The sequence below is a fragment of the Pseudomonas sp. RIT-562 genome, assembly GCF_026241895.1.
In the GTDB taxonomy this organism is placed as follows: Bacteria; Pseudomonadota; Gammaproteobacteria; order Pseudomonadales; family Pseudomonadaceae; genus Aquipseudomonas; species Aquipseudomonas mandelii_F.
In genome coordinates this window covers 1-57,199 of record NZ_JAPJIV010000006.1, presented here as the reverse complement: position 1 = coordinate 57,199, position 57,199 = coordinate 1, and the positions used below count along the sequence as shown (strand labels likewise).

49 protein-coding genes and 1 pseudogene (1 of these 50 cut by a window edge) are annotated in these 57,199 nt (G+C 59.5%); 30 read left to right on the top strand and 20 right to left on the bottom strand.

Going from position 1 to position 57,199, the window contains the following annotated elements; translation table 11 throughout:
• Together ORL50_RS10025 and ORL50_RS10020 are read left to right on the top strand one after the other, a co-directional pair.
• Positions 1-46, top strand: partial view of a (2Fe-2S)-binding protein gene (locus ORL50_RS10025; RefSeq protein ID WP_008060977.1) — the final stretch only. 455 nt of this gene lie to the left of the window's left edge; only the last 46 of its 501 coding nucleotides appear in the window; its start codon lies beyond the left edge, outside the window; it ends in the stop codon at positions 44-46.
• Positions 47-51: 5 nt separating this feature from the next.
• On the top strand, positions 52-1,590 hold the full coding sequence (locus tag ORL50_RS10020; protein ID WP_266013429.1) for an AMP-binding protein: 1,539 nt from the start codon (positions 52-54) through the stop codon (positions 1,588-1,590).
• A gap of 1,027 nt (positions 1,591-2,617) precedes the next feature.
• On the opposite strand, the gene ORL50_RS10015 is transcribed toward ORL50_RS10020, so the two are convergent.
• Entirely contained in the window at positions 2,618-2,917 is a 300-nt protein-coding gene (locus tag ORL50_RS10015) for a helix-turn-helix domain-containing protein (protein ID WP_266013426.1), read from the bottom strand.
• An 84-nt stretch (positions 2,918-3,001) separates the two neighbouring features.
• On the opposite strand from ORL50_RS10015, the gene ORL50_RS10010 reads away from it, so the two are divergent.
• Both ORL50_RS10010 and ORL50_RS10005 read left to right on the top strand, forming a co-directional pair.
• Complete coding sequence (locus ORL50_RS10010) at positions 3,002-3,529, top strand: hypothetical protein (RefSeq protein WP_266013424.1); 528 nt, start codon at positions 3,002-3,004, stop codon at positions 3,527-3,529.
• A gap of 216 nt (positions 3,530-3,745) precedes the next feature.
• Positions 3,746-4,342, top strand: coding sequence for a hypothetical protein (locus ORL50_RS10005; RefSeq protein WP_266013420.1), 597 nt, complete (start codon positions 3,746-3,748; stop codon positions 4,340-4,342).
• Between the two features lie 907 nt (positions 4,343-5,249).
• Here the strand turns inward: ORL50_RS10005 and pmrG are convergent.
• Complete coding sequence (gene pmrG / locus ORL50_RS10000) at positions 5,250-5,945, bottom strand: lipopolysaccharide core heptose(II)-phosphate phosphatase PmrG (protein WP_266013417.1); 696 nt, start codon at positions 5,943-5,945, stop codon at positions 5,250-5,252.
• 306 nt (positions 5,946-6,251) lie between these two features.
• On the opposite strand from pmrG, the gene ORL50_RS09995 reads away from it, so the two are divergent.
• From ORL50_RS09995 to ORL50_RS09985, 3 genes are all read left to right on the top strand, one after another.
• A complete protein-coding gene (locus tag ORL50_RS09995) occupies positions 6,252-7,901 on the top strand; it encodes a phosphoethanolamine transferase (protein ID WP_266013414.1) in 1,650 nt (549 codons plus the stop codon).
• Positions 7,902-8,074: 173 nt separating this feature from the next.
• Entirely contained in the window at positions 8,075-8,905 is an 831-nt protein-coding gene (locus ORL50_RS09990) for a phosphatase PAP2 family protein (RefSeq protein ID WP_266013411.1), read from the top strand.
• Positions 8,906-8,968: 63 nt separating this feature from the next.
• Positions 8,969-9,643, top strand: a complete 675-nt coding sequence (locus tag ORL50_RS09985) for a response regulator transcription factor (protein ID WP_266013962.1) — start codon at positions 8,969-8,971, stop codon at positions 9,641-9,643.
• Positions 9,644-9,717: 74 nt separating this feature from the next.
• Here ORL50_RS09985 and ORL50_RS09980 read toward each other — a convergent pair whose 3' ends face one another.
• The 3 genes from ORL50_RS09980 to ORL50_RS09970 are packed head-to-tail and all read right to left on the bottom strand — an operon-like array spanning position 9,718 to position 12,782.
• Positions 9,718-10,815, bottom strand: coding sequence for an extracellular solute-binding protein (locus ORL50_RS09980; RefSeq protein ID WP_266013408.1), 1,098 nt, complete (start codon positions 10,813-10,815; stop codon positions 9,718-9,720).
• Position 10,816: 1 nt separating this feature from the next.
• A complete protein-coding gene (gene aguB / locus ORL50_RS09975) occupies positions 10,817-11,725 on the bottom strand; it encodes an N-carbamoylputrescine amidase (protein ID WP_266013405.1) in 909 nt (302 codons plus the stop codon).
• Between the two features lie 4 nt (positions 11,726-11,729).
• The gene (locus ORL50_RS09970; RefSeq protein ID WP_266013402.1) at positions 11,730-12,782 is read right to left on the bottom strand and encodes an agmatine deiminase family protein; all 1,053 of its coding nucleotides are present in this window, start codon (positions 12,780-12,782) and stop codon (positions 11,730-11,732) included.
• A gap of 134 nt (positions 12,783-12,916) precedes the next feature.
• Here ORL50_RS09970 and ORL50_RS09965 point away from each other — a divergent pair, with 134 nt between their 5' ends.
• The 4 genes and pseudogenes from ORL50_RS09965 to ORL50_RS09955 all read left to right on the top strand — a co-directional run bounded on the left by ORL50_RS09965 (position 12,917) and on the right by ORL50_RS09955 (position 17,397).
• The gene (locus ORL50_RS09965) at positions 12,917-13,768 is read left to right on the top strand and encodes a LysR substrate-binding domain-containing protein (protein ID WP_266013398.1); all 852 of its coding nucleotides are present in this window, start codon (positions 12,917-12,919) and stop codon (positions 13,766-13,768) included.
• A 378-nt stretch (positions 13,769-14,146) separates the two neighbouring features.
• Positions 14,147-14,296, top strand: a pseudogene (locus tag ORL50_RS28960) (phenol degradation protein); the annotation flags it as partial.
• A gap of 12 nt (positions 14,297-14,308) precedes the next feature.
• Positions 14,309-14,962, top strand: a complete 654-nt coding sequence (locus ORL50_RS09960) for an MliC family protein (RefSeq protein ID WP_266013395.1) — start codon at positions 14,309-14,311, stop codon at positions 14,960-14,962.
• A gap of 47 nt (positions 14,963-15,009) precedes the next feature.
• Positions 15,010-17,397 carry a DUF3772 domain-containing protein gene (locus ORL50_RS09955; RefSeq protein ID WP_266013392.1) on the top strand — a complete coding sequence of 796 codons (2,388 nt, stop codon included), beginning with the start codon at positions 15,010-15,012 and terminating at the stop codon, positions 17,395-17,397.
• A 130-nt stretch (positions 17,398-17,527) separates the two neighbouring features.
• Here the strand turns inward: ORL50_RS09955 and ORL50_RS09950 are convergent, their stop codons facing one another.
• Complete coding sequence (locus ORL50_RS09950; RefSeq protein WP_266013389.1) at positions 17,528-18,433, bottom strand: helix-turn-helix domain-containing protein; 906 nt, start codon at positions 18,431-18,433, stop codon at positions 17,528-17,530.
• A 162-nt stretch (positions 18,434-18,595) separates the two neighbouring features.
• Between ORL50_RS09950 and ORL50_RS09945 the strand changes: the two genes are divergently transcribed.
• From ORL50_RS09945 to ORL50_RS09915, 7 genes are all read left to right on the top strand, one after another.
• Entirely contained in the window at positions 18,596-19,954 is a 1,359-nt protein-coding gene (locus tag ORL50_RS09945) for a glutamine synthetase family protein (RefSeq protein WP_266013386.1), read from the top strand.
• 146 nt (positions 19,955-20,100) lie between these two features.
• On the top strand, positions 20,101-21,189 hold the full coding sequence (locus tag ORL50_RS09940; protein ID WP_266013383.1) for a polyamine ABC transporter substrate-binding protein: 1,089 nt from the start codon (positions 20,101-20,103) through the stop codon (positions 21,187-21,189).
• The gene (locus tag ORL50_RS09935) at positions 21,186-22,487 is read left to right on the top strand and encodes an NAD(P)/FAD-dependent oxidoreductase (RefSeq protein WP_266013380.1); all 1,302 of its coding nucleotides are present in this window, start codon (positions 21,186-21,188) and stop codon (positions 22,485-22,487) included. The genes ORL50_RS09940 and ORL50_RS09935 overlap by 4 nt, the downstream gene beginning before the upstream one ends.
• A gap of 243 nt (positions 22,488-22,730) precedes the next feature.
• Positions 22,731-23,327 (top strand): paraquat-inducible protein A, encoded by a 597-nt coding sequence (locus ORL50_RS09930; RefSeq protein ID WP_266013377.1) that lies wholly within the window; start codon positions 22,731-22,733, stop codon positions 23,325-23,327.
• Positions 23,324-23,980: a paraquat-inducible protein A gene (locus ORL50_RS09925; protein ID WP_266013374.1), complete on the top strand. Its 657-nt coding sequence runs from the start codon at positions 23,324-23,326 to the stop codon at positions 23,978-23,980. Before ORL50_RS09930 ends, ORL50_RS09925 begins: the two co-directional genes overlap by 4 nt.
• A complete protein-coding gene (locus ORL50_RS09920; protein WP_266013371.1) occupies positions 23,961-25,616 on the top strand; it encodes a PqiB family protein in 1,656 nt (551 codons plus the stop codon). The genes ORL50_RS09925 and ORL50_RS09920 overlap by 20 nt, the downstream gene beginning before the upstream one ends.
• Before the next feature lie 17 nt (positions 25,617-25,633).
• Positions 25,634-26,188, top strand: a complete 555-nt coding sequence (locus ORL50_RS09915; RefSeq protein WP_266013368.1) for a PqiC family protein — start codon at positions 25,634-25,636, stop codon at positions 26,186-26,188.
• Between the two features lie 23 nt (positions 26,189-26,211).
• On the opposite strand, the gene ORL50_RS09910 is transcribed toward ORL50_RS09915, so the two are convergent.
• Complete coding sequence (locus ORL50_RS09910) at positions 26,212-27,057, bottom strand: site-specific integrase (protein ID WP_266013959.1); 846 nt, start codon at positions 27,055-27,057, stop codon at positions 26,212-26,214.
• 887 nt (positions 27,058-27,944) lie between these two features.
• Here ORL50_RS09910 and ORL50_RS09905 point away from each other — a divergent pair.
• The 3 genes from ORL50_RS09905 (at position 27,945) to ORL50_RS09895 (ending at position 31,058) form a co-directional block, all read left to right on the top strand.
• Positions 27,945-28,655: an HPP family protein gene (locus tag ORL50_RS09905; protein WP_266013365.1), complete on the top strand. Its 711-nt coding sequence runs from the start codon at positions 27,945-27,947 to the stop codon at positions 28,653-28,655.
• A gap of 141 nt (positions 28,656-28,796) precedes the next feature.
• Complete coding sequence (locus ORL50_RS09900) at positions 28,797-29,903, top strand: enoyl-CoA hydratase/isomerase family protein (protein ID WP_266013362.1); 1,107 nt, start codon at positions 28,797-28,799, stop codon at positions 29,901-29,903.
• Between the two features lie 3 nt (positions 29,904-29,906).
• Complete coding sequence (locus ORL50_RS09895; RefSeq protein ID WP_266013359.1) at positions 29,907-31,058, top strand: acyl-CoA dehydrogenase family protein; 1,152 nt, start codon at positions 29,907-29,909, stop codon at positions 31,056-31,058.
• A gap of 101 nt (positions 31,059-31,159) precedes the next feature.
• Here the strand turns inward: ORL50_RS09895 and ORL50_RS09890 are convergent, their stop codons facing one another.
• The 6 genes from ORL50_RS09890 to ORL50_RS09865 all read right to left on the bottom strand — a co-directional run bounded on the left by ORL50_RS09890 (position 31,160) and on the right by ORL50_RS09865 (position 38,148).
• Positions 31,160-31,933 (bottom strand): enoyl-CoA hydratase, encoded by a 774-nt coding sequence (locus ORL50_RS09890; protein ID WP_266013356.1) that lies wholly within the window; start codon positions 31,931-31,933, stop codon positions 31,160-31,162.
• A 14-nt stretch (positions 31,934-31,947) separates the two neighbouring features.
• The gene (locus ORL50_RS09885; RefSeq protein ID WP_266013353.1) at positions 31,948-33,075 is read right to left on the bottom strand and encodes an acyl-CoA dehydrogenase; all 1,128 of its coding nucleotides are present in this window, start codon (positions 33,073-33,075) and stop codon (positions 31,948-31,950) included.
• Positions 33,076-33,230: 155 nt separating this feature from the next.
• Positions 33,231-34,424, bottom strand: coding sequence for an acetyl-CoA C-acyltransferase (locus tag ORL50_RS09880; RefSeq protein ID WP_266013351.1), 1,194 nt, complete (start codon positions 34,422-34,424; stop codon positions 33,231-33,233).
• An 11-nt stretch (positions 34,425-34,435) separates the two neighbouring features.
• Entirely contained in the window at positions 34,436-35,197 is a 762-nt protein-coding gene (locus ORL50_RS09875; protein WP_266013348.1) for an SDR family NAD(P)-dependent oxidoreductase, read from the bottom strand.
• A 16-nt stretch (positions 35,198-35,213) separates the two neighbouring features.
• A complete protein-coding gene (locus tag ORL50_RS09870; protein ID WP_266013345.1) occupies positions 35,214-36,878 on the bottom strand; it encodes an AMP-binding protein in 1,665 nt (554 codons plus the stop codon).
• A 253-nt stretch (positions 36,879-37,131) separates the two neighbouring features.
• On the bottom strand, positions 37,132-38,148 hold the full coding sequence (locus ORL50_RS09865; RefSeq protein WP_266013343.1) for an AraC family transcriptional regulator: 1,017 nt from the start codon (positions 38,146-38,148) through the stop codon (positions 37,132-37,134).
• Between the two features lie 248 nt (positions 38,149-38,396).
• Between ORL50_RS09865 and efeU the strand changes: the two genes are divergently transcribed.
• Genes efeU through efeO (ORL50_RS09845) form a run of 4 tightly spaced genes read left to right on the top strand, consistent with a single transcriptional unit; the run spans position 38,397 to position 42,619 of the window.
• Entirely contained in the window at positions 38,397-39,242 is an 846-nt protein-coding gene (efeU, locus tag ORL50_RS09860) for an iron uptake transporter permease EfeU (protein ID WP_266013341.1), read from the top strand.
• Positions 39,243-39,250: 8 nt separating this feature from the next.
• The gene (gene efeO, locus ORL50_RS09855) at positions 39,251-40,471 is read left to right on the top strand and encodes an iron uptake system protein EfeO (protein ID WP_266013339.1); all 1,221 of its coding nucleotides are present in this window, start codon (positions 39,251-39,253) and stop codon (positions 40,469-40,471) included.
• Entirely contained in the window at positions 40,468-41,772 is a 1,305-nt protein-coding gene (gene efeB / locus ORL50_RS09850; RefSeq protein WP_266013336.1) for an iron uptake transporter deferrochelatase/peroxidase subunit, read from the top strand. The genes efeO (ORL50_RS09855) and efeB overlap by 4 nt, the downstream gene beginning before the upstream one ends.
• Positions 41,773-41,794: 22 nt before the next feature.
• Positions 41,795-42,619, top strand: a complete 825-nt coding sequence (gene efeO / locus ORL50_RS09845; RefSeq protein WP_266013333.1) for an iron uptake system protein EfeO — start codon at positions 41,795-41,797, stop codon at positions 42,617-42,619.
• Positions 42,620-42,973: 354 nt separating this feature from the next.
• Here efeO (ORL50_RS09845) and pssA read toward each other — a convergent pair whose 3' ends face one another.
• On the bottom strand, positions 42,974-44,317 hold the full coding sequence (gene pssA / locus ORL50_RS09840) for a CDP-diacylglycerol--serine O-phosphatidyltransferase (RefSeq protein WP_266013330.1): 1,344 nt from the start codon (positions 44,315-44,317) through the stop codon (positions 42,974-42,976).
• 168 nt (positions 44,318-44,485) lie between these two features.
• Between pssA and ORL50_RS09835 the strand changes: the two genes are divergently transcribed.
• The 3 genes from ORL50_RS09835 (at position 44,486) to ORL50_RS09825 (ending at position 47,476) form a co-directional block, all read left to right on the top strand.
• On the top strand, positions 44,486-45,343 hold the full coding sequence (locus tag ORL50_RS09835; RefSeq protein ID WP_266013327.1) for an SDR family oxidoreductase: 858 nt from the start codon (positions 44,486-44,488) through the stop codon (positions 45,341-45,343).
• 131 nt (positions 45,344-45,474) lie between these two features.
• The gene (locus ORL50_RS09830; protein ID WP_266013324.1) at positions 45,475-46,086 is read left to right on the top strand and encodes a Yip1 family protein; all 612 of its coding nucleotides are present in this window, start codon (positions 45,475-45,477) and stop codon (positions 46,084-46,086) included.
• Between the two features lie 46 nt (positions 46,087-46,132).
• Positions 46,133-47,476 (top strand): cation:proton antiporter, encoded by a 1,344-nt coding sequence (locus ORL50_RS09825; RefSeq protein WP_266013320.1) that lies wholly within the window; start codon positions 46,133-46,135, stop codon positions 47,474-47,476.
• A 132-nt stretch (positions 47,477-47,608) separates the two neighbouring features.
• Here ORL50_RS09825 and ORL50_RS09820 read toward each other — a convergent pair whose 3' ends face one another.
• A complete protein-coding gene (locus tag ORL50_RS09820; RefSeq protein WP_266013317.1) occupies positions 47,609-48,832 on the bottom strand; it encodes a zinc-dependent alcohol dehydrogenase in 1,224 nt (407 codons plus the stop codon).
• A gap of 340 nt (positions 48,833-49,172) precedes the next feature.
• Here ORL50_RS09820 and ORL50_RS09815 point away from each other — a divergent pair, with 340 nt between their 5' ends.
• Entirely contained in the window at positions 49,173-49,646 is a 474-nt protein-coding gene (locus ORL50_RS09815) for a PA2171 family ribosome-binding persister protein (RefSeq protein ID WP_266013314.1), read from the top strand.
• 132 nt (positions 49,647-49,778) lie between these two features.
• Here ORL50_RS09815 and ORL50_RS09810 read toward each other — a convergent pair whose 3' ends face one another.
• From ORL50_RS09810 to ORL50_RS09795, 4 genes are all read right to left on the bottom strand, one after another.
• Positions 49,779-50,315 carry a hypothetical protein gene (locus tag ORL50_RS09810; RefSeq protein ID WP_266013311.1) on the bottom strand — a complete coding sequence of 179 codons (537 nt, stop codon included), beginning with the start codon at positions 50,313-50,315 and terminating at the stop codon, positions 49,779-49,781.
• A 100-nt stretch (positions 50,316-50,415) separates the two neighbouring features.
• Positions 50,416-51,954, bottom strand: coding sequence for an ATP-binding protein (locus ORL50_RS09805; protein WP_266013308.1), 1,539 nt, complete (start codon positions 51,952-51,954; stop codon positions 50,416-50,418).
• An 85-nt stretch (positions 51,955-52,039) separates the two neighbouring features.
• Positions 52,040-54,319, bottom strand: coding sequence for an ATP-dependent DNA helicase (locus ORL50_RS09800; RefSeq protein WP_266013305.1), 2,280 nt, complete (start codon positions 54,317-54,319; stop codon positions 52,040-52,042).
• Positions 54,316-55,998, bottom strand: coding sequence for a VRR-NUC domain-containing protein (locus ORL50_RS09795; RefSeq protein WP_266013302.1), 1,683 nt, complete (start codon positions 55,996-55,998; stop codon positions 54,316-54,318). Before ORL50_RS09795 ends, ORL50_RS09800 begins: the two co-directional genes overlap by 4 nt.
• A gap of 148 nt (positions 55,999-56,146) precedes the next feature.
• Here ORL50_RS09795 and ORL50_RS09790 point away from each other — a divergent pair, with 148 nt between their 5' ends.
• Entirely contained in the window at positions 56,147-56,371 is a 225-nt protein-coding gene (locus tag ORL50_RS09790; protein WP_266013299.1) for a YgdI/YgdR family lipoprotein, read from the top strand.
• A gap of 69 nt (positions 56,372-56,440) precedes the next feature.
• On the opposite strand, the gene ORL50_RS09785 is transcribed toward ORL50_RS09790, so the two are convergent.
• Positions 56,441-56,887 carry a hypothetical protein gene (locus ORL50_RS09785; protein ID WP_266013296.1) on the bottom strand — a complete coding sequence of 149 codons (447 nt, stop codon included), beginning with the start codon at positions 56,885-56,887 and terminating at the stop codon, positions 56,441-56,443.
• Positions 56,888-57,199: the final 312 nt, after the last annotated feature.

Genomic DNA, 57,199 nt, shown 5'->3' with positions numbered 1-57,199 from the left:
CGTGCTCGAAGTCGCTGCCCAGCGCCAAACGAACAAAGGGGTATAACAAAAATGTTCGATCTCGGACGCAGTTTCCTCGCTGCCGTTGAACGCCGACCGCATGCCGTGGCGGTCAGTGACGGTGCGTTGAAGAAAACCTATGAAGAATGGTTCGTCGATATCCAGAGCGCCGCCTGGGGCTTGCAATGCCTTGGGCTGCAACGCGGTGATCGACTGCTGGTAGCGATGCAAAACCGTTGGCAGATGGCAACCCTGCATTGGGCCTGTCAGTTTGCGGGCATCGTCATGACCCCGTTGAACTGGCGTTCGACTGCCGATGAACTGGGCTACTGCATCGAAGATGCGCAAATCCGTGCAGTGGCTTACGACGACGCTACCGTGACCGCCGTGGCGGGTTGCAGCGCCGCCACGAGGCTGCCACGGATCGCCACCGGACTCTGTGCCGCCAACACCGACCTGAGTTTCGAGGAACTGTGTTCGCAGACCCCCTCCGGCATCATTCTGGAGGCCGACGCCGAAGACTTTTCACTGCTGCTGTACACCTCAGGAACCACCAGCAAGCCCAAGGGCGTGCCCCGTCGGCACCGTACCGAACGCGCCGCGGCGGTTGCCCACGTCGCGCAAAACCTTTACCGCCAGAGCGAGTGCACGCTGGGTGTCATGCCGCTCTACCACACCATGGGCGTGCGTTCGTTGCTGTCCATGGCGCTGATCGACGGGCATTTCGTCTGTGTACCGAAGTTCGACGTGGAAGCCACGCTGCAGGCCATCGAGCGGGAAAAGGTCAGCAACCTGTACCTGGTGCCGACGCTCTACCACATGCTCATCGAACACCTGGGCTTTGCCCGGGAGCGAGTCGCCAGTGTGGAAAAAATCGGCTTTGCCGGTGCGCCGATGAGCGACGGTTTGATGCGTCGAGTCGAGCAGGCATTCCAGCCGCAATTGTTTGTCAATCATTACGGCAGCTCGGAGATCTACACCTTCACCATCGACCAGCAAGCCAGCCGCAAACCCGGTTCGTCAGGGCGCAGTGCAATGAACCAGCGCGTGCGCGTGGTACCGCTCGATGCTGAAACGGCGGACGTGCAGGTCAACCCGTTGGAGGAGGGCCAGATCATCGCCGACCTGGCGAGTGACGAGGCGTTCGAAGGCTATCTGAACCGCCCCGAAGCGACCGCCAAGGCGTTGCGTGACGGATGGTATTTCACCGGTGACATCGGCTACTTCGACCTGGAGGGCGATCTGTTCGTCACGGGCCGTGTCGATGACTTGATCATCACCGGCGGCGAAAACGTCAGCCCGGCAGAAATCGAAAACATGCTTTCCCTGCACCCGGCCGTGGAAGAAGTGGTGGTGGTCGGTCTGCCCGACGAGCAGTGGGGCAAGATCATTGCTGCGTTTATCAAGCTGCGCGCCGAGGTCTCGGAAGGCGACCTCGATGCCCATTGCATCGCTTCGGGCCTGGCCAAGTTCAAGCGGCCACGGCGGTACCAGTTCATCGATCAGATTCCCAAATCTCCAGTGGGCAAGGTGCTGCGGCGCGTGCTGCTGGCTCAATTTCAGGAACAGGCCTTGAAGGCCATCAGCTAATCATCCAGAGGACACTCATTCAAATTCCAACCGGCGAATCAGTGACCGAATAGAAGCTGCCAGTCAGGTACCTGAGGGGAACATAGATAGGAGTGTGTTTCATTTTAAGCATGTCCTGAAGGACATACCGTCACGCTACCGGATTTTAGATGAAGCACCAGTCAAAGTAGGTTTCGAAGATCCGCTATGACGATTTTTGGCGCTGCTTTTTGGTGCCAATTGGCTCTGGAGTGTCGATCAACCCTGCTTTGATCATCCGGCGGACTTGTTCGCGGCGAGGAGCAGGCGGCGAGGGGAGCTCGCAAGGCAGGGGAACGCCGTCACGCTCAGCAATGCGCCGTATGAGATCGTGGTACGCATCGACATAGGTTCGCCTCCCGATATAAGCGCGCAGTCGCTTCTTGCCAGGAGCTTCATTGCTCCCCCAGTAGGAACGACCAGTACTGGAGTGCGAAACGATCAGCGAGACACCTGACCACGGCCGTTCAGGGCCTTTGGAGCGCAAGCTGCCGGGTCTTATTCCGAGCTTAAGCTCGGTGGTATCGCGCCAGGCTTTAGCGTGCCGAAGAGCCGCAGCGAGAGATCCGTCGAAATGAGAGGCTCGGAATGACGAATGGTACCGTACGCCTTTTGGCCCGCGCCCCTGTTGTATCATGACGCGGTAACCCGTAACGGTACCTACCTTATTTTGCAGTGGACTCATGCGCCGCATCTCGAACGCGTCATCTGCGTGCCACCGCTTACACCGCTCATGCACCGGAGGTGCAGCATCCGTTATCTGCGCTGCAGTACCATCTGCGTAGCGACTTTCAGCCAGAAGCAAGAAAGCATGGAGACGCTTGTTAATTTGGTCACTTGGGTTAGCGGGTCGTGGCGCACCTGCGCCTCGATCGACTTGAATAAATTTTCCAGAATCCATCATGCCTATGCGCCTCGACCGCCGCTACAAACTTCAATTCGAGTCCGTATGCAATGTAGAATTTCGCGTCGCCTGCCAGAGCTCGGGTTACGGCTTCTATCTATGAGTCTATCTATGAGTCGGGGAATTGGAAGGGAAGGAAAGGCTCTCTTGTCGGATACGCTCAAGCAGCAAGTCTAAGTCCGCGTCAGGCTCGAGGAGCAAAAAACTCTGGAAAAGAAGGGTAAGCGGATGTATGCCCATTCTTCCAGCGAGCTCCGATGCTTTCTCCAGAGTGACGTTCTTGAGGCCTCGCTCTAGGGTGCTGAGGTATGTCCTACTGCTGACGATTCCAAAATCTTCTTGAGTCAACCCCTGGCGAATCCGTGTGTTGCGCAATGCAATGGCAAACGCTTCCCGCAGCTCCATTTTGCTTTATCCACAAAAGGAACAATGAAGCCTTCTTGAGCTCTATAGAACTACAATCTATAGTGTTCATTTTACGAGGTTTTTATGGCCGCACTACAGATAAGTGCTCGTCAGTTATCCGGGATCGGTAATGAGCATGGCCCCTCAACTATGCTTATTGTAGCAGTGGCGAGCATTGCTCAACCGGAGCAAGGTGTGGAGATAATCAAGCGCTTTTCCGGCCAAAAACTGATCGATCTCTTCAATGAAATGGATCGACCAGATTCAGAAAAAGCCATTGTTGGAGTCCTGCTCGCGATTCCGCCAGCACTTAACGGCTCTGCAAGATGGACCGCTGAAAATGTGTTTGATTTTGCCAGGGTCAAGCTCAAGAGAAGGGGAGAGGCTTGCATGGATACATACGCATATCGGCTTGCTTCAAAAGCTGTTTTCCGAGACAACGCTAAGGTCGAGCCAACAGATATCCTCGACTGGAGATCACTCTACGAAACGTCCAACGCGAGGGGTGACGTCGACACAGAACTTGATGCTCATCAAACCTGGCTGTCTATAGTCATTACTCGTATGGTCAACGCGGTCAATCTACCCGACGATGAAGAGCCCCCTGAGTAATTGCCGGCATTTATCTGCGATCGCGACCTGCGGTGTGCATGAGAAAGCAGTCATCAAACGAAGGCGAAAACTCAACACGTGCAATTGGTTTTTGAGAGCTAAGTTCATGCTCGAGGCGCAGCACATCGACTCGTTTTGATCAAAAAAGATCGCAAACAGTTTCTAGATACAGTGCCGTGTTGAGCAACAGTGCGCTTCACGTAGTGGGAGAATTTAATGGCAACCGGCAGGAGATTCGTGACACGGAAACCTGGTAAAGGCGTTAAAGATGTCTCGGGCCAGGCGCTCCTTCGTGCCGAAAGCTCTAGTCGTTCGGGTAAACCAGTACTAGATGATAACCCAGACTGGTATTCAGCGCCGGAGGCCGGGCTTACACGCACAGATGACAAGCGCCGGACGATCGAAGAAAGAGAACGCAAAATGTTCGACCTCGCCAGATCTCATATCCTCTCCAGCGGAGACTTCCTTCTGGCTCAGGATTTGGCTGATCATCTAGGCATCCACGTTCAACTCATGAGCGCCGCACTCAAGGAGTGGGAAGCGGACCGCCGAATTTTCTCGATCGAACACGGGGACTTCAAGTCTTTTCCAGTTTACGCGTTCCCGGCGGAAGGCGGGGCCAGCCCAATTCCTGCCCTCAAGGATATATTATCAATTCTTTACCCCATGAAAAATGGTTGGGGAGTTTCATTCTGGTTTATCTCGCCTAACGCGTTCCTTGGAGGCAAACGTCCACAAGACCTCCTGTCCACTGAGGTCAACAGCGTGATTTTAGCCGCACGGGACGAAACAGTAGGTGTCACGCATGGCTAGTACAGGAGCCTCGCCAAACCCAAAGAACGACGGCGCCGAAAAATGATTATTAATTCCCGGCACTCTTGGAACCTACAAAATGACCGCGTACGGAATATGCAAAATGGAAAACCCATCACCAATTTGGAATTTCAGTTGCAAGGATTTCGGAGATTTAGTTCGGCGTGCTTCACAGACCTTTGGGGAAGTGCCGTCCTGACACCTAGTTTAACATAATATACATTATGCGTAATGATGGAATGCGCGGTTAGCCCGGTTGCACGCAGATTTTGAGGTGGTCCTTTCCCAGTTGGCGGCCACTTGATGGTCTGAGCCTTGGGCTTGTTCTATTGCCTGGGGTCTGGTTGGTCTGCGTTGGTGATGATCGCACAGCTGTGTTTGTGTTCGCCTCTCGGTGATTCGATGACGTTGATTTGGTAGCCGATGTATTTCGCAGTCTGCGATGGTTCGGTCTGGTGCCTCTGGTTTGGTGAATCAAGATCAGAAAATCGCAGCCTTCGGCAGCTCCTACGGTGATTTGTGTTTGGGCTGTGCTTGCTGCGTTCAAATGATCCTGCGGTTGGCTCAGTGTGTTGGTTGAAGCATATGGTTTGTCGGCGCAATTGATATTTCGCGTGATTTGGCGTGACTGAGTTTCGACCATTCGCCATAGCCGATTGGATAGTTCCACTGTTATCGATTGCTGAGGTGCTGTAGCCAAGGTTCTAACGATAAACGTGCTCAAAATCCTTTGCTGGACTAAACACTCCAAGCACACACTGGCGCTCCTACTTATAAAGAGATGAAAGACCTGCTCTATTAGGTGAGCGAGATGCGGTAGGATTTAACTATACTAAATGTCTCTTTAGTTGAATTATATTTTACCGCTCCCCAGATCACCCTCAATCTCGGACTTTCACCCTGCTGGCTAACGTGACTGCAGGTCTGGCAGTTTGCCCCAGTCCATCGCATCCAGCGAACCGAGAATGCGAGGCGCTTGCTTGCCGTCTACTTTGACGAAAAAAGCTTGCGTGTAGGCGCTGTCACGTTGCCCTGCGCGCACGCCCAGCTTGCGTTGGAATTGATCGATACAGCCGCTGTGGGTGATCAGCACCAGGTTTTCATGCGCCTTCTTGTGCGCTAGCACGGCATCCTTGAATCCACTGTTGCAGTCCTCTACCCAACTTTGAGTAGGTACTACCTGACCCAAGATAAATTCTGCGGTCTGTCTGGTGCGGGTTAATGGACTGGCAATGAGTTGGGCCTGCTGCAGCCCCAGACGCTGTAAACCGACACCGACGGCCGTCGCTGTCTGACTGCCATTGAAGGTGATCCCATCAGCACTGCCCAGGCACGGGTTGGTGGAACGGTCGCAGCGTTCAGCATGCCTGATCATAAGCACCAGGTTTCCTCGTTCCCATTCAGCAGACAGTTTTGACTGGGTAACAGTGTCAGCTTCGCCCAAATCGATCACACGCGTGGCGGTCAATAACCAGGCGAGCACTGTCGACAAGGCCAGTAGCAAGCCAGACAACATTAACCTTTTAAGGACAGTCCTGCTAAAACCTGGCGTGCGCGAGGCTTTACTCGTTGAAATCGACATTGGATATTGTGCGCGAGCCACACGATTGCTCCGTAGCTAAAAAGCTGATTAAAAATTGCCGGCGAGGTCATTAGCGTCTCATATCCCCACAGTACGATTAGTCCTGTGGCTAGTTAGTGAATGAAATGTCAAAAAATAGTTGAGGGAAGTCGACAGCGGACGATGCGTCCCAGTAACGTTATGTGAAGTGAACATCACATTTAGCCGACCTTTCCTTGGCATTTCTTTCACATAAAATTGATCATTGCGCACCTAGAGTTCGCTTTATCCAGCACGCCGGCCTACTCCCGTAGCTCGCCGCACCTCAATTTTTAAAGCGGATTTTCCATGTTTAGAATAAAGGCCGCTCGCGCGGAATTTGTGATCGCAATCGCCAGCGCCTTCTTGTTGCTAATGTTTAACTCCGTTCTGTGGCAGCATCTGTTCAACATTGTCGAAGATAATCAATCGAGCTTATTGCTGCTTCCCGCGTTCGGCATCATGATATTTTGTTTATTTAATATCACCCTCAATGTGCTCGCCTTTAATAACGTTTTAAAACCCGTATTAACAATTTTGTTTATGGTCAGTGCGGGCGTTGCTTACTTCATGAGCCGATACGGTGTTTTAATCGACACAGGCATGCTTCGAAATTTTGCTGAAACGAATGCAACTGAAGTCGGGGGCTTGCTTTCTGCAAAGCTGTTTTTTTATATCTTGCTGCTGGGTGTCTTGCCGTCACTGCTGCTGTGGTTGACCCCCCTCCACTACCGACGCTGGCATCGAGAGTTAATCAGTAAAGCGTTGGTCTGTGCAGGCTGTGCGGTTATTTTCGGCGTCGTCGCCCTCTTCAACTATCAGGGTTTGTCCTCGCTGTTTCGCAACCACCATGAGCTGCGGTTGATGGTGGTGCCCAGCAATTACATCGGCGCGTCGGTTAGTTATCTGCGCGAGCAGTTTGCCACCGCTCAAAAACCCTTCAAAAAGATCGGTGAGGACGCCGTACTGAGCAGTCAATGGGCGCAACGAACCCGCAAAACCCTGACGGTGCTGGTGGTGGGAGAAAGCGCACGGGCCGAGAACTTTGGCATTTTGGGCTACAAACGCGATACCACGCCGCAATTACAGAAGGAACAGGGGCTGATCGCATTCACCGATTTCTCCTCCTGCGGCACCGAGACAGCCGTCTCGGTACCCTGCATGTTTTCCAATATGAACCGCAAGGATTACAAAGCCTCCACCGCTAAAACCCAGGAGGGTGTGCTCGATATCCTCAATCGTGCGGGTTTGAACGTCGTCTGGCGGGACAACCAATCCGGATGCAAGGGAACCTGCGATCGGGTGAATTTCGAAGATATCAGTCACTCAGTCGACGCTCAATTGTGCGCAAAAAATGAATGCCGGGATGAAATTCTGCTTAAAGGTCTACAGAACTATATCGACCACCTGGACAAAGACACCGTGCTGGTATTGCATCAGATGGGCAGTCATGGCCCGGAATACTTCAAGCGTTACCCAAAAGCCTTTGAGAAATTCACTCCGGTCTGCGAGAGCAATGCCCTTGATAATTGCACTATGGAAAGCATTATCAATGGGTATGACAATACGCTGTTGTATACCGACCATGTATTGGCCAGCCTTATCGATATATTGCGAGCCAATCAGGACAAAGTCGACACTGCGATGATCTACCTGTCCGATCATGGTGAGTCATTAGGCGAATACAATCTGTTCCTGCACGGCACACCCTACTTGCTCGCCCCTGACCAGCAGACTCATGTACCCCTGCTGACCTGGTTTTCTGACAGCTATAAACAGGCGTTCAATCTCGATACCGACTGCCTGCAGAAGAGTACCAACAGGCCGTTGAGTCAAGACAACCTGTTTCATTCGATGTTGGGTTTACTGCAGGTCAACACCCTGGTGTACAACTCTTCACTTGATATGTTTGCGCAGTGCAGGACGTTAGCGGATAACAGGCTGTTGTCTGGTAACTGATAATGCGCTGGGCAGGTTCACCCAGGTGGGGAACCCTCCAGCGAATGGTCCATTGAGTCGATCAGCAAGTTTTTGACAATGATTTCACTACAAATTGAGGTTTGCTCAGTTAACTTCATCCCGGTGGCCATCATGGCCGCTGTCTTTGGCGATAATTGTTCGGGAAATAGCGAGTGGAAACGGGAAAAACGAGATTTTTCGCCTGGCACCTGGGGTTGCCGCTGGTTTTCGGTCTGGCGATTTTTATAATTTTTGACCTCACTTCGCTGGACCAGACGATCAGTAACTGGCTGTACTATCCAGCAGGCACATTTCCATTTGCCCATGATCGTTTCTTCGAGAATCTCACCCACCGCTGGCCGCGAATCATCCCAAACTGGACGGGTGAACTAGCGCTGATTGGCTCGGCACTTTCATTTATTTGGCCACTGCTCAAACCTGAAGGCCATGGCGGGCTGATCCGCAGGCTGGAAGCATTGCGTATCGCGCCAATTTTGCGATTTACCACCCAGCATCGGCGTGACTTTCTGTTCATCGTCGTTGCCTTCGCGGTAACGACTGGGATGATTCACTTTTTCAAGAGCCATACCAGCATTTATTGCCCGGTAGAAACCACGCTATATGGCGGCATTGAGGACAAGAAGGAATGGTTTCGCAATTTCAACCTGTTGCATGAGGCCGGTGCCGGCCGTTGCTGGCCCGGTGGTCATGCTTCCGGGGGCTTTACCATGCTCGCCTTGTACTTCGTGGCGCGCCGGTATCAATGGCGTTACGCCAAGGCGACACTTTATGCGTCGCTGGTGCTGGGAACGATTTACGGTACTACGCGAATTGTTCAGGGTTGGCACTTCATGTCGCATACGTTCTGGGCTGGCGTCATTGTCTGGTTCAGCACACTGGCGGTTGCACTGGCGTTTTACGGATGGCGGCAATTGGCGCAACCCGAGCACACGAAGATCCCAAACACCAATCCACTGGGCGGCAATGCAGTAGAGAGCGTCTAGGCCTGGCTACTAGCCCGCTGTCATGACATGGATGATTTGAGTTGCAAGAAAAAGGATCTCGCAATGCGCTTACTTGTTATCGAAGACCATAAAGATATTCTCGCTAACATTAGCGAGTATTTCACCCTGAAAGGCTGGGAAGTGACTGGTGCGCTGGATGGGTTGAGCGGCCTGCATCTTGCGGTCACCGGTAATTTCGACGCGATTATTCTGGACCTGATGTTGCCAGGCATGGATGGCATTCTCGTGTGCAAGACCCTGCGGGAAAATAGCAAACATCAGACGCCCATTCTGATGCTGACCGCTCGGGACGAACTGAGTGACCGGATATCCGGGTTCAAAGTCGGTGCCGATGACTACATCGTCAAGCCCTTTGCACTTTCTGAGCTGCTCGCACGGGTCGAGGCGGTTGCACGGCGTTTCAGCGGTTTGAAAAAGCGCGTGTTGCAGATCCATGACCTGACCTACGACCTGGATGCTCTTGAAGTCAGACGTGCCGGCGGGTTACTCAAACTTAACCCCACCAACATGGTGTTTCTTGAGTTGCTGATGCGCCGGAGCCCTGGCGTGGTGAAACGCCGTGAGTTCGAACAAGCCATCTGGGGCAACGATCCTCCGGACTCCGATAGCTTGAGGACCAATATTTACCTGCTGCGCAAAATCATCGACAAGTCATTTGATATTCCCTTGCTGCACACGGTTCATGGCACCGGCTACAAGCTGCGAGGGCCGAAATAACAGGATCCGTTTACTAATAATCGGATCCTGGCCATCACGCGCCCTCCCCTTTGGGTTCGTCTAATGCCGCACGCTCATTTCGCGGTGGCCGTCTTGAATTTGGTCCAGGTGCGCATCCGTGCGCGCATGTCGGTCTGGGAAATGTCCTTGCCTGGAATCAGCCGTGCGTAGGTGGCCTCATCAAGGTAGATGTCGGGGTTGTTGCGCATCGTCGCATCGACGCTCGGCCGGGCCTTGGCGCTGGAGGTCGGGTAGCCGGTGAAGTTGCTGATGGCGGCCATGTTATCCGGGCGCATGACGAAGTTGATGAACGCATAGGCGTACTCCGGGTGTTTGGCGTCGACCGGAATGGCCATGGTGTCCATCCACACCGTGGTGCCTTCGCGGGGGACGCGATATTCGAAGCGCGTGCTCTTGCCGGCGCCGTCGGAGGTGCGCTGGGCCTGGGTCATGTCGCCGCTGTAGCCCAAGGACAAGCACAGGTTGCCATTGACCAGGTCGGTGACGGGTTGCGACTGGAACTTGCGAATGTACGGTCGCAGTTTCATCAGCAATTCGGTCGCGGCGGCCAGGTCTTCGGGTTTGCCGCTGCGTGGGTTGCGGCCCAGGTAATTGACGACCACGGCCAGGACTTCGTCCGGAGAGTCGATCATCGAGATGCCACAGTCGGCAAATTTTGCCGCCAGTTCCGGTTTGAACAGCAAGTCCAGGCTGTTGACCGGGGCATCCGCCGCGCGTTGCTTGATCTGGTCTGCGTTATAGGTCAGGCCGATGGTGCCCCAGGTGTAGGGAACGGTGGCCTGGCTCGACGTTTCATACTGCGAGCGCAGCTTTTGCAGACCGGGTTCGATGTCGTCCATTGCGCTGATTTTCGAGCGATCCAATGGCGTCAGGCTGCCGGCGCGCATCAGGCGTTCGGCGACGGTGTCGCCGGGGAAGATCAGGTCGTAGCCGCTGCCGCCGGCGAGCATCTTGGCTTCCAGGGTTTCGCTGCTGTCCATGACGTCATAGATCACCTGGATCCCGGTTTCAGCGGTGAAGCGGGCCAGGGTGTCTTCGGCAAAATAATCGGACCAGTTATACAGCCGCAGAGTTTTCTCTTCGGCCTGCAGCGACGCTGACGCAACGGCCAGGCCCAAGGCGCCCAGCAGCAGTGTGTGGGGAATGCGCATGTCAGACTCCTCGAGTGTTCCAGCGTGCATGAAGTTGACGACCGTCCTGGCTCAGCAGCGCCCCGTACATGTCCGGGCGTCGGTCGCGGTAGATGCCCCAGCTCAGGCGCTCCTCGCGCATTGCATCCAGGTCGAGCCGTTGCACCAGCACGCCGGTGCTGTCGCGGTCGGCTTCGGCCAGTAGCTTGCCCTTGTGATCGCAGATGAAAGACGAGCCGTAGAAATTCATTTGCAGGGCGGCATCGGTGGTCGCCACTTCCCGACCGACGCGGTTGGCGGCGACCACCGGCAGCAGGTTGGCGGCCGCGTGGCCGCGCATGGTCATCTGCCAATGGTCGCGAGAGTCCAGGGTTGCGCAACCGGGCTCGGAGCCGATAGCGGTCGGAAACAGCAGGACCTCGGCGCCCATCAGGGCCAGGCAGCGGGCGGTCTCGGGGAACCACTGGTCCCAGCAGATACCGACTCCGATGCGCCCGAACGCCGTGTCCCAGACCTGGAAGCCGGTATCGCCGGGACTGAAGTACTCCTTCTCCTGGTAACCGATGGCATTGGGGATATGCGTCTTGCGGTACACCCCCAGCAGACGCCCATCGGCATCGGCCACGGCCAGGGAATTAAAATAGGCGTTGCCGGCCTGCTCGAACCAGCTCAGCGGCAGCACCACCCCCAGCTCTTTGGCGAGGGCGGCGAAGCGTTTTAGGACCTTGCTGGCCTGGAATTCTTCCGCCAGCGCCAAGTGTTGATGGCTTTGCTCGATGCAGAAATACGGAGTGGCAAACAGCTCCTGCAGAAGAATGACCTGGGCGCCCTGCCCGGCCGCCTGCCGTACCAGCTGTTCGGCTTGATCCAGGTTGCTCGACAAATCCCAGGTGCACGGCATCTGCGTGGTCGCGATGGTTAACAGACTCATGGCATCACCCCTGCACTGGCCAGGCGGGCTGTTGCTGGGTGATGCAATGCACCCCGCCACCGCCATGGGCCAGGGCGTTGATGCGCACCGGCACCACCTCGCGACCTGGGAAGGCCTGGGCCAATACTTCGGCCGCAACGTGGTCGGCATCGATGCCATAGGCCGGCATGATGATCGCGTTGTTGGCGATGCAGAAGTTGGTGTACGAGGCGCAGAACACTTCAGCGTCGGCGTCCACGACATCACTGGCTTCGTACAGCTCGATCAGTTCGAAACTGCGCCCGTGGGCATCGGTGGCCAGTTCCAGGGCGCGACGGTTTTCCCGGGCGACTTCGGCGTACTGCGAGCTGCTGTCGTGGGTGGCATCTACCAACAGCACACCAGGACGGGCGAAGGCGCACACGCCGTCGACGTGGCCATCGGTCACGTCACCGGTGACGTAGTCCGGGTCGCCGGGGAGCCAGATGGTTTTCTTGACCCCCAGCAGGCGTGTGAAGATCTCTTCGATCTCGGCTTTGGTCACCCCGGGGTTGCGGTTGGGGTTAAGCAGTACCGACTCGGTGGTGATCAGCGTGCCCTCGCCGTCTACATGGATTGCCCCGCCTTCATTGCTCAGCGTCGTGCCGAAGCACGGTACGCCCAAACCCTCAAGTGCCCGGCGTGCCAGGGTTTCGTCGAGGTCGTGGGCAGACTTGCCTCCCCAGGCGTTGAACCGCCAGCTGACACCGGCCAGGCCCTGTTGCGGATGGCAGACGAAGCTTGGGCCGGAGTCGCGGCACCAGCTGTCGTTGACCGCCAATTCGATCAGTTCGATGTTGGGCCCGCAGAGTGCCTTGGCACTGGCGACGGCAGATGGATCGACCACCATCTTCACCGGTTCGAAACGCGCAATGGCGTTCGCGACCCCGGCGAAATCGATTTGCACCTGCGGCAAGGTCACGCCCCAGTTCGACTCCCACAGCGCCTGATTGTGCGGCCAGACCATCCAGGTCGCCGCGTGTTTGACCCACTCCGCCGGCATCTGCCAACCACTGTTCTGACGATCTTCGTGCTGCATGCTATAAACCCCTTGGTTAAGTCATTGTGTTCAATGAAAACTGCAATCGTGGTGCTGGCATGCATGCTACGGCCGTGATTACGGGCTAACAAACGATGGATTTTGTGGACAAGTGATTAGAGGAACTTATCAATATGCTTAAGCACTGGCCCCCTCTCGGCACGCTTCGCGGGTTTGAAGCGGCCGCTCGCCTGGGCAGTTTTCACAAGGCGGCCGATGAGCTGCACTTGACCCAGTCAGCCATCAGTCAGCAGATCCGCACACTGGAGGCCTATCTGGAACAGCCGCTGTTTTTCCGCAGTGGGCGCAGCGTCAGCCTGACGGATGCCGGCCATGATCTGCTCAGCACTACCCAGGCATTACTGCAGCAACTGGCGGTGGGCATTCGTCGCCTGGGGCAATATCAGAAACCCAATCAACTGGTGCTCAACACCACGCCGACCTTTGCCCGGCACTGGCTGTTGCCGCGCCTGGAGGATTTTCGGCGTCGGCATCCTGAAGTAGACCTGTGGATTTTCAGCACCGATGAAGTGCCGGACATGACCACCCAGACCATCGACCTCGCAGTGCGCGATGACATCAGCTCTCAGGCCGAGTGCAGCTTCAAGGTGCTGCATGCCGATCGCCTGTACCCGGCGTGCCATCCGGACGTGCTGGCGGTGCCGCCCGAGCAGCGCACTACCCTGCATGGCGAGCGGGAAATGGACTGGAGTCATTGGGCCGTGGAGTCCGGGATTGACGTGGGGCAGCGTGATCAGGGCCTGAATTTTTCCGATCCCGGTTTGTTGCTGGACGCGGCCTGTGCCGGGCTCGGGATCGCGTTGGTCAGTCAGCTGCTGAGCCAGACTGCGCGCGATGGCGGGCTGTTGCAGCCTTTGGTGGAGGACACGATTCGCGGGCCGAACTGGGCGCTGCTGACGCATCGGGACAGTGAGAACAGTCCGTTGGCGCGCAATTTTGTGCAGTGGCTGCAGGCGAATTTGTAGCGGGTGGTTTGGTAGATGTGGATGTGGGTGTTGGTTTGGGTGTGGGAGCAAAGCTTGCTCGCGATAGCGGTCTTCCTGCGGGTGAGTTCGTTACCTGACACACCGCGATCGCGGGCAAGCCTTGCTCCCACAGGGGCCATATCTGCGTTGCCCCGGCGAGGCAAAAACGCCGTACAGCACCTGCCCAGCGGCGTTCGCAGTGTGTGTCTACTATAAAAGTCTGTGCGAGCGCATTTCCGACCAAGGAACGAGTAGTCCCGATGACAAAAAGTAGTAAATGCCAAGCAGACGCACCTGGGCCTGGTCGGTTACGTCTACCATCAAATTACGGGCGACAGCGGCAGCGGCGCGGTACTCGGCGATTAAAAGTCGCGGGTCAGCGCGGTCGGACCGCAGGTCGGGCACTTTTTCAAGGTGGGCAAGGACCTCGGGTACACCAACCTCAAGGGCTATTACGAGTTTGATGCGAAGAATCGTCCGGAAGGCTGGAACGCCTGGCTGTCCGTGGTGGTGCCGATCTCCAATTAACCTGGATCGATCATGAAAACGCTCACGGGTATCTGCACCTGTCTGTTCGTTGCCAGCGCGGCGATAAGCCTGTGCGCCAAGGCTGCAACCCCTGCCCCGCTGTTTAAAACCAGCTTCGATTGCGCCGGCGCTACTGCGCCGGTGGAGAAACTCATCTGTCGCGATGCGCAACTGGCGGGCATGGACCGGGAACTCAATCGCCTGTATCGGCTGGCGCTGACCGATGAGCGCTCGGTTCCGCGCCCGGAGAAAGTCGACTCCGAACAGCAGATCTGGACGCTGAAGCGCAACCAGTGTTTCACCGAGGCCGATCCCAAGGCCTGCACAGTGGCTCGTTATGCCGAGCGCGCCCATCAGTTGCGCCAGGGCTCGGCCATCGTCAGGACCAAGGACCCGGACCGCCTGACCGAAGGACCTGTGGCGATTCGCTGCGCGGGACTGAACGCGCTGATCGCCGCGACCTACTTCAACGCTGACCCCGGCGTGGTTTATCTGAGCTGGGCCAACTCTGCCATCACGCTTAACCAGGAACCGGCGGGTGCGGGGCTGCGTTACAGCGGTAAGGACAACAGCGGCTACTACAGTTTTTCGCAAAGTGGTGACGAGGTGTTGTTCCAGAAGCCGGGCTCGGCGACCATGCGCTGTCAAATGGAGCCCACCGGTTGATCGCCGGGGGACGCAGGCTATGGACAGCGAGGGGGCGGGACGCGTCTATGAGTAACGCATTGAAGTGGATTCTTTTTAGCCTGTTGATGCTGTTGCAAGCCAGCACCGGGCGGCTCTGGGCTGTTGAACAGGCGACCTTGGTCACTGCTGACAGCGGTACTTCGTCGTTTGCGGTGTCCCAGAGTGACCTGCAGGAGTTGCAGATTCGCCTGGATCGTATCAAGCAGCAGGTCTCCCAGGCCAATAACCTGAGCCTGATGGTCGGCCTGCAGGACTCCGTGCAGCTGTATATCAACGACGTCGACAACTTGCAGTCGTCTCTGCTCCCCGAGCAGAAGCAACTGCAGGCGCAACTGGATGTGCTGGGGCCGGTGTCTGCGGGGGAAGTGGTCGCCGACACGTCCGAAATCGCCACTCAAAGGGCCTATCTGTCCGAGCAAAAGCGCCGGATCGATGCCAGCCTCAACACCTTGGCTGCGCTCAGAAGCAGTGCTGCCGGGCTCATTACGCAGATCGCCGGCATTCGTCGCAGTCTGCTCGAAAGCGAAGTCACCCTGCGCAGCGGCAGCATCCTGGGGCCTGAGTTCTGGTCGCCGTTGCTTAACCCGCGCAAGGATGATCGCCAGCGTTTGAGTGAATTTGTCGATCAGACGCAAGGCACCCTTGCAGCCGCCTGGCAACCGGGAAACCGCCTGGTCAACCTGCTGGTGATCGTGCTGGCTTTGGCCATCTGGACCTGGGGGCGCAGGGTGGCCGATCGCGGATTGACCTGGCTGTGCATTCATCGCATGCCTGAGGGGCGGCTGCGGCGCAGTTCCCTAGCCCTGGCATCAGTGATCGCCACGGTGCTGACCACCGCGCTGGCGATGCAGTTGCTGTTCTATGCACTCACTCGCCAGCTCCCGCTAACGCCCATGCTGCAGAACTTCGCCGACGAGTTTGAGAAGCTGATTTATCTGTGCGTGATGATTACCGGGTTGAGTCGAGCGCTGTTGTCGACTGCGCATCCGTCGTGGCGGCTGCCGAGCATTGCCGATCCCGTGGCCCATGCCCTCGAACCGTTTCCGAGGATGCTGGCCTGTACCCTTTTGGTACTGGTCGGCCTGGCCCAAATCACCAATGTCAGCGGCATGAGCTCTTCGGCCATATTGCTGGGGCGCGGGGTCATTGCCCTGATCGTCACACTGCTGTTCGCCATGCTGTTTCGCCGAGCCAGTATTGCCCGCAGGGCCGTGGCGGTGACCGGCGACTCACCGGAGGCCAGTACCACGCTGGCGGGGCTGATCTATTCCGCTGCCACCGTGGCCATGGTGATCTCGCTGTTCGCCCTGTTGATCGGCTACGTCTCCCTGGCCCGCTTCATCACCTATGAGCTGGTCTGGGGATTCCTGGTCCTGTCCGGTTTTTACCTGCTCACCCAGCTGGTCAAGGACAGCTGTGAATACCTGTTTTCCGCCAAGAGCCCCAGCGGCAAGGCGCTTAAACAACTGCTCGGCATTGGTGATACGCGCCTGGAGCAAGTTTCCATCGTGCTGTCCGGCGCCAGTCGCGCGGCGTTGCTGTTGCTGGCGGTGATTTCGATGTTCGTCGGCGGCGTCGGGGTCACGCTGGGGCAATTGTTCACCCAGGTGGTCGCGATTCTTGGCGGCGATGGCTTGCGCAAGCTCAACGTGGTGCCGGCGCATCTGCTCAATGCGGTGCTGGCGCTGCTGATCGGCATCTACCTGATTCGCTCGTTGCGCCGCTGGCTGGATAACGAGTTCCTGCCCAAGACCAATATGGACCCGGGCATGTGCGCGTCCCTCAGCACCTTGTTTGCCAACATCGGCTATGCGTTGGTGATTCTGCTGACGCTGTCATCCTTGGGAATCAAGTGGACCAACCTGGCGTGGATCGTCAGTGCCCTGTCGGTCGGCATTGGCTTTGGCTTGCAGGAGATCGTGAAGAACTTCGTGTCCGGCCTGATCCTGCTGACCGAGCGCCCGGTGAAGGTGGGCGACCTGATCAGTATCAGCGGAGTGGAAGGCGACATTCGCCGGATCAACGTGCGGGCCACGGAAATTCAGCTGAGCGACCGTTCGATCGTCATCGTCCCCAACTCGCAGCTGATCTCGCAGAACTTGCGCAACGTGACCCTGGGCGGCAGCGCGCAAGGCGTGGCCAGCCTGGAGCTGACCTTCCCGCTGGACATCGACCCCGAGCAGGTGCGCAACCTGCTGTATGACACCTACTGCGAGCACGAAACCATTCTCGACAAGCCACCGCCGATGGTGCGTTTCAGCAAACTCAGCCCCGAGGGAATCACGCTGACAGTCACAGGCTACGTCAGCAGCCCGAGGATCGTTGCTGCGACCAAGAGTGATCTGTTGTTCGAGATCTTGAAGCGCTTAGGTGCGGCGGGAATCGCACTGGCCACCCCGGCCCCGACGGTGTGAGGCATCCGTTGTAGCAGCAGGCGAACTGTGGGAGCAAAGCTTGCTCGCGATTACGATGAGTCAGACACCATCAATATTGAATGCAGGCCCCCAATCGCGAGCAAGCTTTGCTCCCACAGTTCTCCAGCTGCTACCGACTGCTACGCTTTAGCGTCTCGCTCGGCAGCTCCCTGAACAGCGCCCGATAGCTGCTGGAAAACCGTCCCAGGTGCCAGAACGACCACTTCATCGCGACTTCAGCAACCGTGGTTTGCATAGGCGTGCACTTAAGCAGCTCGCGGTGCGCGCTGTTCAGGCGGCGCAAGCGCAGCCAGTGGGTCGGGGTCATGCCGGTGTAGGCCTTGAACGCGTGCTGCACCTGGCGCAACGACACCCCGGCGACCTGGGCAAGTTCCAGCAGGTTGAGGGTTTCCTCCGGCGAATCCGCAGCCCACTCGCCAATACGCTTCATCACCGCCCGCTCCTCGGTGCGGCGCTGCAGGCCGCCGTGGTCGAGGCACACACTGGCATTGTCGAGCAGGTACAGGCAGTCCTCCAGCAACTGCTGGGTCAGCGCTTCCTTGCTCGGCGGATCAAGGGTCTGGGCCAGCTGGGTCAAGGTGCTGCTGAGCCAGCGACTGAACAAGGCGTTCTGCCCTGAATTCAACGGCGCGAGAAACAGCCCCTCGAGCCTGGCCACGTTCAGGCCGTGCCGGCGCACGAAGTCGGGGCCGAACACCACGGCGATCTCCTGGTAGTTCTCCGGGGTGATCCAGATGTTGCGACTCTCGCCATTGAGCACATACAACGCGTTGTCACTGCGATCGAAACAGAACGCCAGCGACCCCTCGGGCGCGCTGAAATTTTGCTCGACCCGGGTGTTCATCTGCTCCTCGTAAATCTCCACGCCCTGCAGGTCCAGGTAGCGCACGCGCCCGGCGAAATGCCCCGGTGACATCTGCTGGTACTGCTGCACCCAGCCGGGCGTGGCACGGATCTGTTCGGCCACATCGGCGGTATTGAACGCTTGAACGTGTAAAGGACTGGACACTGTCATGGGTGAACCCTACGCACTCGTTTGGTGCGTTTTTGTGCTGCTGAAAGTGGATAGATGGAACTGCAAGGCTCGCCCAAGATAGTCGCCAACGCGTCCCAGGGGAAGTGTGTGGTGGATCAAACCGCCCTCCCCGGCGTTAATAAATCCAATAACGAGGTCTGTATGAATGTCCCTTTCGATCAGCTGTCCACTTGGCTGAAAGATCACAAGATTACCGAAGTCGAGTGCGTCGTCAGCGATCTGACCGGCATTGCACGCGGCAAAATTGCACCCACCAACAAGTTCCTGCATGAGCGAGGCATGCGCCTGCCGGAAAGTGTGCTGTTGCAAACGGTGACCGGGGACTTTGTCGACGACGACATCTACTACGACCTGCTCGACCCCGCCGATATCGACATGGTCTGCAAGCCTGACGCCGATGCAGTTTACGTGGTGCCATGGGCCATCGAGCCGACCGCCATCGTGATCCACGACACCTTCGACAAGTTCGGCAACCCGATTGAACTGTCGCCGCGCAACGTGCTGAAAAAAGTCCTGCAGCTATACACCGACAAAGGCTGGCGGCCGATTGTCGCGCCAGAAATGGAGTTTTACCTGACCCAGCGCTGCGAAGACCCGGACTTGCCGCTCAAGGCACCACTGGGTCGCTCGGGCCGTGCGGAAAGTGGCCGGCAGTCGTTTTCCATCGATGCCGCCAACGAATTTGATCCGCTGTTCGAAGATGTCTACGACTGGTGCGAACTGCAGGGCCTGGACCTCGACACGCTGATTCATGAAGACGGCCCGGCGCAGATGGAAATCAACTTCCGCCACGGTGACGCCCTGGACCTCGCAGACCAGATCACCGTGTTCAAGCGCACCCTGCGCGAAGCGGCGCTCAAGCACAATGTCGCGGCCACTTTCATGGCCAAGCCGATCGGCGATGAGCCCGGCAGCGCCATGCACATTCACCAGAGCGTGGTCGACATCGCCACAGGGCAGCCGATTTTCGTCGATGCCGACGGCAAGATGAGCGAACTGTTCCTGCAGCACATTGGCGGCCTGCAGAAATACATCCCCAAAGTGCTGCCGATGTTCGCACCCAACGTCAACTCATTCCGCCGCTTCCTGCCGGACACCTCGGCTCCGGTGAACGTCGAATGGGGCGAGGAAAACCGCACCGTCGGCCTGCGAGTGCCGACTTCGAGCCCCGAGGCAATGCGCGTGGAAAACCGCCTGCCAGGCGCTGACGCCAATCCATACCTGGCGATTGCCGCCAGTCTGCTGTGTGGCTACCTGGGCATGGTTGAAGGCGTGCAACCGAGCGCTGCGGTGGAGGGGCGCGCCTATGAGCGACGCAACCTGCGCCTGCCGATCACCATCGAGGAAGCGCTGACTCAGATGGAAGAGTGCCAAACCATCGAGAAGGTCCTGGGCAGCAAATTCGTGCGCGGGTATGTCGCGGTCAAGCGTGCGGAACACGAGAACTTCAAGCGGGTGATCAGTTCCTGGGAGCGGGAGTTCCTGCTGTTCAGCGTTTAATGATTAGTCGTCTTTGAAATCCCATCGCGAGCAGGCTCAATCCTACAGGGGGATGCGTGCACCTGTAGGAGTGAGCCTGCTCGCGATGAGGCCTCAAGAACACTAGAGAAACACCTGAAAAATCCAACAACTCCAAGAGGTGTCGAATGCGTCTATTGAAATCCGTGGTTCCGGCCACGCTGGCCTTGCTGTTCAGCGCGATAGCCCAGGCCCAGCCATCCGTCAGTGTCTACAACTGGACCGATTACATCGGCGAGACCACCCTCGTCGACTTCCAGGCGAAAACCGGGATCAAGGTCATCTATGACGTCTTCGATTCCAACGAAACCCTGGAAGGCAAGTTGCTCGCCGGGCGGACCGGCTATGACGTGGTGGTACCGTCCAACCACTTTCTGGCCCGTCAGGTGAAGGCCGGCGCGTTCCTCAAGCTCGATCGCGCGCAGTTGCCCAACTACCAGCACCTGGACCCCAAGCTCCTCGCCCTGCTGGAAAAGAACGACCCGGGTAACGAGCATTCGGTGCCGTACCTGTGGGGCACCAACGGCATCGGTTACAACGTCGACAAGGTCAAGCAAGTGCTGGGCATCGATCGCATCGACTCGTGGGCTGTGCTGTTCGAACCGGAAAACCTGAAAAAGCTCAGCCAGTGCGGCGTATCGATGATGGACTCGGCGGACGAAGTGTTCCCGGCCATCCTCAACTACATGGGCATGGACCCGCGCAGCGAAATCCCCGAGGATTACAAAAAAGCCGAAGCCAAGTTGCTCAGCATTCGTCCCTACATCACCTATTTCCATTCCTCCAAGTACGTATCGGACCTGGCCAACGGCGACATCTGCGTGGCCTTCGGTTACTCGGGCGACGTGTTCCAGGCAGCCAATCGCGCCAAGGAGGCCAAGAACGGCGTGAACATTGCCTACGCCATTCCCAAGGAAGGCGCCAACCTGTGGTTTGACTTGCTGGCGATTCCAGCCGACGCCAGTAACCCGAAAGAAGCCCACGCCTTCATCAATTACCTGCTCGACCCGCAAGTGATCGCCAAGGTCAGCGCCTCGGTCGGCTACGCCAACCCCAACCCTGACGCCAAGCAATTCATGGACCCGGAGCTGGTGAACAACCCTGAGGTTTACCCGCCTCAGGCTGTGCTCGACAAGCTCTACATCTCGACCACCCCGCCCCAGGCGATCATGCGGCTGATGACTCGTTCGTGGAGCAAAGTGAAGTCCAACAAATGAATCAGTACACCGAGGAACATGCGCACTCTTACTACGCCGCCACGGCCCGGGGCCTGACGCCCTACCCTAGCCTGACGACTGATCTGGTCGCCGATGTGTGTGTGATCGGCGGCGGTTTTACCGGGGTCAATACCGCGATCGAACTGGCCCAGCGTGGGTTATCGGTAATCCTGATCGAAGCCCGGCGGATCGGCTGGGGTGCCAGCGGACGTAATGGCGGGCAGTTGATCCGCGGAATCGGCCATGACGTCAGCGGGTTTGCCCGTCATGTGGGAGCCGAAGGCGTGCGATATCTGGAGCGTGCCGGCACTGAATCCGTGGAGCTGGTGCGCCAGCGCATTGGCCAACACGCTATCGATTGTGATCTGCGCTGGGGCTTTTGCGAGCTGGCCAACACCCAGGCGCAGTTCAGCGCGTTCAAGGTCGAGCAGCAGCAACTGCAGGAATCCGGATACGCCCATGAAACCCGTCTGGTGGGCCCCGAACAGATTCGCCAGGAAGTGGTGAACTCCACGGTGTACGCCGGCGGGCTGGTGGATATGGGCTCGGGCCATCTGCATCCGCTCAACCTGATCCTCGGCGAAGCGCAGCTGGCGGCCTCCCTTGGTGTGCGGATCTTCGAGCAGAGCCCGGTGCTGGAGTTGATCCATGGCGACACGGTGCAGGTGCGCTGCGCCGGTGGCACGGTGCGCGCGGGCCGGCTGGTGCTGGCGTGCAATGCGCACCTGGATGAACTGGAGCCGAAACTCAGCGGCAAAGTGCTGCCCGCCGGCAGCTACATCATTGCCACCGAGCCGCTGACGGCTGCAGCGGCCAGTGCCTTGATCCCCAACAACCTGGCGTTGTGCGACCAGAAAGTCGGGCTGGATTACTACCGGCTCTCGGCTGATCGACGCCTGCTGTTTGGTGGCGCCTGTCATTATTCGGGACGTGACCCGGCAGACATCGCGGCCTACATGCGTCCGCAGATGCTCAAAGTGTTCCCGCAACTGGCGGATGTGCGCATCGATTATCAATGGGGCGGCAAGATCGGCATCAGCGCCAATCGCTTTCCCCAGGTCGGTCGCCTCAGCCAGCACCCGAATGTGTTCTATGCCCAGGGTTATTCCGGGCATGGGCTGAACGTGACTCACTGGTGCGCCAAGCTGCTGGGTGAAGCAATTCATGCCGGGCACAGCCAAGGGTTCGATGTGTTCAGCGCGGTGCCGCACATGACCTTCCCGGGCGGACCGATGCTGCGCTCGCCGCTGCTGGCGTTGGGGATGTTGTGGTATCGAGTACGTGAGTTGGTCGGCTAACTCTGCGGCGTCTGGAATATCGCTTTCGCGAGCAAGCCCGCTCTCACAAGGATTCACTGGAACCCTGTGGGAGCGGGCTTGCTCGCGAAAGCGTCGGGTCGGGCAATGAAGATGTCAGATGTGCTGCGATTCGGACGATGAACGATAACGCGGTATCATTTACGCGTTTCGATTTGCCGATTCGCCACTCACCTCTATATTGAGGATGTGCTCTGCCTTTATCCCTCCGATTGAGCGCGACCCATGGCCTCGACCGACCAGCTGATCATCTGCGAGCATTGCGACTGCGTGTATGAAAAAGTGACGCTCGCCAAACATCAGAAAACCCTGTGCTCACGTTGTGGCGGCGTGCTCCAGCGCTATAACGGCTTGACCATCGAACAGCGCCTGGCGTTGAGCCTGACCGCGCTGGTGTTGTGGGTCTTTACCAATTTCTACCCGGTGATGAGCATCAGCCTCAAAGGCCTGAAAAACAGTGCCACGCTGTGGGATTCGGTGCTGGCCCTGAGCCAAGGCCCCATTACCTTTATCGCCATGGTGGCGGCGATCGCCATGATCATCGCGCCCATCATCCAACTGGTGCTGCTGATCTGGGTGCTCGGTTTTGCCCTCTCCCACCAGCGCTGCCCTGGGTTCAAGTTCTGCATGCGCTGGCTGGAAACCCTGCGGCCCTGGAGCATGCTCGAAGTCTGCCTGCTGGGCGCAATGGTCGCGGTGATCAAGCTGGCAGGATTGCTCGACGTACTGCCCGGCATTGGCCTGTTCGCCCTCGCCGTGCTCAGCCTGATGATGATCCGCATCGCCGGGCGCGACGTGCGTGACCTGTGGGACACCCTATGAGCCGACCTCCGGTAGCGAGCGAACTCAACTTATGCCTCTGCCACAGTTGTGGCCTGGCGTGCGACATGACGCATGAACCCCATGAGTGCGAGCGTTGTGGTGCGCCGCTGCATCGGCGCAAGACCAACTCGCTCACCCGCACCTGGGCCTACCTGCTGACTTCGCTGGTGTTCTACATCCCCGCCAACCTGCTGCCGGTGATGAACACCAAGATGGTCGGCAATGGCGCCGACAGCACAATCATGAGTGGCGTCCTGGAGTTCTGGGAGGCTGGCGCCTGGGACATCGCCCTGATCATCTTCATCGCCAGTATCGCGGTGCCCGGCATCAAGTTCGTGGCCCTGACGCTGCTACTGGTGACTGTGCAGCGCAACAGCCTGTGGGCACGCCAGGAACGTTCGAAGATGTACCGATTTGTCGAGGTGATCGGCTATTGGTCGATGCTCGACGTCATCGTCGTGGCGCTAGTGGCCGCACTGGTGAAATTTCAGGCCCTGGCCGATATCGAGCCGAGGCCGGGTATTCTGTTTTTTGGCCTGGTGGTGGTGTTCACCATGCTGGCGGCGATGAGTTTCGACCCGCGCCTGATCTGGAATGAAAAGCGGGAAGAGCCGCATAACGAGGAGGTCATGGATGAAGTCGCAAGTCACTGACGGGCCCCTGGCCCCCGGCCAGGCCCCGATCAAGACCCGCAGGTTCAGCGTTTCGCTGGTATGGATCGTGCCGATCGTGGCGGTGCTGGTGGGTATTTCCCTGGTGGTGCACAGCATCCTCCAGGAAGGCCCGACCATCACTATCACGTTCAAGACGGGTGACGGGCTGACGGCCAACAAGACCGAGGTCAAGTACCGCAACGTGGTCATCGGCCATGTCTCGGACGTGGAACTCAGTGGCGACCAGAAGAGTGTCAATGCCACGGTGAAACTGGCCAAGCAGGCAGAAAGCTTCACTCGTGAGGACTCGAAATTCTGGGTCGTGCGCCCGCGCATCGGCGCGGGCGGTGTGTCGGGTATCGACACCCTGCTGTCCGGCGACTACATCGGCGCCGACATTGGCCAGGCCAACGCCCGGGCGAAGAACTTCAAGGGCATGGAAAATCCGCCGCCGATCACCTACGGCGAACCGGGCAAGCGCTTCACCTTGCACACCCAGGACCTGGGCTCGCTGGACATCGGTTCGCCGGTCTACTACCGCAAGATCCCGGTTGGCCAGGTGGTGGCCTATGCCTTGGACGCCGATGGCAAAGGGGTGAACATCGATGTGTTCGTGCACTCGCCCAATGATGCCTACGTCACGGAAAACACCCGGTTCTGGAACGCCAGCGGGATTGATGTGAGTGTCGGTGCCAACGGTTTTGCGCTGAAGACCGAGTCGTTGTCCTCCCTGCTGGTTGGCGGGATCGCCTTTCGCGCACCCGAGTACAGTCCCGACGACAAACCTGCCGCAGAAGAATATGCCTACGAGCTGTTCCCCGACCAGCAGACTGCCCTCGCCCCGCCCAATGGCAAGCCGCAGTACCTGAGCCTGCGTTTCGACCAGGCATTGCGTGGGTTGAAGGTGGGTGCGCCGGTGGAATTCCTCGGCACGGAGTTTGGCAAGGTGGTCTCGGTCAACCTCGACTTCGATGCGCAGAAACGCACCTTCCCGGTGAACGTCGGCATCGTCATTTACCCGCAGCGCCTCGGCACAGCGCATACCAAGATGCTCAAGGTGCTCAGTCACGACCCCAACGATGAAGCTGCGGGTATACGCCTGATGGGCACCTTCGTCGAGAATGGCCTGCGCGCCCAGGCCCGCAGCGGCAACCTGCTGACCGGTCAGTTGTACATCGCGCTGGACTTCTATCCGAAGGCGCCCAAGGTCGCGTTCGATGCCAGTGCCCGCCCCGTCAGCATCCCGACTATTCCTGGCAGCCTGGAAGAGATCCAGGGCAAGCTGGAGGCGATGGTCGACAAGATCAACAAGCTGCCGATCGAAAGGATCGCCAACAACCTCGATGCCAACCTGGTCGAATTGCGCAAGGGCCTGACCCAGTTCAATGCCAAGACCCTGCCTGGCGTGCAGAGCACCCTGGCGGACGTCAGCAAGACCTTGCAGTCGGCGAACTCGACGCTGGCCGAAGACTCGCCGCAACGTGAGCAACTTTCCGAAACCCTGGACGATCTGGGCCGTACCTCGCGTTCCTTGCGTGACCTGGCGGACTACCTGGGACGCCACCCCGAATCGTTGATTCGCGGCCGCCCTAACAACGCCGCGCCTATCGACCTGCAAGGGCCGCCGAGCAAATGACCACAGGAGCATCACCCATGGCTTTTCCACTGAAGATCACCCTGTTGGCGGCGCTGTCATTACTCGCCGCCTGCCGCAGTGATCCTATTCACTTCCACACCTTGATCCCGGCGCAGATGAACGCCAACTCGCGCTCCACGGCAGAGATCCAGGTCGAATCGCTGACTGTACCGCCCCAGGTCGATCGCCCGCAGATCGTCGTGCGCCAGGGCAATACCGGCATCGCCATTCTTGAAACCCAGTGGTGGGGCGCCAGCCTGGTGGATGAGTTGCGCAGTGCACTGCTCGACCAGATGGTCAACAGCAACCCCAAGCGCAAGATCTCGGTGCGGCTGGAGGTGCAGCGCTTTGATTCGATTCCCGGTCAATACGGGCTGATCGACGTGAAATGGCGCCTGCGCGACGCCGGCCCCGGCGAGAATGGCGCCCTCACCTGCCGCAGCACTTTGCAAACCCCTTCGGGGCCGTCGATTGACGAACTGGTGGCGGCTCAGCAGAACAACGTGAAGCGCCTGGCTGCGGTGATCAGCCAGGCGGCCAGTAGCTCGCAGAATACCTGTCCTGCAAACTAACCCCTGTAGGAGCGAGCTTGCTCCTACAAGTCAAACCGATCCACTGCTCGCCGCCGCTCGTTGTCGTCTCGCACGTCGTAGTTGGCAGTTGTCTGGATATTGCTGTGGTGGGCCAGTTTCTGCGCGATCGACAGGTCATGCTCTTCGATAACCCGGGTGATGAACGAGCGCCGAAAGTCATGGGGCATGATCTTTACGCCGACCTGCGCGCCCCGCTGGCGGGCGATGTAGTAGATCGCATGCTTGGTGATGCGCTCGCGGGTGATATGGCTGCCACGGCGAATTCGGTTGAACAGGAACGGGTCATCCACCTCGCCCTCCTTGAGCTGCGAGCGGCGCAGTTCGAGCCAGGCGTCGAGCTTGGCGAAGGCCCAGGTCGGGGCATATTTGATCAGTTGCTTATTGCCCTTGCCGGTGACTCGCAGGCTGCGCTCGGCGAAATCAACCTGGCCGAGGTCGAGGTTGACCGATTCCGACTTGCGCATCCCCGACCCATACAGAATCGCGATGATGGCTGCATCGCGCAGGCCCTGGGGCCTGGGGTCGGCGGCGCACACCGCCATCAGCTCCTGGATCAGCGAGCGACGCAAGTTTCGGCCCTGGGACAGCCGCGTACCCGCGATGCCTTTGACCGAGCGCATTTTCAACAGGTGCTCCTGGCTGATCAAGCTCATGCGCCAGGCCTCGTTCATCACCCCGCGTACCGCGTTGACATACAGCGACGAGGTATTGGGCGCGTAACCGTCCTCACGCAGGGCGGCAACCAGGGCAACCACGTCCTCCGGCTGCAATTGATGCCAGGGAATCTCCTCGACATTCATGTCTTCGAATCCCAGGCGATCGGCGGCATCCTGCAGGACGTAACGCATCGTCAGTTGGCTGGAGGGCGCCAATCGCGCCAGGTAGACGGTCAGCGGATTGGCCTTTGGAGCGGCGCTAGCGGGTAAGTCAGTCAAACGGAACGGCCTTGAGTGAAATCAGTGTAATGAACACAAAAAAGGTTCGAAGAGCGTAGCAGCGAGAGCAGCGCAATTGCTCGACGTGCCCCGAAGGGGCTCCCAACCCTGCCGGCCGCAGCGTTAAAAGTCAAATCATCCGGCCTGTGCTGCGCAGCAGTCGTGATCCTGGCATGAAACCAGGGGCCGCTTCGCGCCCCAACGCAGGCTTCGCCAGCTGCTACAAAAGATAGGGGCGCCTGTGGACTGTGTAGCAGCTGCCGAAGGCTGCGTTCGGCTGCGCAGCAGTCGTGATTCTGGCGTGGAACCAGGGGCTGCTTCGCGCCCCAACGCAGGCTTCGCCAGCTGCTACAAAAGATTGGGGCGCCTGCGGACTGTGTAGCAGCTGCCGAAGGCTGCGTTCGGCTCGGGCCGCGATCGGACGCAGCAGTCGTGATTCTGGGGTGGAACCAGGGGCCGCTTCGCGCCCCAACGCAGGCTTCGCCAGCTGCTACAACAGATAGGGGCGCCTGCGGACTGTGTAGCAGCTGCCGAAGGCTGCGTTCGGCTTGGGCCGCGATCGGACGCAGCAGTCGTGATCTTGCGTTGCAGGCTTCGCCAGCTCCTACAAATTGACCGGGGCGGTGGTTAGTTATCAATATAAATGCACTGAAGCTGCATTTATATGAATTTGTCAGTAATGAGATCACAAGGCAAACTGTGCACGTTCCTCCCCCAACAGTTGGAACACCTTCAAGGGCTTACTGGGTTTCCAGCCGAGCCTTTTTTTTCGCCTGGCTTTTCAACGGATCGTTTGACTCATGCTTGCTCGCTGGTTACCTGCCGCTATCAATACTCGCCCCACCGAATGGAGCCGCGCCGCGATTGGCATGGCCATCGGCACACTGTTTACCGTCTGGCTGTGCAGCCAAGTGTTCGGGATCGAAGTGGCACAACATCTGATCGGGCCGCTGGGTGCTTCGGCCGTGCTGTTGTTCGCGGTGTCCTCCGGTGCCCTGGCCCAGCCCTGGTCGATTCTCGGCGGTTACCTGAGCGCCGCAGTGGTGGCGTTGCTGGTGGCTCACGTGCTGGGTCGAACATTGACCAGTGCGTGCATGGCGGCGGGCATCGCGCTGGTGCTGATGTGCTGGCTGCGTTGCCTGCATCCGCCAGCGGGTGCCCTGGCGCTGACCCTGGTGTTGGCCGACCCTGCGACCATCGCAATGGACTGGCAAGCCCTGGGGCCGGTCATGCTTGGCGCGGCGACCCTGCTGCTGTGCGCCCTGCTCTACAACAACCTGACGCGCATTCGTTATCCCAAACGTGCTGCTGAGCCACCCGTGGCAGTGCCCGCCGGCCCCGCCGTAGTCGACAGCCAGGCCATCACCGCCGAGGATCTGAAGCTGGCCCTGGCAGACCTGGAAGCCTTCTACGACGTCACTCCCGAAGACCTCGAGCAGTTGATTCATGCCAGTGAAGTGCACGCCCGGCGGCGCAGCATCGGCGATGTGTTCAACGCTCGGTCCGAATAACCGGCAAACAACCCTGCATGCATATCTGCAGACTGGACCTGCACATATCCCGGTTGTACATCACAAATTTGCACTGGTACGATCCGGGATCGCTCGCGTGCGAGCTTCTCAATAAAGAACAATAAAAGCAGGGAGTTAGTGATGACTGCTGAGGTTTCTTCTCCGGTTATTCAGCCCATGGATGCCACACAAAACGATGTCCTGGCTGAAGTACGCAACCACATTGGTCACCTGACCCTCAATCGCCCCGCCGGTCTCAACGCCCTGACCCTCGACATGGTGCGCAACCTGCAGCGCCAGCTCGACGCCTGGGCGCAGGATGCTGCCGTACACGCCGTAGTCCTGCGCGGCGCCGGTGAAAAAGCCTTCTGCGCCGGCGGTGACATTCGCTCGCTGTACGACAGCTTCAAAAGCGGCGACTCGCTGCATCAGGATTTCTTCGTCGAGGAATATGCCCTCGACCTCGCCATCCACCACTACCGCAAACCGGTCCTGGCCCTGATGGATGGTTTTGTCCTCGGTGGCGGCATGGGCCTGGTGCAAGGCGCCGACCTGCGGGTGGTCACCGACAAGAGCCGCCTGGCGATGCCGGAAGTGGGTATCGGCTATTTCCCGGACGTCGGTGGCAGCTACTTCCTGTCTCGGGTTCCTGGGGAATTGGGGATCTACCTGGGCGTCAGCGGCGTACAGATTCGTGCAGCCGATGCGCTGTATTGCGGGCTCGCCAACTGGTGCCTGGCCAGCGATAAAATTGCTGCGCTGGACGAACAGCTCGATCAGATGGAATGGCACGACGCTCCGCTCAAGGACCTGCAAGGCGTCCTCGCCGGGCTCGCAGTGCAACAACTGCCCGATGCGCCACTGATTGCCCTGCGCCCGGCCATCGACCACTTCTTCGCCTTGCCCGATGTGCCGAGTATGGTTGAGCAACTGCGGGCGGTAACGGTAGCTGACAGCCACGACTGGGCGCTGGCGACCGCTGACCTGCTGGAAACCCGCTCGCCGCTGGCCATGGGGGTGACCCTGGAAATGCTGCGCCGTGGTCGCCACCTGAGTCTGGAAGACTGCTTCGCCCTTGAGCTGCACCTGGACCGCCAGTGGTTCGAGCGTGGCGACTTGATCGAAGGCGTGCGCGCCTTGCTGATCGACAAAGACAAGACCCCCCGTTGGAACCCGCCGACGCTGCAAGCGCTGAGCGCCGGGCATGTGGCGAGTTTCTTCGAAGGCTTCGAGCAGAGTGGGAGCTGAGCCATGCACGATATCGAATTGAGCGAAGAACAAGTGATGATCCGCGACATGGCCCGGGATTTTGCCCGCGGCGAGATCGCGCCCCATGCCCAGGCCTGGGAAAAGGCCGGCTGGATCGACGACACCCTGGTGGCCAAGATGGGCGAATTGGGCCTGCTGGGCATGGTGGTCCCTGAGGAATGGGGCGGCACTTATGTTGACTACGTGGCCTATGCGCTGGCGGTGGAAGAAATTTCCGCCGGTGACGGCGCCACCGGTGCCCTGATGAGCATTCACAACTCCGTCGGCTGTGGGCCGGTGCTGAACTTCGGCACCGAGGAACAGAAGCAGACCTGGTTGCCGGACCTGGCCAGCGGGCAAGCCATTGGCTGTTTTTGCCTGACCGAACCCCAGGCCGGTTCCGAAGCGCACAACCTGCGTACTCGTGCTGAACTGCGCGATGGCCAGTGGGTGATCAACGGCGCCAAGCAATTTGTCAGTAACGGCAAGCGAGCCAAGCTGGCGATCGTGTTCGCGGTGACCGACCCGGACCTCGGCAAGCGCGGTATCTCAGCCTTCCTGGTGCCGACCGAGACCGCCGGTTTCATCGTTGATCGCACCGAACACAAGATGGGCATTCGCGCTTCCGATACCTGTGCGGTGACCTTGAGCAACTGCACCATTCCCGAGGCTAACCTGCTGGGCCAGCGCGGCAAGGGCCTGGCCATTGCCCTGTCGAACCTCGAGGGCGGGCGTATCGGCATCGCCGCCCAGGCACTGGGAATCGCCCGCGCGGCGTTCGAGGCAGCGCTGGACTATGCCCGGGGTCGGGTACAGTTCGACAAGCCGATCATCGAGCACCAGAGTATCGCCAACCTGCTGGCCGACATGCAGACGCGCCTGAACGCGGCACGCCTGTTGATCCTGCACGCGGCGCGTCTGCGCAGCGCCGGCAAACCCTGCCTGTCGGAGGCGTCGCAAGCCAAGCTGTTTGCTTCGGAAATGGCCGAGAAGGTCTGCTCTTCGGCGATGCAGATCCATGGCGGGTATGGCTATCTGGAGGATTACCCGGTTGAGCGCTATTACCGCGATGCGCGGATCACCCAGATCTATGAGGGGTCGAGCGAGATTCAGCGGATGGTGATTGCCCGAGAATTGAAGAATTATCAAATTTAGAATCTAAAAGCATCGCGGGCAAGCCCGCTCCTACAGGTATTGGTGCCTGTGGGAGCAAGGCTTGCGTGGGAGCAAGGCTTGCCCGCGATAGGTTCAGCGCTCTACTTCCCTTGGAATTCAGCCTCACGCTTGGCGATAAACGCCGCCATCCCTTCCTTCTGGTCCTGCGTCGCAAACGCCGCATGGAACACCCGACGCTCAAAACGCACACCCTCAGACAGGCTTACTTCAAAGGCGCGGTTCACGCTTTCCTTGACCATCATCGCGATCGGCAGGGATTTAGCGGCGATCAAGGTCGCGACTTTCAGCGCCTCGGCCAGCAATTCATCCGCAGGCACGATGCGCGCCACGATGCCGCAGCGCTCCGCTTCCACGGCATCGATCAAGCGCCCGCTCAGGCACATTTCCATGGCCTTGGCTTTACCCACGGCGCGGGTCAGGCGCTGGGTGCCGCCCATGCCTGGCAGCACGCCGAGGTTGATTTCCGGTTGGCCGAACCGGGCGTTGTCGCCGGCCAGGATGAAGTCGCACATCAGGGCGAGCTCACAGCCACCACCCAAGGCAAAACCGTTAACCGCGGCAATGATGGGCTTGCGGCGGTTGGCCACTCGGTCGCTGTCGCTGAACAGATCGTCGAGGTAGATCTGCGGGTAGGTCAGCTCGGCCATTTCCTTGATGTCGGCGCCAGCAGCGAAGGCTTTTTTCGATCCGGTCAGCACGATGCAGCCAATGTCCGAATCCGCTTCCAGGCCATCGAGCGCCTGATTCAGTTCGCTGACGATCTGCGCATTTAATGCGTTTAGCGCCTGAGGACGGTTCAGGGTGATCAGACCCACACGACCGTGGATTTCCAGCAAAATCGTTTCGTAGCTCACAAATGGACTCCTGTTCAAAGGTTGCGCGAGATCACCATGCGCTGAATGTCGCTGGTGCCTTCGTAAATCTGGCAGACCCGCACGTCGCGGTAGATGCGCTCCAGCGGGAAGTCATTGAGATAACCGTAGCCACCGAGGGTTTGCAAGGCCGCAGAGCAGACTTTTTCCGCCATCTCGGAGGCAAACAGCTTAGCCATCGAGGCCTCGACCAGTGCCGGCTTGCCGCTGTCACGCAGCGCCGCTGCGTAGTGCACCATCTGCCGTGCCACCGCGATCTGGGTGGCCATGTCGGCCAGGCGGAACGCCACGGCCTGGTGTTCGATGATCGGTTTGCCGAAGCTTTCCCGCTCCCTGGCATAGTCACGAGCCGCTTCGAAGGCGGCGCGGGCCATGCCCACCGATTGCGAGGCAATGCCGACTCGACCACCTTCAAGGTTGGCCAGGGCGATTTTGTAGCCTTCACCCTCCTCGCCCAGACGATTGGCGACGGGGACCTTCACGTCTTCGAAGAGGATCTGGCAGGTGTCGGAGGCGTGCTGGCCGAGTTTGTCTTCGACTCGCGCGACTTTATAGCCCGGCGAATCGGTGGGAACGATCAGCGCGGTGATCCCGCGCTTGCCGGCGCCGGGGTCAGTCACGGCGAACACAATCACCACGCCGGCGTTCTGCCCGGAGGTAATGAACTGTTTGCAGCCGTTCAGCACGTAGTGGTCGCCTTCGAGGCGGGCCCGGGTTTTCAGGCCGCTGGCGTCAGACCCCGCCTGCGGTTCGGTCAGGGCAAAAGCGCCGAGCATCTCGCCCCTGGCCAGGGGTTTGAGGAAGCGCTCTTTCTGCTCATTGGTGCCGTAGTTGAGGATCGGCACGCAGCCGACCGAGTTGTGCACGCTCATGATGGTCGAGCAGGCGCCGTCGCCGGCGGCGATTTCTTCGAGGGCCATGGCGTAGGCCAGGTAACCGGTGTCGCAACCGCCCCATTGTTCCGGCACGAGCATGCCGAAGAAACCCAGCTCGGCCATTTCGCCGATGGCTTCAGTGGGGAATCGATGCAGGCGGTCCCATTCGGCGGCGAACGGCTTCAGCCGCTCCTGGGCAAACTGCCGCGCCGCTTCGCTGATCTGGGATTGTTCGTCATTGGGTATCATGCGAAGTCCTTAAAAGTTGAGCCTCAATGCACAGAATTTGTAGAAGGCCCTGTGGGAGCGGGCTTGCTCGCGAACGCGGTAGGTCATTCAACAAAACGGTGACTGACACGGCCCTTTCGCGAGCAAGCCCGCTCCCACATTGGTTGCTCTGCGTTTCAGTAGAGGCATTCCACAGCCATGGCCGTGGCTTCACCGCCGCCGATGCAGATGGCTGCAACGCCGCGCTTCAAGCCTTTCTGGCGCAGCGCCGAAAGCAGGGTCACGAGGATTCGCGCACCCGATGCGCCAATCGGATGGCCCAGTGCACAAGCACCGCCGTGGACGTTGACCTTCTCATGGGGAATTTCCAGCTTGGTCATGGTCACCAGGCTGACCACCGCAAACGCTTCGTTGACTTCAAACAAGTCGACCTGATCCAGCGACCAGCCGGTTTTTTTCATCAGCTTCTTGATCGCACCCACTGGAGCCACCGGGAACAGGCCCGGCGTATCGGCAAAGGCCGCATGCCCGTGAATTACCGCCAGCGGTTTGAGGCCTTGTTTCTCGGCAGCGGAACGGCGCATCAACACCAGTGCCGCCGCGCCGTCGGAGATCGAGCTGGAGTTGGCGGCAGTGACCGTCCCACCGTCGCGGAACGCGGGCTTGAGTGCAGCAATTTTGTCCAGCTTGGCTTTCGGTGGCTGCTCGTCGTTGCTGATCAGCACCTGCTCCTTGCCGACGGTTACGGTGAGCGGGACGATCTCGTCCTTGAAGCTGCCATCCTTGATCGCCTGCTGTGCGCGGGTAGTCGAGGCGATGGCAAAAGCATCCTGGGCTTGGCGGCTGAAGCCGTTGGTTTCGGCGCAGTCTTCGGCGAAGGTGCCCATCAGGCGTCCCTTGTCGTAGGCATCTTCAAGGCCGTCGAGGAACATGTGATCCATCACCCGGCCGTGGCCCATGCGGTAGCCACTGCGGGCGCGGTCCAGCAGGTACGGCGCGTTGGACATGCTCTCCATGCCCCCGGCGACGACTACCTCGGCACTGCCGGCGATGAGCATGTCGTGGGCCAGCATCGTGGCCTCCATGCCCGAGCCGCACATCTTGTTCAAGGTGGTGCAACGGGTCGATTTATCCAGGCCGGCACCCAGCGCGGCCTGACGGGCCGGAGCCTGGCCGAGGCCTGCGGACAGAACGCAGCCGAACAGCACTTCTTCGACCTGGTCAGCTGCGATACCGGCGCGCTCGACGGCGGCGCTGATCGCGGCGGCACCCAGTTGTGGTGCGGTGAGACTTTTCAGCTCGCCCTGGAACCCGCCCATGGGGGTGCGCACGGCGCTGACAATAACGATTGGATCGTTGGCAATAGTCATGACAAATCCTCCTACCTGGCCGCCATGCGCAAGGCACCGTCGAGACGGATCACCTCGCCATTGAGCATGCTGTTTTCAATGATATGCCTTACCAGCGCGGCATACTCGTCCGGTTTGCCCAGGCGCGGCGGAAAGGGCACGCCCGCCGCCAGGGAGGCGCGCACTTCAGGTGTCATGCCGGCCATCATGGGTGTCTCGAAAATGCCCGGGGCGATGGTCATCACGCGGATGCCAAAGCGCGCCAGTTCACGGGCGGCAGGCAAGGTCAGGCTGACGATAGCGCCCTTGGACGCTGCATAGGCGGCCTGGCCGATCTGGCCATCATAGGCAGCGGCAGACGCGGTATTGATGATCACGCCGCGTTCGCCATCGGCATTGGCTTGAGTTTCGGCAATCGCCGCTGCCGCCAGGCGCAGCATGTTGAAGCTGCCGATCAGGTTGACGTTGATCACCTGGCTGAAGCTGGCCAGCGCGTGCGGGCCAGTCTTGCCGATAATTTTCTCGCCGCGCACGATGCCGGCGCAGTTGACCAGGCCATTGAGGCCGCCAAAGGCCTTGACCGTTGCCTGCACCGCCGCTTCAGCGGCGGCCTCATTGCTGATGTCGGCGACCACGCTCTGCGCACCCAGGCGCTGGGCCTGAGCGGCAACGGCCTCGGCGTTCATGTCCACCAGCATCACTTTGGCACCGGCGGCCACCAGCATTTCAGCGGTGGCGGCACCTAGCCCGGACGCACCGCCGGTCACCAGAAAAATCTTGTTTTCGATCTGCATCACGGTTTCCTTGGATTCAAGCTGAAACGTTCTTCGCCGCGGCCTCTTGAGCCTTGGCGATTTCCTGGTTGCGCAAGATAAAGCGCTGCAATTTGCCGCTTGGGGTTTTCGGCAACTCGCTGACAAATTCAATTTCACGCGGGTACGAATGCGCGGCCAGGCGCTTGCGCACGTGCTGGCGCAGCTCTTCGGCGAGCGCAGGATCGGCGCGGTACTGCGGGCTGAGCACGACAAAGGCCTTGACCAGCTCGGTGCGCTCCGGATCAGGCTTACCGACCACCGCCGCCTCGACCACGGCCGGGTGCTCGATCAGCGCGCTTTCCACGTCGAACGGGCCCACCCGGTAGCCGGAGGTTGTGATCACGTCATCACTGCGCCCGACGAAGCTGATGCTGCCATCAGGGTTCCACTCGACGGTGTCGCCGCTCAGGTAATAGTGGCCGACGAATGCCTTGGTCGGCGCCCCCTCGTAACCGGCGAACCAGCACATCGGCGACTGGCTACGGTCGATCGCCAGAATGCCTGGCTGACCGACGCTGAGCTCCTGGTACGCCTCGTCCAGCACCACAATGCGGTGCCCGGGTGAGGCAAAACCGGCGGCACCCATGTGAATCGGGTGGTCCAGGCCATGGTGATTGCACAGCACCATGCCCAACTCGGTCTGGCCATAATGGTCGTGGATGACCACGCCGAGGTTGTCGGCGAACCAGCGGATCACTTCCGGGTTCAGCGGCTCACCGGCACTGCTGACGATGCGCAGCTTGCCTTTGATCGACCGGGCGAACTCGTCGCCGCCAGCGATCAGCAGGCGGTAGGCCGTTGGCGAGCCGGTGAGGTTGGTGATGCCGTATTTGTTGATAACGCGGCAGGTGCTTTCGAGGGTAAACGGCCCATCGTAGAAGGTGATCGGATGCCCCAGCGCCAGCGGCCCGGTCACACCGAAATAGATGCCGTAGGCCCAGCCAGGATCGGCGACGTTCCAGAACGCATCTTCCGGGCGCAGGTCCACCGCGTCACGGGTGTAACTCTGGAACGCGACAATGGCCTTGAGGGGCACGGACAGGGCTTTCGACGGCCCGGTGGTACCGGAGGTGAACATCAGCAGGAACGGGTCTTCGCCGGTCAGCAGCACCGGTTCGCAGACCGCAGGATAATTGGCCAGCTCGGCCCAGAAGCTGTAATCGCCGCGGACAATGCCCTGGCCTTTGGGCCCTGCGACGGTAACGATGGTGGGGCAATTCTCGACCTCGGCCAGTTTGCTGCGATTACCCGCATCGGTCACCACCACCTTGGCACCGGAGCTGCCCAGACGGTGCTCGATGGCCTTGGGGCCAAACGCGGTGAACAGCGGCTGGTAGACCGCACCGATGCGCCAGGTGGCGAACACCGTGATCAGCAGTTCGATATTACGGGGCAACAGGCCTGCAACCTTGTCGCCTTTGCGCACGCCCTGCTCCAGCAGGAAGTTGGCGAAACGCGCGGCCTTGTCCTGCAGATCGCTGAAGGTGTAGGTCGCGCTGGCGCCGTCGCGCCCCTCCCAGAACAGCGCGATGCGCCCAGGCAATGCGTGCCGGTCGCAGCATTCCACGCAGGCGTTAAGCGCAGTGAGGTCGCCGGAGAGAGCGGCATCGACGGTGTGCTGATAATCGAACTGTGAAGTGGCAGACAGGTAGTCGCGCATTGCCAGAATCCCTCTGTGTTTTTATTAGGTTGGGGGAACCGTAATCAACAGGGGAAATAGTCGCTCTGTGCGCTGGGCGGGACAATGGTCAAAGGAATCAAGTTGTTTGACTGGTTTGGCCAAGGGTTGGGAGGTGTGGCGGCTGTTTTGGCCTCATCGCGAGCAGGCTCACTCCTACGGGGTCGTGCGTCGCTGCTGTTCCTGTAGGAGTGAGCCTGCTCGCGATAGGGCCAGCCCAGTCAGCAACATCCTCTCAATCAGCCTCATTGAGTATCAGACTACGGTAATGCCCCGGGTTGGAACCCGACCACTTGCGAAACGCTTTGTAGAACGAGCTGGCATCCGCAAACCCCAGGCGCGTGGCGATCTCGGCAAAGCTGATCGCCGGGTCCGCCAGCCAGACGATCGCCAGCTCCTTGCGCACACTGTCCTTGAGCCCCTGATACGTCTGCCCCTCCTCCGCCAACCGCCGGCGCAGGGTCGAGGCCGACATGCAAAGGCGCTGCGCCAGAGCCTCGGTCTCCGGCCAATCCTGGGCCGTGAGCTGGCGCAGATCATGTTTGATCCGGCTGGCGAGGCTCTGTGGGTCACGGTACTTCACCAGGATATTGGCCGGCGCATGGGCCAGGAAGCGCTTGAGCTCCTCGGGACTGCGGCGGATGGGTACGTCGAGGCAATCGGCGGCGAAGATCATGCGGGTGCGCGGGCGATCGAATCGCAGGTTATCGGAGAACATCACCTGGTAGTCGTCCTGGAAATCCGGTGCCGGGCAGCGCAGTTCAATCGCCAGGATCGGGATCCGCCGCCCGGCGAGCCAGCACGCGACCCCGTGCACGATCATCCAGTAGGTGAAATAGGTGAACGCGCGCTTGGCTGGCTGCTCATCCTCGATCAGCACGATTTCCGCCAGGCTTTGCTGTCGTACCAACTGCGCGGGCAGGTGCTGGAACATCAGCGAGAGAAAGCCCAACCCGCAGGTCACTCCTGCCATCAGGCTGGGCTGGGCCATGGCGCTGCGGCAGAGGAATTCGAAGCTGCCGGCCCTGAGCGGGCGCGGGTCCATGCCAAAAAACTCATCGTCACAGCGCCTGGCGAGCAGTCGCCACAAGCGTGCGTAGGCCGTCGCCGGCACCCGCGCACTGGCGATGCCGAGTAACGCCGGGTTGATCCCGACCTTCTCCAGGACTTCGACGGTGGCCGCGCCGGGAGCGCAGCTTTGCAACAGTGCTTCGCGCACCAGTTGGATGGAGATAGTGTCTTTTTCCGACATTAAATCAGGCAGGCCAATGATTATTAGAATTGCGACATATTACACGTCGGAGCCCACCGCAAGCAGGCTCATAAAGGCGATCGGGGTGTACGCGAAACCGGGCTCCTACGGATTGGTCCGTCATTTCTTAGATCCAATTAATCCTCGTTCAGGTTACGTTCAGGCAAATAGCAATACATCCCATGTGAGAATGAGTGTCATTATGTTACAACTTAGCACCCTATCTAATTCGCTCCCGGTGCTGATGAATGCTCGTTCCCTTTTTGATCATGCTGCGCGAAGGCATTGAAGCCGCGCTGATCGTTGGCATCATCGCCAGCTACCTCCAGCAGACCGGCCGTGGCCAGTGGATGCCCGCCGTGTGGATCGGGGTGTTCCTCGCCGCAGCGCTGGCATTGCTGGTGGGTGGCGGCCTGGAACTGGTGAGCGCCGAGTTTCCGCAGAAGCAGCAGGAGCTGTTCGAAGGCGTGGTCGGCCTGGTGGCCGTGACCATCCTCAGCTCGATGGTGTTCTGGATGCGCAAAGTCGCCCGATCGATCAAGCATTCGCTGCATGCTTCCCTCGACCACGCGCTGGCGGGCTCCCGGCATCAAGTCACGGCGTTGATCGCCATGGTGTTCTTTGCCGTGGCCCGGGAAGGCCTGGAAACAGTGTTCTTCCTGCTCGCGGTGTTCCAGCAAAGCGAAGGCCCGGCGGCGCCGGTCGGCGCCCTGCTCGGCCTGGTCCTGGCCATTATTGTCGGCTTGCTCATCTACTCGGGCAGCATGCGCCTGAACCTCGGGGCGTTCTTTCGCTGGACCGGGCTGTTCATCCTGGTGGTGGCCGCGGGGATCCTCGCCAACTCCGTGCAGGCGCTGCACGAAGCCGGTATGTGGAATCACCTGCAAACCGTCCTGTTCGATTTCAGCGCCACGCTGCCGATGGATGGCCCGGCGGGTTCGGTACTGGCAGGCATGTTCGGCTACCAGGACGCACCGACGATCAGCACCCTCGGTGCCTACCTGATTTATCTGTTGGTGGCGCTGGTGATGTTCTTCCTGCCGACGCCGAAGTCCGCGCCTGCCACACCCTCCACCCGAGTTTCCATCCAGTAAGGGCTCCCATGCCAAATCAAGCCCCACCCCATGCGGCCCCTTCCCGCGCTTTGCGCTGGGCGGTGGCGGGCTCCGTCGTTGTGATGATTGCCGCCGGTGCGCTGTTTTATTACGCCTCGACGATTGCCGCCGCCAAGCGCCAGACCAACCACAACGAGCGGGTGGTGACCATTCACCCGCACAGCTGCGAGCCAAACGCCCTCACCGTTCCTGCCGGACGTGCGAGTTTTCGCATCGTTAACCGCTCGGACCGGGCGGTGGAGTGGGAAATCCTCGATGGCGTGCTGGTGGTCGAGGAGCGGGAAAACATCGCGCCGGGCCTGAGCCAGGTGATCAACGCAAACCTGTTGCCCGGCGACTATGCGATCACCTGTGGCTTGCTGAGCAATCCCCGGGGCACCTTGCACGTCACCCCCACCGCCGCCTCGCAGACTGCCGCCAAGGCCAAGCCGTCAATGGTGGCCTTTGTCGGGCCGCTGTCAGAATTTCGCGTCTACCTGAGCCAGCAAGGCAGCGCACTGATCAAGGCAGTCACTGCCCTGCAACAGGCCATCGCAGCCGGCGACCTGCGTCAGGCGCAAGCCTTGTATGCACCCGCCCGGGCAGCGTATCAACGCATCGCCCCGGCAGCGCAGCGCCTGGCGGAACTGGACAACGGGATCAACGCCCGGGCCGATTACTTCGAACAGCGCGAGCAGGATCCCGGTTTCATCGGTTTCCACCGGCTCGAATATGCCCTGTTCCAGCAGGGCACTCTCGACGGTCTGGACCCCACTGCGCAGCGCCTGGTCGCTGACGTCAGCGCCCTCAAACAGCAATTGCTGGCCCAGTCACTGGCGCCGGAACAGCTGGTGAGCATGCTGGTGCGCAACCTCGACAGCCTGGCCGAATTACGTGCCGGCAGTGGTGAGGAAGAACGCTACAGCCACACCGACCTCAATGGTTTCGCGGCCAATCTGCAGGTCACCCGCAAGGTCGTCGAGTTGTTGCGCCCGTTACTGACAAAGGCGCCTGGCGAACTGCTGCAGAACGTCGATGGCGCCATGGCGGCGCTGGATAGCCAGTTCAATGGCCTCAAGGTCGACCAGGGTTACGCCAGCTACGACACCGTGAGTGCCGCGCAACGCCAGCAGATCGCCGACACAGCCAAGACGCTGGCCACTGCGCTTGAATCCATCGACCCCGCCCTCGGCCTTTCCGGCCTGTCAGCAGAAGACTCACACCGATGAACGATACGGAACACTTTAACCTCCAGCGCCGCCGGGTATTGCTGGGCATGGGCGCCGCCGGCGTGGCTTTGGCTGGCTCCGCCTTGAGCTGCCCGGCCATGGCCGCCGGCGCCGCGCAGGTGACCGAGGCCCCCAGCAGCGAGCAAACCGAAGATCGCCAGGCCTTCCACGGCCAGCACCAGAGCGGCATTGTCACCCCGCGTCCGGCCTCGGGCATGCTGGTGTCCTTTGATGTGCTGGCCAGCGATCGGGAAGACCTCGAACGCCTGTTTCGAACCCTCAACGAGCGCATCGCCTTCCTGATGCAAGGCGGACCCGTGCCGCAGGTCGACCCAAAACTGCCGCCGTTGGACTCGGGGATCCTTGGCCCCGTGGTTACGTCCGACAACCTGACCATCACCGTATCGGTCGGCGAATCGTTATTTGACGAGCGTTACGGCCTGGCGCCGGCAAAACCCAAGCGCCTGGTCCGCATGGTCGGCTTCCCCAATGACGCGCTGGACGCCGATTGCTGCCACGGCGATCTCAGCCTGCAGTTCTGTGCCAACACCACCGACACCAATATCCACGCCTTGCGCGACATCGTGAAGAATCTCCCGGACCTGCTGCTGGTGCGCTGGAAACAGGAAGGCAGCGTGCCGCCCCAGGCCCCGGCCAAACCCGGCGTGCCGGCGCAGAGTGCGCGCAACTTCCTTGGCTTTCGTGACGGCTCGGCCAATCCCGACTCCAACGACGCCAAGGCCATGGCGCAAATCGTCTGGGTGCAACCCGGCAGCGATGAGCCGGCGTGGGCGGTGAATGGCAGCTATCAGGCGGTGCGGATTATCCGCAACTTCGTCGAGCGCTGGGACCGCACGCCCTTGCAGGAACAGGAAAGCATCCTCGGTCGGGAGAAGAATTCCGGCGCGCCCATAGGTGGCTCCCGCGAGTTCCAGGTGCCGGATTACTCCAAGGACCCAGCAGGCAAGCTGACTCGCCTGGATGCGCATATCCGCCTGGCCAACCCGCGCACCGCCGCGACCCAGGCCAACCTGATCCTGCGCCGGCCGTTCAACTACTCCAACGGCGTCAACAAGAACGGTCAGCTGGACATGGGCTTGCTGTTCATCTGCTATCAGGCCGACCTGCACAAGGGTTTCATCACGGTACAGAACCGCCTCAATGGCGAGCCGCTGGAGGAGTACCTGAAACCGGTCGGTGGCGGCTACTTCTTTACCCTGCCCGGCGTCACTGGCGACCAGGACTTCATCGGCCGCTCATTGCTCGAGGCTCCCGGTGCTCAACCCCAAGCAAACGCATGACCATCCAACACGGAACCGTCCCATGAAAAAAACTCCTTTCGCGTTACTGCTGACTCTGGGCTTGCTCAACGCACCGCTGGCCGCGCTCGCCGCCACGGCGCCGCTGGACCTGGTGGGGCCAGTGTCGGACTACAAGATCTACGTCAACGAGCAGCTGGATGAGCTGGCCAGCCACACCCAGGCATTTACCGCTGCGGTGAAAAAAGGTGACCTGGCCACCGCGCAGAAGCTTTATGCGCCCACCCGGGTGTATTACGAGCAGATTGAACCGATTGCCGAGCTGTTCAGTGACCTGGACGCCTCTATCGACTCCCGCGTGGACGACCACGAGCAAGGCGTCACGGCAAAAGACTTCACCGGCTTTCACCGAATCGAGTATTCGTTGTTTGCGCAGAAAAGCACCGAGGGCCTGAGCGCCTTGGCTGATCGCTTGAACGCCGACGTGCAGGACTTGCAGACCCGCGTGGCCGGCCTGACCTTCCCGCCTGAGAAAGTGGTGGGTGGCGCGGCAGCATTGCTCGAAGAAGTGGCGGCGACCAAGATCACTGGGGAAGAGGATCGTTACAGTCACACCGACCTGTATGACTTCCAGGGCAACATCGACGGCGCGAAGAAAATAGTCGAGCTGTTCCGTGGGAAAATTGCCCAGCAGGACCGGGCGTTTATCGCCAAAGTCGACAAGAATTTCGCCAGCGTGGACAAAATCCTGGCGAAGTACCGCACGGTGGATGGTGGTTTCCAGACCTATGACAAGGTCAAGGACAGCGATCGCAAGATGCTGGTTGGGCCGGTCAATACCCTGGCCGAGGATCTGTCGATGGTGCGCGGCAAGCTCGGCTTGAATTGAGCGCCGGATTTGTCTGCATGCCGGCGATGGCGTCCGTGAGATCGCCATCGCCGGCAAGCCGGGCTCCTACGGATTTGTGTCGACCCCCAATCCCGCGTACACCCCGATTACCTGTAGGAGCCTGGCTTGCCAGCGATGGCGTCCTCGAAATCGCCATCGCCGGCAAGCCGGGCTCCTACGGATTTGTGTCGAACCCCAATCCCGCGTACACCCCGATTACCTGTAGGAGCCTGGCTTGCCAGCGATGGCGATCTAACATTCACCACCGCAATCGCGAGCAAGCTTTGCTCCCACAAGGTTACAGGTTCACAGCTTCACAGCTTCACAGCTTCACAGGGTTACAGGGTTACAGGTTCACAGAATCCGGTACAGCAGCCTCTCAATCCGCACACGACTCACGCGCTTGAGGAACTTGGCCACGCCTGCCGGGTATTCCACCAGCGTTTCCAGGTCCTGGTAGCGGCCGATGCGCGTGGTGTGCTGGAAAATCTGCGCGAGCTCTTCCCGGCGCGGGGCCAGCAACTCACCTTTGGGATCATCGATCAACAAGGCGTTTTCCAGATCGAGACGGAACGCCCGCGGGTTCAGGTTATTGCCGGTGAGCAAGGTATAACGCTGATCGACCCACATGCCCTTGAGGTGGTAGGTATTGTCGCCGTCTTTCCACAGGTGCAGGTTCAACTGGCCGCTGTCGATAAACCGCTGATGGCGCTTGGCGAAACAGCGCAGGCTGATCTCGTACAGGTACGGCAGCGCAGCGATCACCTTGAACGGTTCGCTAGGCGGAATGTAGAAATCGTTGGCGGTCTTGTCGCCGACCACGATGTCGATTTTCACGCCCCTGGCCAGTGCCCGGTTGATTTCCCGGGTCACCGCCAGCGGCAGGTTGAAATAGGGGGTGCAGATGGTCAGCTGCTGTTGGGTGCTGGCGATCAGCTCGCAGATCACCCGGCTCAGCGGATTGTTCTTGCCCACGCCCAGTAGCGGGCTGACCGACAGTACGCTTTTGTCCGTGGTGCCGCTGGTGGTGTCGTAGGCCGCGTGCTTGAGGCGGCTGCGCAGGTCGCCGATATCGTTGCGCAGGCTGCGGGTGGTCGGCAGATTGGGCAAGTCCAGGCGATTGACTGCCTTGGAGGCGATCAGGCCGTGCTGCACCAGGTGTTGCATCGAATCGGCCAGGTCACGGTTGTGCAGCAGGTGATAACGGTCGTAGCGGTACTTGTCGAACTTGTGCAGGTACACGTTGTTCAGACTCGCGCCGCTGTAGATCACGCAGTCATCGATCACAAATCCCTTCAAGTGCAATACGCCAAACAGCTCGCGGCTCTGCACTGGCACGCCGTACACCGGCACCTCGCTGGCATGCGTGCGAGTGGTCTCCTGGTACCACGCCGAGTTGCCCGGCTGCTTGCCGGCGCCGATCAGCCCACGCTGGGCGCGCAGCCAGTCGACGACCACCACTACGTCGAGTTCCGGGCGCGCCAGCTTGGCGGCATGCAGGGCATCGAGGATTTCCTGGCCGGCTTCATCCTGCTGCAGGTACAGCGCGACGATGTAGATACGTCGGGTTGCACTGGCGATTTTTTCCAGCAGGCAGCGGCGAAATTCCGCAGCGCCCGGGAGGATGGTGACGGCCTCGGCGGTCAGCGGAAAGCTACGCAGTTTGGGCAGCAGGGAGCGTTTGAAAAGCGACGGCATAGGGCTCGCAAAGGGTCGAATCCGAAGAGTCCGAGAGCTTACACCATGGCGCAGCGCCTGGCACAGCGTGTTGACCGTTCAATCCGCTGATCGAAAATCCAACCGAACCCACGACAAAAGCCCAGGGTCAACCCTCTGACTCTTTCGCCTTGAGACTGGAGATTCATGATGAACGACTATCCAAAACCGCCTTTCCCCAAACAGGCGCAAGCCGTCCCCGGCTCGCAGAAGAAAATGGAACCGTATCCGGACTGCGGCGAGCAGAGCTACAAGGGTTCCGGCCGGCTGGAAGGCAAGATCGCCCTGATTACCGGCGCCGACAGCGGCATTGGCCGCGCCGTGGCAATCGCCTTTGCCCGCGAAGGTGCGGACGTGGTCATCGCCTACCTCAACGAACATGAAGACGCCAAGGAAACTGCCCGGTGGGTTGAGCAGGCGGGCCGCCAATGCCTGCTGTTGCCAGGGGACCTGGCGCAGAAAGCCGAGTGTCAGGCGGTGGTCGACAAGACTGTCGAGCGCTTCGGCCGTATCGACGTGCTGGTCAACAACGCCGCTTTCCAGATGACCCACGAGAATTTCGAAGATATTCCTGACGAGGAATGGGTGATGACGTTCGACGTCAACATCACCGCGATCTTCCGCATCTGCCAGGCGGCGTTGAAACACATGAAGCCGGGAAGTTCGATCATCAACACCAGCTCCATCAACTCGGACATGCCCAAGCCCACCCTGCTCGCCTACGCCACCACCAAGGGTGCGATCGCCAACTTTACCGGCGGCCTGGCACAGATGCTCGGGCCGAAGAACATCCGGGTCAACTGTGTGGCACCGGGGCCCATTTGGACTCCGCTGATCGTCTCGACCATGCCCGACGAAGAGGTGCAGAACTTCGGCGCGCAGACTCCGCTGGGGCGCCCAGGGCAACCGGTCGAAGTCGCGCCTATCTATGTGCTGTTGGCCTCGGACGAAGCCAGCTATATCACCGGCCAGCGCTATGGCGTGACCGGCGGTAAGCCAATGTTGTAACAGTCCCAAGCCTGTCCTTGCGCATGTGTGCGAGGACTGGCTGGCCATCCTGGAAAAAAATGAACCCTGGGCAAATCTCCCTGCTCAATACGTTTATAGCCCTCCATCAGGGGCCGTTCGAGGAGGTCGTCATGCCCGCACCTATCGTCAAGCTGTTTACCCAACCCAACTTCGCCTGGACGGATATTCGCAAGGAAGAGGAAGCTCATCCGCGCCACTATCTGGCTCATCTGCTGCTTCTCGCGTTGATCCCCGCCGTGTGCCTGTTTATCGGTACGACTTACGTCGGCTGGAGCCTGGCGGAAAACGAGACGGTCAAGCTCAGCACCAGCAGCGCCTTGCAGCTGTGCGTCATGCTCTACCTGACCATTTTGCTCGGCGTGGCAGTCATGGGCCTGTTCATTCGCTGGATGTCGCGCACCTTTGACTCTCGCCCGACCATCAACCAATGCATCGGATTTGCCGCCTACACCGCAACTCCATTTTTTCTCGCTGGATTCGCCGGCCTGTATCCAAGCCGCTGGCTGGCCATTGCAGTGCTGGGCGCGGCGGGGATCTACTCGACTTTTCTGCTGTTTGTCGGGTTGCCGACCTTCATGCATGAACGCAAGGAACAGGGCCTGTTGAATGCCGCGTGCGTGTGGGGCGTGGGCTTGCTGGTGCTGGTGACCATCCTGGTGGAAATGATCCTGCTGTGGTTCAACGTGTTGACGCCGGAATACCTGCGCGCAACTGTCGGTTGAGCACTCCTTACGCTGTATCACGGCCACCCACCTGCGGGACGCATGCATGAGCTTTACGATTTGGGTGGCCGTACTCGGTGCCGTGTTGCTGACCCTGGCACTGACTTCGTCCTATTTACGCTGGATGCCTGTCACCACTTCAGCGGTGTGCCTGGCGCTGGGTGTTGCCATTGGTCCCACGGGACTGGGGTTGTTGAAGCTGGATGTGGACGATGCATCAGTGTGGATGGAGCACCTGACCGAAGTTGCCGTGCTGTTTTCGCTGTTTGTCTGCGGCTTGAAGCTGCGCGCACCGTTTAAACAGAAAAACTGGCGCGTGGCACTGGGCCTGGCGGGCCCGGTGATGATGCTGAGCATTGCCGGCGTTTGCCTGCTGCTGCACTTTGGCTTTCAGTTGCCTTGGGGTGTCAGCGTGCTGATCGGCTCGATCCTTGCGCCCACAGACCCGGTCCTCGCCTCGCTGGTGCAGGTCAATGACGCCAGGGATGACGACAGCGTTCGGTTCGGCCTGTCTGGCGAGGCCGGCCTGAATGACGGAGTGGCATTCCCGTTCGTGATTCTCGGTCTGCTCTTGTTGCAGCAAAATGGCAGCCCCGGCTGGCTGGGTGACTGGGCCTTGGGCCGATTGCTCTGGGCGGTGCCGGCGGGTTTGTTGATTGGGTATTGGATGGGGCGCGGCATTGGCCGTTTGACCTTGTCCCTGCGCATTGCCAACGAAGACAGCACACTCTCCCCCAATGATTATCTGGCCCTGGCCCTGATCGCACTGGCTTATGTCGGCGCCGAGTGGGTTCACGCCTACGGATTTCTCTCGGTGTTCGCCGCCGGCCTGGGTCTGCGCCAGGAAGAGGTCAAGTCCACAGGCGACGCCCAGGTGCCGGCCGAACATCTGGTACAGCCCGTAGTCGGTCATCAGAACGTGGACCCACAGCACGCGGTGCATGGGGACACTGAGCATCTGGAAGATACCCAGGTGGCTGCCGGCATCATGATGGGCGATATGCTCGCCTTCGGCGGCCTGGTGGAGCGTGCCATGGAAGTGTTCCTGGTGACATTGCTGGGCGTGGTGTTGATTGCCCACTGGGATTGGCGCGCGCTCCCGATCGGCGCGGTGTTATTCCTGCTGATACGGCCCCTCAGTGTCCTGGCCATCCCTTGGGGTGGGTTGCTCGAAGGGCGCCAGCGCCTGTTGATTGGCTGGTTTGGAATTCGCGGGATTGGCAGTCTGTACTACCTGTTTTATGCGTTGAACCACGGGTTGGACCCGTCGGTAGCGGCGTTGTGCACCAACCTGACGTTATCGGTGGTGGCACTGAGCATCCTTGCGCACGGGATCAGTACCCAGCCGATTCTTGCTCGTTACGAGCAGCGTAAAAAACGCAAAAGTTGAAAATTTGCTGTTGCACTCAGGAGCCCGGCTTGCCGGCGATGGCGATCTCTGGGCCGCCATCGCTGGCAAGCCAGGCTCCTACGGGTGCGTATTTCAAATCTGCCAATGGGTGCTTTCCAGCGGACGCGTCAGTCACATCGCCGGCACAGCCTGGGTCTCGAAGGTTTCGGCCAATGGTTGATCCGGGCTGCCCGGGGTCAGGATGACTTTGCGGCAGTCTTCCTGCTTCTTGTCGAACAGCTTGTAGCCTTCAGCCGCCTGTTCCAACGACATGCGGTGGGTGACGATGGCCTCAGGTTGCAAACGCCCGGTCTCGATATACCCCAGCAGCTCTGGCAAATAACGCTGGACGTGGGTTTGGCCCATCTTGAATGTCAGGCCCTTGTCGAACGCATCACCAAACAGAAAACCATGGATGAAGCCGGAATACACCCCCGGAACGCTGACCACCCCGCCTCGGCGAACGGCGGCGATGCTCTGGCGCAGCGCCTTGCCACTGCTGCCCTCCAGCTTCAAGGTCGCCAGCACGGTTTCGGTGGTGCTGCCCTTCGCTTCGAAGCCCACGGCGTCAATGACCGCATCCACTCCCCGACTGCCCGCCGTCTGGCGAATGATGGTGTCAGCCGGGTCATCATCTTCATCAAAGTTGATCGGAATCACCCCGTAGGCACTTTGCGCATAGGCCAACCGATAGGGATGGTGGTCAACCATGAAGATCTGCTCGACGCCCAGCATTCGCGCGCAAGCTGCACTGAGCAGGCCCACTGGACCGGCGCCATAAATAGCCAGACTCGAGCCTTGGCCGACTCCGGCATTCAACACCGCCTGCCAGGCTGTGGGCAGGATGTCGGAGAGAAACAGCACCTTCTCGTCAGCCAACAAGCCCGGAACCTTGAACGGCCCCGTATTGGCTTTCGGCACCCGCACCAGTTCCGCCTGCCCTCCGGGAATCCCCCCATACAGCCGGCTGAAGCCGAACAGCGCCGCAGGTGGCGGGATCGCCTTCTTGTTGACGATGGCGCCGCGCCCGGTGTTGGTCGTTTCGCAGCAGGCGAACAACTCTTGCTGGCAGAAAAAGCAGTCGCCGCAGGCGATCACGAACGGGATCACCACTCGATCACCGCGCTGCACTGCGGTCACCACCGCACCGGTTTCTTCAACGATGCCCATGAACTCATGCCCGAAAATGTCGCCGTGTTCCACGGTGGGAATCTTGCCTCTATACAGATGCAGGTCCGACCCGCAAATGGCAGTCGCGGTGACGCGAAGGATTATGTCATCAGGGGCTTCGATCACCGGATCGGGTACGGTTTCGACTCTGACATCGTGGGCGCCGTGGTAGGTCATTGCTCGCATGGCTACATCCTCGCTGGTCACTAGAGACTGGGTTGTCTGTAGTTAAGGGGGGTGCCTGAAGCGACGAGTTCAGTTGGATGCGGGGCTATTCGGATCGGCGGTCCCGGCGCTTTTTCAAGCACTTGTGTGGCTGAACCAGGTGCAATGCGAAGTGCATGAACGAATGTGTGAACTCATGCAGGCTGCATGACTACGGTTGTCGTTCATGGCTTTTAATTGATTGATTTATATAAGAATTCTCCGCTTATCAGTTCCGGCACGGGAAATGCTCTTTCACTGTAAGCGACCTGCGGCATCGAGACCGTTAGCGCTCTACCCGTGACTATTCGAGAGAACCACCATGAACGCCATCGACCTGTTGAAAGCCGACCATGAACGCGTAAAAAGCATCCTCACCCAATTGAGTGAGTCGACCGAGCGCGGCATCAAGAAACGCACTGAACTGCTCGCCAAGTTGGAGATGGAAATCACCATCCATACTCGCCTGGAAGAAGAAGTGCTGTACCCCGCCTACAAAAAAGCCGGGGGTAAAGAGCAGGAAATCATGTATTACGAAGCCAAGGAAGAGCACCGCACGGTTGACTCGTTGGTGCTGCCGGATCTGAAGGTAACGGACCCGTCCACTCCGGAGTTTTCCGGCCGGGTGAAGGTGGTCAAGGAGCTGCTGGAGCATCACATCGAAGAGGAAGAAACGGAGATGTTCCCTGAGGCCAGGAAGCTGCTGGGCAAGGCCGAGCTTGAAGAGCTTGGGGCGCAGATGGAGGCTTTGAAGGCACAGTACAAAAAGGAAATGAGTGCAAATCTCGCGGCCTAATATGGCGACTGCTATGCAGTCGGACGCAGCCTTCGGCAGCTGCTACAGGTATCAGGCAACACGCAAACCCTGTAGCAGCTGGCGCAGCCTGCGTTGGGTCGCGAAGCGGCCCCAGAATGCCAAACCCGGCGCCTATCCCCCCGGATTCGTCACCTGAATAAACACCGAATAACTCCCCAACAGCACCCAGAACGTCGCAAAGATCCACGGAGTGCGCACTGAAAACAGTAGCGACTTGCGATAACCCTTGTGCGACGACTCCATCTCGCTGAACAACGGCGACTCATCGTACGCCAGGCCCATCAAGGGTTCACTGCTTAGCAGTTCGCTCTGCTTGAAATGCCAGTGATCGATAATGTCATACGCCGCGCGGATCCCAGGCCAGGCATTCAATGAACTGAGCAAGCCAAGCAGTGCCAGGAACGGCGGGACAGCCAAAGTGAACAGCTTGCCCCACTCCGGGTTGAGGTTGGCCATGCAGGAGGCAAACGCAATGACCAGGAACGACTGCGCCGCCAGATAGGCATCGGTGCGGTTGGCCAGGATGCTGGTCTCGTACTGGATCTCCCTGCGGTAGAAATCCAGGCGCTCCTTGGGTGAGCCGAACATCTTGGCATTGTGTTCGGTCAGGGCTTCTTCAGCCGTGTGTTCGGTGAGTATTCTGGGCACGGGCGTCACGTCAGGCAGCAAAGACAGTTAGAAGAACCGGCACCGGACAAGTTCAGCCGGATGTACCGAACTGCGCCCAGATGCTGATCAACCGCCGTCTTCATTTCATCGTCGAGGCGATGATCTCTACCAGATTTAATTGATTGAACGGCTTGGACAGCCGCGGCAGGTTGGCCGCAAATCCTTCCAGCCGTTCGGCGAAGCCGGTGGCCAGGATGATTGGCATGCTCGGGCTGATGATCTGGATAGAGTGAGCCAGTTGCGCGCCGGTCATGTGTGGCATCGCCATGTCGGTGATCACCAGATCAAAATGTTCGTCGCCACTGAACAGCTCCAGCGCTCTTGCCCCTGAGCCGGCGCCGACTACCTTGTGACCCAGGTCTTCGAGCAGCAGGCAGGTGCTGGTCAGGACCAGGCTATCGTCGTCGACTACCAGCACCGACAGGCGGGCCACGGGAGAGGATGACTCGGGTTCGGCAAGCGGCTTGCTGGCCACATCCGCGGACGCTACCGGCAGCCACAATTCGGCAGTGGTGCCCTTGTCCTTCTGGCTCTTGAGGATAAAACGTCCGCCCAACTGTTCGATGAAACCATGAACCATCGATAACCCAAGGCCCGTGCCCTTGCCTAAACCTTTGGTGGTAAAAAACGGGTCCTTCGCCGAGGCCAGTGTGGCGTCGTCCATACCTTCGCCCGTATCGATGACACTCAGGCAAATGTATTGGCCCGCCGCGAGGGACAGGATCGACTGCGCCTGGATCTCCACCGACTGGGCACTGATGATGATTTTGCCGCCAGTGGGCATGGCATCCCGGGCGTTGGTCACCAGGTTCATCACGGCCAACTCGAGCTGGTTGAGGTCAGCCATGGCCGGTTCAAGGCCTGCGGGAAAATGCGTTTCCAGGCGCACTGAGGGGCCCAGGGCGCTGCGTAACAGCCCGCTGATTCCTTGCACCAGTTCCCGAACCTGGACCGGCTCGGTCTTGAGCTCCTGGCGCCGGGCAAAAGCCAGCATACGCTGGGTCAGGGACACCCCACGCAAGGCGCCCTGGGTCGCGTTGTCTACCAGTCGAGTGATTTTCGGCTCGTTTTCCGCACGCTTGCGGATGATTTCCAGGTTACCCAGGATCACCGTCAGCAAATTGTTGAAGTCGTGGGCAATGCCGCCACTGAGTTGTCCGATGGCCTGCATTTTCTGCGCTTGGAACAGCGCCTCGCGGGTCTGCTCCAGAGTGCGCTGAGCCGTGAACGACTCGGTGATATCACGGGTGATCTTGGCAAAACCCAGCAGGTTGCCGTTATCCCCCCAGATCGGGTCGACGACCACGTGCGCCATGAACTGCGTACCGTTCTGGCGCACACGCCAGGCCTTGTTCTCGAACCGACCCTCGCGCACTGCTGTATCCAGCGCCCGCTGCGGTTCACCGGCAGCGCGGTCCTCGGGGGTGTAGAAAATCGAAAAATTCTGGCCCACCACCTCACGCGAGGAATAGCCCTTGATCCGTTGCGCCCCGGCGTTCCAACTGGCGATGGTACCGTCGGGATCAATCATGTAGATCGCATAATCGATCACTGCATCGATCAACAAGCGAAAGCGCTTCTCTTCGATGGCACCGGCTTTCCTCCGATCCTCGCTCATTCAACCCTCACGTGAATTTGGTTTCCGAGAGTATGGGACATCCGGCGCGTTTGAAAAGCTGCAATCACCGACGAATTATCGTGTTTTATCCGCCGCGGTAACCGGCTGCGGCGCCTACCGCCCACCAGCTTGGCAGCAATTGCCTGACCTTGCCCTCGGCGAACCGGTCATCAATCAGCATGACGACGCCCTGATCCGTTTGGGTGCGGATCACTCGTCCGGCGGCCTGAACCACTTTCTGCACGCCGGGGTAGAGATAGGTGTAGTCATACCCGGCGCCAAAAATCGCCGCCATGCGGTGTTTGAGCTGTTCGTTGACCGGGTTCAACTGTGCCAGGCCCAGGGTGGCGATGAACGCGCCGATCAGGCGCGCTCCGGGCAGGTCGATGCCCTCACCAAACGCACCACCGAGCACCGCAAAGCCGATGCCCTGGCTGTCGGCGGTGAACCGGTCGAGAAATTCCTGGCGCGGCCCTTCCCCCATGCCTCGCGATTGCGCCCACAGGTTGATGTGCGGATGGGTCTCGGCCAGCAACTGGGCGACTTGCTGCAGATAGTCGAAGCTGCTGAAGAACGCCAGGTAGTTGCCAGGCCGCTGCGTGAACTGCTGAGCCATCAGCGCGACGATAGGCCCCAGGGAGGCCTGGCGATGGACGAACCGCGTGGAGATCTGATGGACGATATGCACTTGCAACTGGTCGGCGTGGAATGGCGACTCCACATCGATCCACACGGTGTCGGGCGGCGTACCCAGCAGGTCGGCGTAGTAGTGACGGGGGCTGAGGGTTGCGGAAAACAGCACGGCACTGCGCGCGGCAGTCAGGCGTGGGCGGATAAAACCGGCGGGCACCACATTGCGCAGGCACAGGGTTGAGAGGTTGTGCTTGCGCTCCAGGTCGCGTTTGCTGATATCGAACAGGAACTGTTCATCGAACAGCTCGGCCACTCGGGAAAATTGCAGCATGTCGAAATAATAGTTCTGCAGCGCACCGTCGAGGCCCTGGGGATGGTCGTTGAGGTAGTCGCCAATGCTCGCGCAGCAGGAAAACAGCGCCTGCAGGAGTTTTTCCGGGGGCCGATCATAGGCCTGGTAGGCAGCCAGTTGCTGATTGTGCAGGGCATTCCATTCGCGGTGAACGCGCTGCAGGGATTTTTTCAATGGCTCGGGTGCGGTTTTGCGCACGCCGTTCAAGACCGATTGATCAAGGGTCGCGCTGTACATCTGGCGGCCGCGCTCTACCAGGTTGTGCGCTTCATCCACCAGGGTCGCCACCCGCCAGTTATTGTCCTGGGCCAGGCCGAACAACAGTGCGCTGAAGTCGAAATAATAGTTGTAGTCGGCTACCACCACATCGGCCCAGCGTGCCATTTCCTGGCTCAGGTAATAAGGGCAGACGTCGTGTTTGAGCGCCACCTCGCGCAACGCGGCCTGATCCAGCAGGCTCAGTTCGCTGGCGGCCTGGCGCGCGGCGGGCAGGCGATCGTAAAAGCCTTGCGCCAGCGGGCAGGATTCGCCATGACAGGCCTTGTCGGGATATTCGCACGCCTTGTCGCGGGCAATCATCTCCAGCACGCGCAAGGGTGGCGCGCCGGCGCTGTCGAGGATCACCTGGGCCGCGTCCAGCGCCAGTTTGCGGCCTGGGGTCTTGGCCGTGAGGAAGAAGATCTTGTCCAACTGCTGCGGCGCCAGGGCTTTGAGCATGGGGAACAGCGTGCCGACGGTCTTGCCAATGCCGGTGGGCGCCTGGGCCATCAGGCAGCGCCCGGTGCTGACCGCCTTGAACACTGACTCGGCCAGATGGCGTTGGCCGGGGCGAAAGCCGGCGTGGGGAAACTGCAACGCCTGGGCGGCGTGATTACGCGCCTCGCGGTGGGCCATTTCCTCCTGCGCCCAATGCAGGAACAGCCGACAGTGGTGCTCGAAAAACTGCCCGAGCTCTGCTGCACTGAATGCCTCGACCAGGCAGGTTTCCTTCTCGCTGACGATGTCGAAGTACACCAGGGCCAGATTGATTTGTTCCAGTGCGGATTTCTGGCACATCAGCCAGCCATAGATCTTTGCCTGAGCCCAGTGCAGTTGCCGGTGGTTGGCGGGTTGCTTGCTCAGGTCGCCGCGGTAGGTTTTGACTTCTTCCAGGCAGTTCTGTGCCGGATCGTAGCCATCCGCCCTGCCCTTGACCCGCAAAGTCTGGTAATGGCCCTCAAGCGCCACCTCACTCTGATAACCCTCGCTGCGCCGCGAGGCTACGGTGCGATGCCCGACGATGCCTTCCAGCGCGGTGGGTGACGGGGTGAAGCGCAGGTCTAGGTCACCGACCTTGGCGGTGAATTCGCATAACGCTCGCACGGCAATGCTGTAGCTCAAGCGCCCTGCTCCGCCCACTGCACATAGCAGACGGCGATGGGCATCTGGTGTTCATGGCAGAACTCCAGCCAGCGCAACTGGTTGTCCTGCAGGCGGTCGCCAGGGCCTTTGACTTCGATCATGCGGTAGGTCTTGTCCTGCGGCCAGAACTGGATAAGGTCCGGCATGCCGGCGCGGTTGGCCTTGATATCCAGCAGCAGGCGGTTGAACCAATGCCTGAGGTGCTCGGCGGGCAGGCACGCCAACGCCTGGTCGAGCAATTCCTCGCTCAGGGCCCCCCAGAACACGAACGGTGACTGCACGCCCCATTTGGCCGCATAACGATCGCGAATGGTGTGCACGTACCGACCGTCATCCAGCTCGGCCAGGCACGCCGAAAACAGGTCGGCGCGACGTAAATGGAAGTCTTCGTAATGCAGGTCTGCCGGCCCGCGCTGGAACGGGTGGAAAAATGCCCCAGGCACTGGAGCAAAAATCGCCGGCCAGCACAGCAAGCCGAACAGCGAATTGATCAGGCTGTTCTCCACGTAGTGCACCGGTGCAGTTTCCTGCGCCAGGTGCGCCTGGACGTAGCGCTCGACCGACAGCGCATGCGCCGATAAAGCAGGATCAACCTTGGGCAGTTGCAGGTCCAGGCGCAGCATTTGCCGGGGGGCTGCACGTTTAATGGGTGGCCCGCCGAGTTTGCGGCGCAATCTAGGCAGCACTCGAAGCACATGCTGTTGTTCGGTGGCGCTCTCAGGCGCTTGCTGCGCGTGAAGGGCCAGGTCCAGGGCCAGTTGGTATTCGGCGCAGCGCTCAAGAACGCGGATCAGGCGGATACGCGAGCCCGGATGTGTGCCGTCGCGATACAGCGTGATGGCCGTGGCAAAATCAGCAATGCGCTCACAGTATTGGCCCATCTGGAACATCAGCTTGCCGCGTCGGCGTTGCAGCCAGGGATTGGTCAGCGTCAGGCTGTTGATCTGCTCGACGATAGCCGAGAGCGCTTCGCCTGCTTCGAAACGCTGCTGACAGTCGTGCAGGAACAGGCAGGCATCGACATCCTCACGGCAGCGCAGCCCTCGGGAGTCGGCGCCAATCTCGATTTTCTCGTAGGTAAAAATGCCCAGGTCGGCCAGTACAAACTCGGACCAGTCCTGGTAGAGATTGCCGAAAAACATCAGGCGCAGGCGGTCGCACAGGCCCATGATAGTCAGGCTCAGCAGCCGGTCATCCAGGGGCGCGCACCACTGGCTGAAGCTCTGCGCTTGGGGATGGTGCTCGATCAGGGCTGGCAGCCAATCGTTTTTTTTGCCTTTGGGTTGGTCGATGGCGCTGGCGAAGCACTGCAGCACTTCGGACTTGAGCAGCACTGGGAACAGGGTTTCGATGGTGAGCGGGCTTTGTTCGTCGATCCAGCCTAGCGTGATCAGCGGCGCTGCGGCGTCCGTGATGCCGCCGATCTCTGCGTAGTGCAACTTGCTGGCGCGGAAATGGATACCCTTGCGCATCACCATGCGCACCAGCAGCGCGCGGGACTCTCTGGGCAGCTGGGTGAATTGGGCAATGAAGTGCCGCTCCTCGTCACTCAACACATCCGCATAGCGATGCTCAAGCCAATCAAGCACTTGCATGAAATTGTTAAGGTAATAGAACGGATCTTCGAGAGGATTAGCAGTCACAGAATCAGGCGCCATGGCAAAACGAGTACTGGTTATGCGTACAGATAACAGTTCTGGTTGGCTTGGCGCAAACGGAAAAAGATAAGCGGCTGGCGAACTTTTCAGCGTTGCGCTGCACCAACGGCGATAGAGATGCGCAGTTTTTTACATTTGTGAGGTGAATATGAACATCAAGACTCTGGCTCTGCCGCTCGCTGTTGCGAGCTTTCTGGCGCTGGCGGGTTGCTCGACCGCTACGGTGGTCACCCTGCAGAACGGCACTCAATACCTGACCAAGGACATGCCGAAAACCGAAACCAAGGATGGTTTTTACGAGTTTGAAGATATTTCCGGGTCGAAGGTCAAGGTCAGGGCGGACGAAGTGGCTACGGTTCGCGAGGAAGATTAAACACCGGCGCTTGAGCAAACATGGCGAGTCAGGCTCATGTTTGCTCGGCACCGTCAGGTCGATGACTTATCAGCTGGTGCGTTCAGCGCCCGCTGCGGTGCGTGAGATATCGAAGTTTGCGTCGACCGCATAATGCATCTCGTTGTAGACCTGTGTTACAAACTTGGCCGAACCGGTAATCTTACCGATTGGAGTTTGGTTCTGTATTTCGATCTGACCGGACACAGCGATAAGTTGTGGAGATTCCCCAACATTCAGGTAGGCAGTGACCTTGTTCGATCCAATGGTGTATGTGCCGGTAAGTGGTTCATCGCCTGGAACCACGAGAATTATTTCGTAGGCTTTTCCAGGCTGCGCCACCACTCCGATGAGGTACGTCATTTCGGATAAGAGGTTTCGAATTACCCTGAATGATTGGAAGTTATCTACCGTTCCGTTATGTAAAAAAGTTATGGTGCCTGTCATGTTGCCAGAGGCATTGTCTGTAACTAGAGGGTTATCAATAGACTTGTTCATCACTAATTCCTTTTAATCATCCCGGCAGAGAGGTCTGCTGGCACTGGAACTATTTATTAAATAGGAAAAGTGCTGATAAAAAACCTGTCATGAATGACAGGTCTTTTGTGCCAATTAAAACAACAAGCATCGATTGTATTTCAGCGTTAAAACCCTGGGGCCGCTGCGCGACCCAACGCAGGCTGCGCCAGCTGCTACACGGGATTGTGGTGTATGGGGAACCTGCAGCAGCTGCCGAAGGCTGCGTTCGACTGCGCAGCAGGCGCTAGTCCAGGCGATTGAATTTCTGCCTTGCAAATCCTGGGGCCGCTG

What these genes read in the sequence shown, in the direction of transcription:
- ORL50_RS09870 (WP_266013345.1), bottom strand. Translation starts at nt 36,878, where the DNA reads ATGCGCGACTACCTGTCTGCCACTTCACAGTTCGATTATCAGCACACC.
- ORL50_RS09785 (WP_266013296.1), bottom strand. Translation starts at nt 56,887, where the DNA reads ATGAACAAGTCTATTGATAACCCTCTAGTTACAGACAATGCCTCTGGC.
- efeO (WP_266013333.1), top strand. Translation starts at nt 41,795, where the DNA reads ATGAAAAAAACTCCTTTCGCGTTACTGCTGACTCTGGGCTTGCTCAAC.
- aguB (WP_266013405.1), bottom strand. Translation starts at nt 11,725, where the DNA reads ATGAGTCTGTTAACCATCGCGACCACGCAGATGCCGTGCACCTGGGAT.
- ORL50_RS09885 (WP_266013353.1), bottom strand. Translation starts at nt 33,075, where the DNA reads ATGATACCCAATGACGAACAATCCCAGATCAGCGAAGCGGCGCGGCAG.
- ORL50_RS09895 (WP_266013359.1), top strand. Translation starts at nt 29,907, where the DNA reads ATGCACGATATCGAATTGAGCGAAGAACAAGTGATGATCCGCGACATG.
- ORL50_RS09865 (WP_266013343.1), bottom strand. Translation starts at nt 38,148, where the DNA reads ATGTCGGAAAAAGACACTATCTCCATCCAACTGGTGCGCGAAGCACTG.
- pssA (WP_266013330.1), bottom strand. Translation starts at nt 44,317, where the DNA reads ATGCCGTCGCTTTTCAAACGCTCCCTGCTGCCCAAACTGCGTAGCTTT.
- ORL50_RS09795 (WP_266013302.1), bottom strand. Translation starts at nt 55,998, where the DNA reads ATGGCGCCTGATTCTGTGACTGCTAATCCTCTCGAAGATCCGTTCTAT.
- ORL50_RS09930 (WP_266013377.1), top strand. Translation starts at nt 22,731, where the DNA reads ATGGCCTCGACCGACCAGCTGATCATCTGCGAGCATTGCGACTGCGTG.
- ORL50_RS09790 (WP_266013299.1), top strand. Translation starts at nt 56,147, where the DNA reads ATGAACATCAAGACTCTGGCTCTGCCGCTCGCTGTTGCGAGCTTTCTG.
- ORL50_RS09995 (WP_266013414.1), top strand. Translation starts at nt 6,252, where the DNA reads ATGTTTAGAATAAAGGCCGCTCGCGCGGAATTTGTGATCGCAATCGCC.
- ORL50_RS09935 (WP_266013380.1), top strand. Translation starts at nt 21,186, where the DNA reads ATGAATCAGTACACCGAGGAACATGCGCACTCTTACTACGCCGCCACG.
- ORL50_RS10015 (WP_266013426.1), bottom strand. Translation starts at nt 2,917, where the DNA reads ATGGAGCTGCGGGAAGCGTTTGCCATTGCATTGCGCAACACACGGATT.
- ORL50_RS09805 (WP_266013308.1), bottom strand. Translation starts at nt 51,954, where the DNA reads ATGAGCGAGGATCGGAGGAAAGCCGGTGCCATCGAAGAGAAGCGCTTT.
- ORL50_RS09905 (WP_266013365.1), top strand. Translation starts at nt 27,945, where the DNA reads ATGCTTGCTCGCTGGTTACCTGCCGCTATCAATACTCGCCCCACCGAA.
- ORL50_RS09970 (WP_266013402.1), bottom strand. Translation starts at nt 12,782, where the DNA reads ATGCAGCACGAAGATCGTCAGAACAGTGGTTGGCAGATGCCGGCGGAG.
- ORL50_RS09980 (WP_266013408.1), bottom strand. Translation starts at nt 10,815, where the DNA reads ATGCGCATTCCCCACACACTGCTGCTGGGCGCCTTGGGCCTGGCCGTT.
- ORL50_RS09985 (WP_266013962.1), top strand. Translation starts at nt 8,969, where the DNA reads ATGCGCTTACTTGTTATCGAAGACCATAAAGATATTCTCGCTAACATT.
- ORL50_RS09835 (WP_266013327.1), top strand. Translation starts at nt 44,486, where the DNA reads ATGAACGACTATCCAAAACCGCCTTTCCCCAAACAGGCGCAAGCCGTC.
- efeO (WP_266013339.1), top strand. Translation starts at nt 39,251, where the DNA reads ATGCCAAATCAAGCCCCACCCCATGCGGCCCCTTCCCGCGCTTTGCGC.
- ORL50_RS10005 (WP_266013420.1), top strand. Translation starts at nt 3,746, where the DNA reads ATGGCAACCGGCAGGAGATTCGTGACACGGAAACCTGGTAAAGGCGTT.
- ORL50_RS10020 (WP_266013429.1), top strand. Translation starts at nt 52, where the DNA reads ATGTTCGATCTCGGACGCAGTTTCCTCGCTGCCGTTGAACGCCGACCG.
- ORL50_RS09910 (WP_266013959.1), bottom strand. Translation starts at nt 27,057, where the DNA reads ATGCGTTACGTCCTGCAGGATGCCGCCGATCGCCTGGGATTCGAAGAC.
- ORL50_RS09875 (WP_266013348.1), bottom strand. Translation starts at nt 35,197, where the DNA reads ATGCAGATCGAAAACAAGATTTTTCTGGTGACCGGCGGTGCGTCCGGG.
- efeB (WP_266013336.1), top strand. Translation starts at nt 40,468, where the DNA reads ATGAACGATACGGAACACTTTAACCTCCAGCGCCGCCGGGTATTGCTG.
- ORL50_RS09815 (WP_266013314.1), top strand. Translation starts at nt 49,173, where the DNA reads ATGAACGCCATCGACCTGTTGAAAGCCGACCATGAACGCGTAAAAAGC.
- efeU (WP_266013341.1), top strand. Translation starts at nt 38,397, where the DNA reads ATGCTCGTTCCCTTTTTGATCATGCTGCGCGAAGGCATTGAAGCCGCG.
- ORL50_RS09955 (WP_266013392.1), top strand. Translation starts at nt 15,010, where the DNA reads ATGAGTAACGCATTGAAGTGGATTCTTTTTAGCCTGTTGATGCTGTTG.
- ORL50_RS09900 (WP_266013362.1), top strand. Translation starts at nt 28,797, where the DNA reads ATGACTGCTGAGGTTTCTTCTCCGGTTATTCAGCCCATGGATGCCACA.
- ORL50_RS10010 (WP_266013424.1), top strand. Translation starts at nt 3,002, where the DNA reads ATGGCCGCACTACAGATAAGTGCTCGTCAGTTATCCGGGATCGGTAAT.
- ORL50_RS09920 (WP_266013371.1), top strand. Translation starts at nt 23,961, where the DNA reads ATGAAGTCGCAAGTCACTGACGGGCCCCTGGCCCCCGGCCAGGCCCCG.
- ORL50_RS09940 (WP_266013383.1), top strand. Translation starts at nt 20,101, where the DNA reads ATGCGTCTATTGAAATCCGTGGTTCCGGCCACGCTGGCCTTGCTGTTC.
- ORL50_RS09945 (WP_266013386.1), top strand. Translation starts at nt 18,596, where the DNA reads ATGAATGTCCCTTTCGATCAGCTGTCCACTTGGCTGAAAGATCACAAG.
- ORL50_RS09950 (WP_266013389.1), bottom strand. Translation starts at nt 18,433, where the DNA reads ATGACAGTGTCCAGTCCTTTACACGTTCAAGCGTTCAATACCGCCGAT.
- ORL50_RS09915 (WP_266013368.1), top strand. Translation starts at nt 25,634, where the DNA reads ATGGCTTTTCCACTGAAGATCACCCTGTTGGCGGCGCTGTCATTACTC.
- ORL50_RS09880 (WP_266013351.1), bottom strand. Translation starts at nt 34,424, where the DNA reads ATGACTATTGCCAACGATCCAATCGTTATTGTCAGCGCCGTGCGCACC.
- ORL50_RS09825 (WP_266013320.1), top strand. Translation starts at nt 46,133, where the DNA reads ATGAGCTTTACGATTTGGGTGGCCGTACTCGGTGCCGTGTTGCTGACC.
- ORL50_RS09960 (WP_266013395.1), top strand. Translation starts at nt 14,309, where the DNA reads ATGAAAACGCTCACGGGTATCTGCACCTGTCTGTTCGTTGCCAGCGCG.
- ORL50_RS09965 (WP_266013398.1), top strand. Translation starts at nt 12,917, where the DNA reads ATGCTTAAGCACTGGCCCCCTCTCGGCACGCTTCGCGGGTTTGAAGCG.
- ORL50_RS09820 (WP_266013317.1), bottom strand. Translation starts at nt 48,832, where the DNA reads ATGCGAGCAATGACCTACCACGGCGCCCACGATGTCAGAGTCGAAACC.
- ORL50_RS09830 (WP_266013324.1), top strand. Translation starts at nt 45,475, where the DNA reads ATGCCCGCACCTATCGTCAAGCTGTTTACCCAACCCAACTTCGCCTGG.
- ORL50_RS09925 (WP_266013374.1), top strand. Translation starts at nt 23,324, where the DNA reads ATGAGCCGACCTCCGGTAGCGAGCGAACTCAACTTATGCCTCTGCCAC.